The sequence below is a fragment of the Qipengyuania pacifica genome (assembly GCF_019857205.1).
GTDB classification, from domain to species: domain Bacteria; phylum Pseudomonadota; class Alphaproteobacteria; order Sphingomonadales; family Sphingomonadaceae; genus Qipengyuania; species Qipengyuania pacifica.
In genome coordinates, this window is sequence record NZ_JAHWXO010000003.1 from 164351 (window position 1) to 220662 (window position 56312).

Annotated in this window: 57 protein-coding genes and 1 tRNA gene (1 of these 58 cut by a window edge); 36 read left to right on the forward strand and 22 right to left on the reverse strand. The window is 62.0% G+C overall.

Annotated elements, in window-relative coordinates; genetic code table 11:
• The 8 genes from KYK83_RS06095 to KYK83_RS06130 form a co-directional block, all read right to left on the reverse strand.
• Positions 1–482, reverse strand: partial view of a fasciclin domain-containing protein gene (locus tag KYK83_RS06095; protein WP_222827575.1) — the 5' portion only. Its footprint begins 121 nt before the window's first position; the window shows 482 of its 603 coding nt (coding positions 1–482); the start codon lies at positions 480–482; the stop codon falls past the left edge of the window.
• 11 nt (positions 483–493) lie between these two features.
• A complete protein-coding gene (locus KYK83_RS06100) occupies positions 494–1594 on the reverse strand; it encodes a hypothetical protein (RefSeq protein ID WP_222827576.1) in 1101 nt (366 codons plus the stop codon).
• An 86-nt stretch (positions 1595–1680) separates the two neighbouring features.
• Positions 1681–2259: a lysozyme gene (locus tag KYK83_RS06105; protein WP_222827577.1), complete on the reverse strand. Its 579-nt coding sequence runs from the start codon at positions 2257–2259 to the stop codon at positions 1681–1683.
• A gap of 134 nt (positions 2260–2393) precedes the next feature.
• Positions 2394–3803, reverse strand: a complete 1410-nt coding sequence (glnA, locus tag KYK83_RS06110; RefSeq protein ID WP_103022569.1) for a type I glutamate--ammonia ligase — start codon at positions 3801–3803, stop codon at positions 2394–2396.
• A gap of 52 nt (positions 3804–3855) precedes the next feature.
• Entirely contained in the window at positions 3856–4194 is a 339-nt protein-coding gene (locus KYK83_RS06115) for a P-II family nitrogen regulator (protein ID WP_103022570.1), read from the reverse strand.
• 210 nt (positions 4195–4404) lie between these two features.
• Complete coding sequence (gene argC / locus KYK83_RS06120; RefSeq protein WP_222827578.1) at positions 4405–5343, reverse strand: N-acetyl-gamma-glutamyl-phosphate reductase; 939 nt, start codon at positions 5341–5343, stop codon at positions 4405–4407.
• Entirely contained in the window at positions 5340–5687 is a 348-nt protein-coding gene (locus KYK83_RS06125; protein ID WP_103022572.1) for an SH3 domain-containing protein, read from the reverse strand. Before KYK83_RS06125 ends, argC begins: the two co-directional genes overlap by 4 nt.
• Positions 5688–5761: 74 nt before the next feature.
• The gene (locus tag KYK83_RS06130; protein ID WP_222827579.1) at positions 5762–7150 is read right to left on the reverse strand and encodes a leucyl aminopeptidase family protein; all 1389 of its coding nucleotides are present in this window, start codon (positions 7148–7150) and stop codon (positions 5762–5764) included.
• Positions 7151–7195: 45 nt separating this feature from the next.
• Here KYK83_RS06130 and KYK83_RS06135 point away from each other — a divergent pair, with 45 nt between their 5' ends.
• Complete coding sequence (locus tag KYK83_RS06135; protein WP_222827580.1) at positions 7196–8023, forward strand: DUF3298 and DUF4163 domain-containing protein; 828 nt, start codon at positions 7196–7198, stop codon at positions 8021–8023.
• 40 nt (positions 8024–8063) lie between these two features.
• Positions 8064–8891: a type I methionyl aminopeptidase gene (gene map / locus KYK83_RS06140; RefSeq protein ID WP_222827727.1), complete on the forward strand. Its 828-nt coding sequence runs from the start codon at positions 8064–8066 to the stop codon at positions 8889–8891.
• Here the strand turns inward: map and KYK83_RS06145 are convergent.
• A complete protein-coding gene (locus KYK83_RS06145; protein WP_222827581.1) occupies positions 8888–9541 on the reverse strand; it encodes a heme exporter protein CcmB in 654 nt (217 codons plus the stop codon). The genes map and KYK83_RS06145 overlap by 4 nt on opposite strands.
• Complete coding sequence (gene ccmA / locus KYK83_RS06150; protein WP_222827582.1) at positions 9538–10119, reverse strand: heme ABC exporter ATP-binding protein CcmA; 582 nt, start codon at positions 10117–10119, stop codon at positions 9538–9540. The genes KYK83_RS06145 and ccmA overlap by 4 nt, the downstream gene beginning before the upstream one ends.
• Positions 10120–10177: 58 nt before the next feature.
• On the opposite strand from ccmA, the gene KYK83_RS06155 reads away from it, so the two are divergent.
• On the forward strand, positions 10178–10471 hold the full coding sequence (locus tag KYK83_RS06155) for a 4a-hydroxytetrahydrobiopterin dehydratase (protein ID WP_103022578.1): 294 nt from the start codon (positions 10178–10180) through the stop codon (positions 10469–10471).
• Between the two features lie 6 nt (positions 10472–10477).
• On the opposite strand, the gene KYK83_RS06160 is transcribed toward KYK83_RS06155, so the two are convergent.
• Together KYK83_RS06160 and KYK83_RS06165 are read right to left on the reverse strand one after the other, a co-directional pair.
• A complete protein-coding gene (locus KYK83_RS06160; RefSeq protein WP_222827583.1) occupies positions 10478–11284 on the reverse strand; it encodes an SDR family oxidoreductase in 807 nt (268 codons plus the stop codon).
• 22 nt (positions 11285–11306) lie between these two features.
• Positions 11307–11924, reverse strand: coding sequence for a DNA-3-methyladenine glycosylase family protein (locus KYK83_RS06165; RefSeq protein WP_222827584.1), 618 nt, complete (start codon positions 11922–11924; stop codon positions 11307–11309).
• A 92-nt stretch (positions 11925–12016) separates the two neighbouring features.
• On the opposite strand from KYK83_RS06165, the gene KYK83_RS06170 reads away from it, so the two are divergent.
• From KYK83_RS06170 to KYK83_RS06290, 25 genes are all read left to right on the forward strand, one after another.
• Positions 12017–12334 carry a 2Fe-2S iron-sulfur cluster-binding protein gene (locus KYK83_RS06170; protein ID WP_222827585.1) on the forward strand — a complete coding sequence of 106 codons (318 nt, stop codon included), beginning with the start codon at positions 12017–12019 and terminating at the stop codon, positions 12332–12334.
• A gap of 18 nt (positions 12335–12352) precedes the next feature.
• Positions 12353–13393, forward strand: coding sequence for a cysteine synthase A (locus tag KYK83_RS06175; protein ID WP_430299056.1), 1041 nt, complete (start codon positions 12353–12355; stop codon positions 13391–13393).
• Positions 13394–13424: 31 nt separating this feature from the next.
• Positions 13425–13790, forward strand: a complete 366-nt coding sequence (locus KYK83_RS06180) for a hypothetical protein (protein ID WP_196846689.1) — start codon at positions 13425–13427, stop codon at positions 13788–13790.
• Positions 13768–14502 carry a DUF4350 domain-containing protein gene (locus tag KYK83_RS06185; RefSeq protein ID WP_222827586.1) on the forward strand — a complete coding sequence of 245 codons (735 nt, stop codon included), beginning with the start codon at positions 13768–13770 and terminating at the stop codon, positions 14500–14502. Before KYK83_RS06180 ends, KYK83_RS06185 begins: the two co-directional genes overlap by 23 nt.
• Positions 14503–14973: 471 nt before the next feature.
• Positions 14974–15354, forward strand: coding sequence for a division/cell wall cluster transcriptional repressor MraZ (locus KYK83_RS06190; protein WP_346729423.1), 381 nt, complete (start codon positions 14974–14976; stop codon positions 15352–15354).
• On the forward strand, positions 15351–16289 hold the full coding sequence (gene rsmH / locus KYK83_RS06195) for a 16S rRNA (cytosine(1402)-N(4))-methyltransferase RsmH (protein ID WP_222827588.1): 939 nt from the start codon (positions 15351–15353) through the stop codon (positions 16287–16289). Before KYK83_RS06190 ends, rsmH begins: the two co-directional genes overlap by 4 nt.
• Positions 16289–16798: a hypothetical protein gene (locus KYK83_RS06200; protein WP_103022587.1), complete on the forward strand. Its 510-nt coding sequence runs from the start codon at positions 16289–16291 to the stop codon at positions 16796–16798. Before rsmH ends, KYK83_RS06200 begins: the two co-directional genes overlap by 1 nt.
• Positions 16799–16860: 62 nt before the next feature.
• Positions 16861–18564 (forward strand): peptidoglycan D,D-transpeptidase FtsI family protein, encoded by a 1704-nt coding sequence (locus KYK83_RS06205; protein WP_103022588.1) that lies wholly within the window; start codon positions 16861–16863, stop codon positions 18562–18564.
• Positions 18561–20033: a UDP-N-acetylmuramoyl-L-alanyl-D-glutamate--2,6-diaminopimelate ligase gene (locus KYK83_RS06210; RefSeq protein ID WP_222827589.1), complete on the forward strand. Its 1473-nt coding sequence runs from the start codon at positions 18561–18563 to the stop codon at positions 20031–20033. The genes KYK83_RS06205 and KYK83_RS06210 overlap by 4 nt, the downstream gene beginning before the upstream one ends.
• Positions 20030–21496, forward strand: coding sequence for a UDP-N-acetylmuramoyl-tripeptide--D-alanyl-D-alanine ligase (locus KYK83_RS06215; protein WP_222827590.1), 1467 nt, complete (start codon positions 20030–20032; stop codon positions 21494–21496). Before KYK83_RS06210 ends, KYK83_RS06215 begins: the two co-directional genes overlap by 4 nt.
• A gap of 18 nt (positions 21497–21514) precedes the next feature.
• A complete protein-coding gene (gene mraY, locus KYK83_RS06220; RefSeq protein ID WP_222827591.1) occupies positions 21515–22585 on the forward strand; it encodes a phospho-N-acetylmuramoyl-pentapeptide-transferase in 1071 nt (356 codons plus the stop codon).
• Complete coding sequence (gene murD, locus KYK83_RS06225) at positions 22582–23874, forward strand: UDP-N-acetylmuramoyl-L-alanine--D-glutamate ligase (RefSeq protein WP_222827592.1); 1293 nt, start codon at positions 22582–22584, stop codon at positions 23872–23874. The genes mraY and murD overlap by 4 nt, the downstream gene beginning before the upstream one ends.
• Before the next feature lie 5 nt (positions 23875–23879).
• Positions 23880–25157 carry an FtsW/RodA/SpoVE family cell cycle protein gene (locus tag KYK83_RS06230; protein ID WP_248284311.1) on the forward strand — a complete coding sequence of 426 codons (1278 nt, stop codon included), beginning with the start codon at positions 23880–23882 and terminating at the stop codon, positions 25155–25157.
• Complete coding sequence (gene murG / locus KYK83_RS06235; protein ID WP_221597822.1) at positions 25154–26374, forward strand: undecaprenyldiphospho-muramoylpentapeptide beta-N-acetylglucosaminyltransferase; 1221 nt, start codon at positions 25154–25156, stop codon at positions 26372–26374. Before KYK83_RS06230 ends, murG begins: the two co-directional genes overlap by 4 nt.
• Complete coding sequence (gene murC, locus KYK83_RS06240) at positions 26371–27795, forward strand: UDP-N-acetylmuramate--L-alanine ligase (protein WP_222827594.1); 1425 nt, start codon at positions 26371–26373, stop codon at positions 27793–27795. Before murG ends, murC begins: the two co-directional genes overlap by 4 nt.
• 44 nt (positions 27796–27839) lie before the next feature.
• On the forward strand, positions 27840–28766 hold the full coding sequence (murB, locus tag KYK83_RS06245; protein WP_248284312.1) for a UDP-N-acetylmuramate dehydrogenase: 927 nt from the start codon (positions 27840–27842) through the stop codon (positions 28764–28766).
• A gap of 9 nt (positions 28767–28775) precedes the next feature.
• The gene (locus KYK83_RS06250; RefSeq protein ID WP_222827595.1) at positions 28776–29750 is read left to right on the forward strand and encodes a D-alanine--D-alanine ligase; all 975 of its coding nucleotides are present in this window, start codon (positions 28776–28778) and stop codon (positions 29748–29750) included.
• Positions 29743–30651 (forward strand): cell division protein FtsQ/DivIB, encoded by a 909-nt coding sequence (locus tag KYK83_RS06255; RefSeq protein ID WP_196846679.1) that lies wholly within the window; start codon positions 29743–29745, stop codon positions 30649–30651. Before KYK83_RS06250 ends, KYK83_RS06255 begins: the two co-directional genes overlap by 8 nt.
• Positions 30651–31937 (forward strand): cell division protein FtsA, encoded by a 1287-nt coding sequence (gene ftsA, locus KYK83_RS06260; RefSeq protein WP_103022598.1) that lies wholly within the window; start codon positions 30651–30653, stop codon positions 31935–31937. Before KYK83_RS06255 ends, ftsA begins: the two co-directional genes overlap by 1 nt.
• 134 nt (positions 31938–32071) lie before the next feature.
• Positions 32072–33775, forward strand: a complete 1704-nt coding sequence (gene ftsZ / locus KYK83_RS06265; protein WP_222827596.1) for a cell division protein FtsZ — start codon at positions 32072–32074, stop codon at positions 33773–33775.
• A 49-nt stretch (positions 33776–33824) separates the two neighbouring features.
• On the forward strand, positions 33825–35420 hold the full coding sequence (locus KYK83_RS06270) for a tetratricopeptide repeat protein (protein WP_222827597.1): 1596 nt from the start codon (positions 33825–33827) through the stop codon (positions 35418–35420).
• 147 nt (positions 35421–35567) lie between these two features.
• A complete protein-coding gene (locus KYK83_RS06275) occupies positions 35568–36071 on the forward strand; it encodes a type III secretion system chaperone family protein (protein ID WP_103022601.1) in 504 nt (167 codons plus the stop codon).
• 134 nt (positions 36072–36205) lie between these two features.
• Entirely contained in the window at positions 36206–36946 is a 741-nt protein-coding gene (locus KYK83_RS06280; RefSeq protein WP_103022602.1) for a Bax inhibitor-1/YccA family protein, read from the forward strand.
• A gap of 172 nt (positions 36947–37118) precedes the next feature.
• Positions 37119–38018 (forward strand): hypothetical protein, encoded by a 900-nt coding sequence (locus tag KYK83_RS06285; protein WP_234003045.1) that lies wholly within the window; start codon positions 37119–37121, stop codon positions 38016–38018.
• A gap of 86 nt (positions 38019–38104) precedes the next feature.
• A tRNA-Ala gene (locus KYK83_RS06290) sits at positions 38105–38180 on the forward strand.
• 17 nt (positions 38181–38197) lie between these two features.
• Here the strand turns inward: KYK83_RS06290 and KYK83_RS06295 are convergent.
• Together KYK83_RS06295 and KYK83_RS06300 are read right to left on the reverse strand one after the other, a co-directional pair.
• Complete coding sequence (locus KYK83_RS06295) at positions 38198–39076, reverse strand: hypothetical protein (RefSeq protein WP_222827598.1); 879 nt, start codon at positions 39074–39076, stop codon at positions 38198–38200.
• Positions 39063–40385, reverse strand: a complete 1323-nt coding sequence (locus KYK83_RS06300; protein WP_222827599.1) for a replication-associated recombination protein A — start codon at positions 40383–40385, stop codon at positions 39063–39065. The genes KYK83_RS06295 and KYK83_RS06300 overlap by 14 nt, the downstream gene beginning before the upstream one ends.
• A 97-nt stretch (positions 40386–40482) precedes the next feature.
• Between KYK83_RS06300 and KYK83_RS06305 the strand changes: the two genes are divergently transcribed.
• Both KYK83_RS06305 and KYK83_RS06310 read left to right on the forward strand, forming a co-directional pair.
• Positions 40483–41241, forward strand: coding sequence for a PadR family transcriptional regulator (locus tag KYK83_RS06305; RefSeq protein WP_222827600.1), 759 nt, complete (start codon positions 40483–40485; stop codon positions 41239–41241).
• A 73-nt stretch (positions 41242–41314) separates the two neighbouring features.
• Positions 41315–41737 (forward strand): hypothetical protein, encoded by a 423-nt coding sequence (locus KYK83_RS06310; protein WP_222827601.1) that lies wholly within the window; start codon positions 41315–41317, stop codon positions 41735–41737.
• 1 nt (position 41738) lies between these two features.
• Here the strand turns inward: KYK83_RS06310 and KYK83_RS06315 are convergent, their stop codons facing one another.
• Positions 41739–42905 carry a glycosyltransferase family 4 protein gene (locus tag KYK83_RS06315; RefSeq protein WP_222827602.1) on the reverse strand — a complete coding sequence of 389 codons (1167 nt, stop codon included), beginning with the start codon at positions 42903–42905 and terminating at the stop codon, positions 41739–41741.
• A gap of 174 nt (positions 42906–43079) precedes the next feature.
• Between KYK83_RS06315 and KYK83_RS06320 the strand changes: the two genes are divergently transcribed.
• From KYK83_RS06320 to KYK83_RS06330, 3 genes are all read left to right on the forward strand, one after another.
• On the forward strand, positions 43080–44237 hold the full coding sequence (locus KYK83_RS06320; protein ID WP_222827603.1) for a phosphoserine transaminase: 1158 nt from the start codon (positions 43080–43082) through the stop codon (positions 44235–44237).
• Positions 44238–44331: 94 nt separating this feature from the next.
• Positions 44332–45915 (forward strand): phosphoglycerate dehydrogenase, encoded by a 1584-nt coding sequence (gene serA / locus KYK83_RS06325; RefSeq protein ID WP_222827604.1) that lies wholly within the window; start codon positions 44332–44334, stop codon positions 45913–45915.
• 28 nt (positions 45916–45943) lie between these two features.
• Positions 45944–47056, forward strand: coding sequence for an ATP phosphoribosyltransferase regulatory subunit (locus KYK83_RS06330; RefSeq protein WP_222827605.1), 1113 nt, complete (start codon positions 45944–45946; stop codon positions 47054–47056).
• Here the strand turns inward: KYK83_RS06330 and KYK83_RS06335 are convergent.
• Genes KYK83_RS06335 through KYK83_RS06345 form a run of 3 tightly spaced genes read right to left on the reverse strand, consistent with a single transcriptional unit; the run spans position 47053 to position 49489 of the window.
• A complete protein-coding gene (locus KYK83_RS06335; protein ID WP_222827606.1) occupies positions 47053–47661 on the reverse strand; it encodes a glutathione S-transferase in 609 nt (202 codons plus the stop codon). The two genes, KYK83_RS06330 and KYK83_RS06335, sit on opposite strands and share 4 nt — an antisense overlap.
• Positions 47654–48616 carry an oxygen-dependent tRNA uridine(34) hydroxylase TrhO gene (trhO, locus tag KYK83_RS06340; protein ID WP_346729424.1) on the reverse strand — a complete coding sequence of 321 codons (963 nt, stop codon included), beginning with the start codon at positions 48614–48616 and terminating at the stop codon, positions 47654–47656. Before trhO ends, KYK83_RS06335 begins: the two co-directional genes overlap by 8 nt.
• Positions 48617–48670: 54 nt before the next feature.
• Positions 48671–49489 (reverse strand): aldo/keto reductase, encoded by an 819-nt coding sequence (locus tag KYK83_RS06345; protein WP_222827608.1) that lies wholly within the window; start codon positions 49487–49489, stop codon positions 48671–48673.
• 182 nt (positions 49490–49671) lie between these two features.
• Between KYK83_RS06345 and KYK83_RS06350 the strand changes: the two genes are divergently transcribed.
• The 3 genes from KYK83_RS06350 (at position 49672) to KYK83_RS06360 (ending at position 52605) form a co-directional block, all read left to right on the forward strand.
• Positions 49672–50961, forward strand: a complete 1290-nt coding sequence (locus tag KYK83_RS06350) for an adenylosuccinate synthase (protein ID WP_103022615.1) — start codon at positions 49672–49674, stop codon at positions 50959–50961.
• Positions 50962–50969: 8 nt separating this feature from the next.
• On the forward strand, positions 50970–51503 hold the full coding sequence (locus tag KYK83_RS06355) for a L,D-transpeptidase family protein (RefSeq protein WP_248284293.1): 534 nt from the start codon (positions 50970–50972) through the stop codon (positions 51501–51503).
• 130 nt (positions 51504–51633) lie between these two features.
• Positions 51634–52605: a helix-turn-helix domain-containing protein gene (locus tag KYK83_RS06360; RefSeq protein WP_103022739.1), complete on the forward strand. Its 972-nt coding sequence runs from the start codon at positions 51634–51636 to the stop codon at positions 52603–52605.
• Here KYK83_RS06360 and KYK83_RS06365 read toward each other — a convergent pair.
• From KYK83_RS06365 to argH, 4 genes are all read right to left on the reverse strand, one after another.
• On the reverse strand, positions 52602–53306 hold the full coding sequence (locus tag KYK83_RS06365) for a precorrin-2 dehydrogenase/sirohydrochlorin ferrochelatase family protein (RefSeq protein WP_248284294.1): 705 nt from the start codon (positions 53304–53306) through the stop codon (positions 52602–52604). The genes KYK83_RS06360 and KYK83_RS06365 overlap by 4 nt on opposite strands.
• A 65-nt stretch (positions 53307–53371) precedes the next feature.
• Entirely contained in the window at positions 53372–54634 is a 1263-nt protein-coding gene (gene lysA / locus KYK83_RS06370) for a diaminopimelate decarboxylase (protein WP_222827610.1), read from the reverse strand.
• A gap of 62 nt (positions 54635–54696) precedes the next feature.
• Positions 54697–54933, reverse strand: a complete 237-nt coding sequence (gene lptM / locus KYK83_RS06375) for an LPS translocon maturation chaperone LptM (protein WP_222827611.1) — start codon at positions 54931–54933, stop codon at positions 54697–54699.
• Positions 54933–56309: an argininosuccinate lyase gene (gene argH / locus KYK83_RS06380; RefSeq protein ID WP_222827731.1), complete on the reverse strand. Its 1377-nt coding sequence runs from the start codon at positions 56307–56309 to the stop codon at positions 54933–54935. Before argH ends, lptM begins: the two co-directional genes overlap by 1 nt.
• Between the last annotated feature and the right edge of the window lie 3 nt (positions 56310–56312).

The window sequence follows — 56312 nt, forward strand, 5'->3', positions numbered from 1 at the left end:
CCTTCCCGGGAGAAGATGACAGCCGTCTCGCCGAGCGTGGCCATCGTTACCGGGCCGCCCTTGCGGTCGATGGCTTCCCCAATCGATTCCGGCGTCAGATGGCCGGGCAACAGATGGTCGCGCAATAGCGCCACCAGAACCGGGCGTTGCTCGTCTTCGAGCAGCGCCACCAGAACCGGGCGTTGCTCGTCTTCGAGCAGCGTTTCACCTTCCTTGCCCAGGGCTTCGAATGCCGCGTCGTCGGGCGCCAGAATTGTGTAGCTGGCCGGGCCGTCGAGAACGCCGGACAGTTCGGATTCTTCCATCGCCTCGCGCACGATATCGAGATCCTTCTCGGCCCCCAGGGCGGCTGCCAGCGTAAGGGTTCCATCGTCCCGCGTGGCGCCTTGTGCAGTATGTTCTTCCGTATCGCTGCATGCTGCAACCAGGGGAAGGGTAACGAGAGCGATTGCGGCAAGGCCGTTTTTCCATGCGTCGGTCATGTTCTGTCCCTTCAGACCAGCAGGTCGATGGCGGCGGAAATCAACTGGGTCTGGGGGTCGATCTGATAGACATAACCATCCGAATATCGATACCACGCGTCGTCACTGTCGTTGTACCGGTCCCGATACGGGTAGGGCACGTTATAGACGTCATAGCCTGACGGCATCGGCTCACCGATGGTGAAATCGTCACCGGTCAGCAGGGCAACCACCGACTGGATCGCTGAATCGCTCGGGTTCACCCGGTAAATGACGTTGTCGGCATAGCGGTAGGAATCTCTCGGTCCCAGATCGTAATAATCGACGTAATAGTCGGGCACCGAATGGCTCGAATAGCTCGACGGCCACTGATTGCCGATCGCCAGCGCTCCTCCCAGCAGGGGGATATATCCCGCTATTCCGCCATCGCTCGCCGGGCGCAGAAGATAGCCGTCGTCGTAATAATACCGGCCCGAACTGTAATTCTTCAGGCCGAACAGGCGGGGCCGATAATCGTACCCGTTCCAGGTGCGGTAATTATCGTACCGCTTCTTGGCCTGTCCCGGCGGCATGCAGCCATTGTACTTCTTCGCCAGACCCGGCGGACAGCCGGCGATCGCTCGCCGGTCCCTGTCGCGCACGAGGAAGGTCCGGTCCTGGTCGTACCGAACGCGATCGACATAATTGATAAGGTTGCGATCGCCCCGCCGCACATCGCGGCGTCCGTCCCTTCGGTCCACGCGTCGCTCGACTGATCGCTCGATGCGACGCTCGGCCCGCTGCGACAGATCCCTGCGGTCATCGCGCCGGTCCACCCGCCGTTCGACAGCGCGCTCTTGAGGTCGCTGACTGACCCGGCGTTCGATTTCACGGGGGACATTCTGGCGGGCATCTCGTCTGTCGGGCTGCTGGGCCACGCGTTTGTCCGGCCTGGCATCCCTGTTGCTGTTGTTGCCGTTGTTGCGTGGACGCTGTGGGCCGCGATCCGGCGGACCACGCTCGACCTTGGCGGCATTATTGTGCTTGCCATTACCCGGGCCGTTGCCGTTGTCTCCGTTCTTGCCCGGTTGGGCATAGGCGCCACTTGCTGCCAAGGCGATCGCGGCTGCTCCTGCTAGCAGGATACGCATCATTAGAACTCCTTTGCCGGGCTAACGGGGGATGGAGGCTTCCGGTTCCGGTTAACCTACGCGCAAGAATTGGCAGAACTCTGCGGTTTTCAAGCTGCCCCATAAAGCGCAGCCTCGGCGCGCCGACGGCGGATCAGGCCTTTCAGCACCTGTCCTGCCGCGTAAACCCAACGGTGGAATTCTTTGGCCGCGCCTGCATGATCGCCCGCCAGGTGCCGTGTGAGCAGTGTCGAACGGGCAATCGCGCCGGTGTTGTAATGGAAGCTCACCAGCGCATCGAATTGCGCCTGGCTGGTCGGCGCATCGCCGATGGCCTGCACCACATCGCGGGCATGGCGCTCGATATCGGCAGCAAGGCGCCGGTCGCATTCCTCCCGGGTCCACACCGTGCCGGGTCCGATACCGGGTCCCGTTGCGCCCCATCCGATCGTCCACGGATCGCCCCCGCTGCCGGGATCGGGATAGGCCTCGACCATGCCGTCTCCCCGCACGCGCGCACAGCCTTCGAACTCCTGAATCAGGCGTACGCCTGCCGGGCTGACCTCACGCGATGCCCCGGCCACGCCGGTCATCGTGTCGATCGCCTTGTCCAGCGTGTCGACCTCCGATTGGCGCAGGCCTCGGCCAAGCAGGTTTCTCACGATGTCGAACAGGGGTTTGCGGTTCATCAGGGCCTCCATGAAAACGAGGCAACCTGATTAGGCATCGAATGGGCGTGTAGGAAAATGGTTTTTCACCGGGCGCGCGAAAAAGGCCGCCCGGTCGCCCGGACGGCCTTTCCTCGGTGAAATAACAGGACCGATCAGGCGCTGTAATACATGTCGAATTCGGCGGGGCAGGGCGTCGTGTCGACGCGCAGGACTTCTTCCCACTTCAGTTCGGTATAGGCCTCGATCTGGTCCTTGGTGAAGACGTCGCCCTTCAGCAGGAACTCGTGATCGGCCTCCAGTGCTTCCAGTGCTTCGCGCAGCGATCCGCAAACCGTCGGGACCTCGGCCAGCTCTGCCGGCGGCAGGTCGTACAGGTTCTTGTCCATGGCTTCGCCCGGGTGGATCTTGTTCTGGATCCCGTCGAGACCGGCCATCAGCAAGGCGGCATAGGCAAGGTAGGGGTTGGCCATGGCGTCGGGGAAACGGAATTCCACGCGCTTCGCCTTGTCGCCCGCACCGTAGGGGATGCGGCACGAAGCGGAACGGTTGCGCGCCGAATAGGCCAGCAGAACCGGTGCTTCGAAGCCGGGGACCAGCCGCTTGTAGCTGTTGGTCGTCGGGTTGGTGAAGGCGTTCAGGGCCTTGGCATGCTTGATGACGCCGCCGATGTAATAGAGGCAGTTCTCGCTCAGGCCGCCGTACTGGTTGCCGGCGAAGGTCGGCTTGCCGTCGTCCCAGATCGACATATGCGTGTGCATGCCGCTGCCGTTATCCGCCTTGATCGGCTTGGGCATGAAGGTCGCGGTCTTGCCGTAGATGTGGGCCACCTGATGCACGACATACTTGTAGATCTGCATGTTGTCGGCGGTTTCGACCAGCGTGCCGAAGGTCAGGCCCAGTTCGTGCTGCGCCGCGGCCACTTCGTGGTGGTGCTTGTCGCAGTTCAATCCCATTTCGATCATGGTCGAAACCATTTCGCCGCGGATGTCGACGGCGCTGTCGACCGGGGCAACAGGGAAATATCCGCCCTTGGCGCGGGGGCGGTGGGCCATGTTGCCGCTTTCGTATTCCTTGCCGCTGTTGGTCGGCAGTTCGATGTCGTCGATCGCGTATCCCGAACCGGCATAACCGTCTTCGAAACGCACGTCGTCGAACATGAAGAATTCGGCTTCGGGACCGACATAGATCGTGTCGCCGATGCCCGTCGACTTCAGGAAGGCTTCGGCGCGCTTGGCGGTCGTGCGCGGGTCGCGCGCATACCATTCGCCCGTCGAAGGTTCGACGATGTCGCAGAACAGGATCATCATCGGCTCGGCGCTGAACGGATCGATATAGACCCGTTCCAGGTCGGGCTTCAGGATCATGTCGCTTTCGTTGATGACCTTCCAGCCGGCGATCGACGAACCGTCGAACATCAGGCCGTCATCGAGTTCGTCTTCGGTCAGGATCCCGGCCACCATGGTCAGGTGCTGCCACTTGCCCTTGGGATCGGTGAAGCGCAGATCGACCCACTCGATGCTTTCGTCCTTGATCTGTTTCAGGACGTCGCTTGCACTTGCCATTGGTATTGCCTCCGTTTGAACTGAAAATTCCTGCGGGTTTTCCCGCGCTAACTCAGATTGCGTCGTCGTCGCGCTCGCCTGTGCGGATGCGCAGGGCGCCTTCGATCGACGAAATGAAAATCTTGCCGTCGCCGATGCGGCCCGTCTGGGCGGCGGCGGCGATGGCTTCCACCGTGCGGTCCGCGATGCCATCTGCCACCACGACCTCCAGCTTCACCTTGGGAAGGAAATCGACGACGTATTCGGCGCCGCGATACAGCTCGGTATGGCCTTTCTGCCGCCCGAAGCCTTTCGCCTCGGTCACGGTGATTCCCGACACGCCGATTTCGTGCAGGGCTTCCTTCACCTCGTCGAGCTTGAATGGCTTGATGATCGCTTCGATCTTTTTCACGTCGTCTCCGAACCCCTGAGGAATGGTGTCGCTCCACCCTTCGCGCGTTTCTTTCCAAGAATCGTGCCAAGGCCTTGGCGGAGGGGCCTAACCGAAGAATCGATGCGCGCCAAACTGAGTTGGCGCAATTTTTGCGATGATTGGTGCGCAATCGGCGCAACTGCCTCGATGCGAGCGCAAAAGGCTGCTTACGCGGCAGTCACGGCTTGCCTAATTTTTGGGCAGAATGAGGCCGGCGGTCTCGGGCAGGCCGCACATCAGATTGAGGTTCTGCACGGCTGCACCGCTCGCGCCTTTGCCCAGATTGTCGAGCCGGGCGATCAGTCGCGCATTCCATCCGCCTTCGTTTCCGAACACAAACAGTTCCAGCCCGTCGGACGGTGCGGCATCGGTGTCGAGCAGGAGCTCGCTCACCGGGGTGGCATCATGAACCGTGACGACGTCCGATCCCGCGTAGAATTCGGCCAGGGCCGTTCGCAGGTCGTCCGCATGACGCTCGCCGTCCATGGCACCGAGGTGCAGCGGCACCTCGACGATCATGCCGCGATAGGCCGGGACGACCGACGGTGCGAACAGCACGGGGTGTTCCAGTTCGGCATGCGCCTGCATTTCCGGCAGGTGTTTGTGCGCCAGATCGAGCGCATATGTCCGAAACGCTATGTTCGGCTCCTCGATCATACGTTTGATTAGCATGCTTCCGCCGCCGGAATATCCGCTCACAGCGTTGACCGTGTACGGCCAGTCGGCCGGCAACCGCCCCGCACGCACCAGCGGCGCGACCAGCGCGAGGAAGCCTGTGGGGTAGCATCCGGGGTTGCTCACCCGCCGCGCATCGGCCACCCGCTCGCTGCCGATCAGCTCGGGAAAACCATAGCACCAGCCCTCGCTCGTGCGGTGCGCGCTGGATGCATCGATCACTCTCGTGCCGCCGGAAGTGTCAATCATTTCAACCGCTTCGCGCGCCGCATCGTCGGGCAGGCACAGGATGGCGATATCCGCCTCGTTCAGCGCTTCGCGCCGCGCGGCAGGGTCCTTGCGCTTCGCATCGTCCAGCCTCAGCAGCTCGAACTCGCTGCGCTCGGCCAGCCGGTCGGCAATCTCCAGGCCAGTCGTGCCTGCAGCCCCGTCGATGAAGATTTTATGCGTCACTCGCTGGCAGCCAGCATGCCCAGCCGGATATATCCACTCGGCCCTTCCGGCCCGCACGCCACCCACGCCCAGTCGCCCGCGCAGTCCAGGACCTCGACTTCCTGTCCGGCATCCAGCGTAGCGCCGACCTCGGCATCGTCGCGCATGGCGAGCATCAGCGGTGCAGGCGCATCTCCGATATTGCGGAGCTGGGGAATGACATAATGGGCGGCCAGATAATGTTTCGCCAAGGCAATATGCGCGAGATCGCCGCGCAACGGCAGAGTGCCGGGCGCGGGCTTTTCCACCGGACCGGTAAGTCCGACGATACCTTCGGGAAGAGAGTAGCTGGCTTGAGCAGTCACGCTGAGGGCAGAATCCGGAAATGAACGTTGCGCGCGCTTAACGCCGCGGCTCACTTCAGGCAAGGCGGCGAGCCTCAGCCTCCACCGAAACGCGCCCGCAACATGTGCCATGCGGCTCTCAACCCATAGGCATCGCCGCCCTTGGGACGTCCCGGTTTTGCCTGCGGGCGCCAGGCAAAGGTATCGAAATGCGCCCAGTCGATGCCTTCGCCGACGAACTTGTCGAGGAACAGGCCCGCGACGCTCGCCCCCGCAAAGGCATTGCCGTGGGCATTGTTGGTGTCGGCAATTTCCGAGACCAGCCATTCACGATAGGCATCGGGAAGGGGCAGGCGCCAGGGTTCGTCGTCATGAGCCTTGCCTGCAGCGATCAGCGCCTCCGCGGTTGCATCCCTGCGCGTCATAAGCGCTGGATATTCAGGCCCGAGCGCCACCCGCGCAGCGCCGGTGAGCGTAGCGAAATCGATAATAAGGTCGGGCTTCTCTTCGCTTGCCCGCTGCAACGCGTCGCCTAGGATGAGCCGGCCTTCGGCGTCTGTATTGCCGATTTCGACAGTCAGTCCCTTGCGGCTCTTGAGGACATCGCCGGGGCGAAAGCTGTTGGAACTGATGGCATTTTCAACTGCCGGAACAAGCAGGTGCAAGCGGACAGGAAGACCTGCATTCATAACAAGGCCTGCCAGCGCGATGGCGTGCGCGGCGCCGCCCATATCCTTTTTCATGAGCAGCATGCCGGTGGAGCTTTTTACATCCAGGCCGCCGCTGTCGAAACACACGCCCTTACCGACGATGGCCAGGACCGGATCGCCCTCCTTGCCCCATGTAAGATGCATGATACGCGGTGCATGATGGCGCGCGGCGGCGCGTCCCACGGCATGAACCATGGGATACTCCTGTTCGAGTGCATCGCCCTTTGTGACGCTCAATTTGGCGGAATGCTGCTTCGCCAGCTTTTCGCATTGCTCTTCAAGCGCTGCCGGCCCCATGTCTTCTGCCGGTGTATTAACCAGATCGCGCACCAGGCACACGGCCTGCGCTTCTGCGACGGCGCTATCGATCGCTTTCACATCCTTGGTCAGGATCACCCGGGGGCCCGTCGGCCGTTCGGGTTTCTTGTAACGATCGAATATATGCTGCGCTGTCTGCCATCCATGCAGGGCGGGGCCCGGTTCGCCCTCAGCCCTGCGATACGTACCTTCGGGAAGGTTTTCCGCGAGCTTGGCCATGCACCAGCTGGAAAGTTCCTTCGGGTCAGCGACCCCGCCGACGGCGAACCAACCGTCACCATCCGGTACGATGCCGACCTGATAGCCGCTCCCGTCGAATTTCTGGCCTTCCAGAGCCGCGCGTTGGCTGGTCGAAAGTTTTTTGCGCCAGTCCGAGTACCCGTCGCGGTTGACGAGATGAATGGAAATCGCTTCCTGTCCCTGGTCGGGCTGGATAAGCGTTTGCTTGTCGGCCATATTCAAGACGTACCCCTGACTGTCGTTGTCGCAAAGGAAACCGTGATGCGCGCGCCCCTGTTCCTGATTTCGCTCGCCCTGTCGAGTGCAGCCTGCTCGGACGGAGCCGAGTACGCCGACAAGACGGGGACGTCCAATCCGTCCGCGCAGGCGAGTGCTTCGGCCAGTTCAAGCACCAAGGCGGAAGCGGTCAACATCGCGAAAACCGCCGAGAAAGATGGCGGAACCTGGGAGTTTTCCTACAAATGGCCCGCTGCAGTAAGCGCCATTCCGGAGCTCGCAAAGCAGTTGGGGACAGAGCGTGATCAGCGCGAGAAGGAAGACCGCGCCGAATGGGATGCAACGCTGACCGAACTCGCCGGTGACGGCGATTGCGGTGGTTGCCGTAGCCGCAGCTTCGCCAAGGAATGGAAGGTCGTCGCCAGCCTGCCCGATTTCCTCAGTCTGTCGGCCGACTATTCCGATTATACCGGCGGCGCGCACGGTATGTATGGCAAGCAGTCGCTGGTATGGGACAAGCAGGCCAAGGCGTCTCTTGCCGGGGTCGAAATGTTCAATTCGCCGGTTGCCCTGGAGCAGGGGCTTGGCGCGCGGCTTTGCGATGCGCTCAACAAGGAGCGGGAAAAGCGGCGAGGCACGGCGGTCCAACCCGATAGCGACAGCATGTTCGATAATTGCCCCGGGCTCGACGAAGCCACGGTGCTGGTCGGATCGTCAAATGGCAACACCTTCGATCGGATCGGGATTTATTTCGGCCCGTATGTTGCCGGACCCTATGCAGAAGGCGCCTATGAGCTGGATTTCGATGTGACAGCCAGCGTGATCGATGCGGTGAAGCCTGCATATGCGGGTGCGTTCAGCGTTCGCCGATAGGCATCTCGCAATTGCGGCCTAAAGTCACTATATGCACGGCATGACGGAATATCAGGTAATCGAGGCGGACGAGACCGTCTATCGCGATGGGACAATCAAGCTGCATGGCCCGGACGGGTACGAAGGCATGCGCAAGGCAGGGCGTCTTGCGGCGGAAATCCTCGACGAGCTGACCACATTCGTCCAGCCAGGTGTGACGACCGGCGAGATAGACGACAAGGCGCGCACCATGATGCTGGATGCAGGTGCTGTGCCTGCAACCATGGGGTATCGCGGTTATGCGCATAGCTGCTGCACGTCGATCAATCATGTGATCTGTCATGGCATACCGTCCGACAAGGCTCTCAAGGACAGCGACATCGTCAATATCGACGTCACGCCGCTGCTGGATGGCTGGCATGGCGATACAAGCCGAATGTATTTTGCCGGCGAACCTTCGCTCAAGGCGCGCAAGCTGGTCGATGTGACCTATGAATGCCTGATGTTGGGGATCGATGCTGCGTCGAAACCGGGCGCACGCCTTGGCGATATCGGGGCGGCGATCGAGGAACATGCGCGCCAGTTCCGTTATGGCGTCGTGCAGGAGTTCTGCGGTCACGGCCTTGGCCGGTTGTTCCATGATGCGCCGGAAGTGATCCATGCGGCGCGCGCCGGAACGGGGCCGGAACTGAAACCCGGCATGTTCTTCACCATCGAACCGATGATCAATGCGGGCCGACCACACGCCAAGATCCTGCGCGACGGCTGGACTGCAGTGACGCGCGACAAGTCGCTATCGGCGCAGTTCGAACATTCCATCGCAGTCACCGACGATGGTGTGGAAATCTTTACCGAAAGCCCCAAGGGGCTGCACAAGCCGCCATATTAGGTTTCGCGGGCTGCCTTCAGCGCAGCCCCGGCGCCGAAGGGTGCGACAGCGCACAACCCCAGACTGATCGCTCCGGTAAGCAATAGCCCACCGGGATCGGGGCGCCCGAGAGCACCAGCTCCGAAAATGAGGATCGGCACCGCCAGGGGGATGACCATCAATCCTGCCAGCGCCGCGCCGCCGCGCATGCTTGCGGTAAGCGCTGCGACGATAAGGCCAACCGCAGCCAGTCCGGGCGTGCCTGCCACCAGTCCGAGGAGCACGGTCTGTGTGGTCTTGCCATCAAGGCCAAGCAAAGCGGCTGCCGGTAAGGTTGAGAGCAGAAGGAACGGCGCAAAGGCCAGCCAATGTGCGAGCAATCTGACGGCCATCGCCGTTTCTTCGCTGATGCCGCGCAGACGCAGCTGATCGAAGATCCCGGCGTCGAGATCGCCCGACACCAGCTTTTCCAGCGGCAGGATCGCGGCGAGGAGCGCTGCGATCCAGATCACACCTCCGCCGGTCCTTGCGAGCAATTGCGCGTCGGGGCCGACGGCAAAGGGATATAGCATGGCGACGGCAAGAAAGAACAGCAGCGGCAGCAGCCCGCTGCCGCCGCGTCCGCCCGGCAGCAAGGTGGCCAGATCCCGTCTGAGCAGCGCAGCGATCATGCGGCAAAGTCCGCCAGAGCGATGGCTTGCGGCGCGGGTAGCGCGATTGGCTGGTGCGATGCGGCAATAGCGATCCCACCGGCACGGCAATGCTGATCTATCAGCGCTTCGAAAACCGTTTGCGCATGATGGTCCAACCCGTTCAGCGGTTCGTCCAGCAGCCAGATCGGGCAATTGGAGTTGATCAGGCGGGCAAGGGCAGCGCGCTTTTTCTGCCCGGTCGAGAGATATCGAACCGGAATGTCCAGTAACGGCGCGAGCTGGAGCAGGTCGCCCGCGCGTCCCATATCGGCATTGCCATCCAGTCGTTCCCAAAAGGCCAGGGCCTTGCTCAGCGGCAGATTGGCGTCGAGTGCCAACCGTTCATCGACCAGGCCCCTTCCGCCGTAATGCTGCACATCCCCTGCATAGGGACGGAGCAAGCCGGCAAGAATACGGATCAAGCTGGATTTGCCGACGCCGTTGGGCCCCGTAACGTGCACGGCATCGCCGGCGACGCAGTCTATCGACAGCTTGCGGAAAAGCAGTCTTTCGCCCCGACGGCAGGCAATGTCCTTTGCGGCGAGGCGAGCTTGCATGGGCGGGAGCGATAGGCAAAAGGCGCCCACGCGACAAGCGAGAGGAGATTCGTGCGTTATGGCAGTAGAACAGTTGAGCGAGGAAGAACGCGATAGCTGGCTGAGGGCGCTGCCGAAGTGGTCGTCGTGCCGCGATGGCGCTGCGATCGAGCGAAAATTCGAATTCTCCGATTTCTCCGAAGCGTTTTCGTTCATGACGCGGGTGGCCATGATTGCCGAAACGCGCGATCACCACCCCGAATGGTTCAATGTCTATAATCGGGTCGAAATCACACTGACGACGCATGATGCAGGCGGGTTGAGCCTGCGCGATGTGAAAATGGCGCGCAAGATCGACGCGCTGCTGGCCTGACCTTCGTTATTCGCCCATCGGCCTGGTCAGCGCGCGCGTCTGCTTGCGAACCCGGCCAGGCAGCCAGCGTGCGCCGAACGCCAGCGTTTTAGCGGTCTTGCCGACGACGGTATGCAACTTTTCGCCGTGGATGGCGGCCCATGCCGCAGCAGCGACATCCGCGACCGGCGTGATTTCGAGCCCCGCACCTGTCACCCGCTGGCGAATATCCTCGTTCGATCGCGCATTGGGGTTGTGATCGAGCAGGGGGGTGTCGATGAAACTGGGCATGAGGGAGCGGACATTGATCCTATCGACAGCCCATTCCCCATCCAAGCTTTCCGTCACGGCACGAACCCCGAACTTGGTCGCCGAATAGACGCTTGCCCCGGGTGTCCCGTACAAGCCCGCTGCACTCGCGGTATTAAGCAGGCACGAGCCGGGGGCCGTTTGCTTGAGGTAGGGGTGCGCCGCCTGTGCACCGAACAGAACGCCCTTTAGATTGATGTCGAGCGTGCGTTCGATTTCCTCGGCGCTGTTTTCGGTCAGCGATCCGCCCAGCGGTACGCCTGCGTTGTTGAACAGCACATCGATGCGCCCGCCGGCAGCCACGCAAAACGCATCGAGCGCTTCGTCCCAAGCGGAGCGGTCACGCACATCGAGGGGGTGCGAATAGACGAAGCCGTTTGCGATCATTTCTTCGGTTTCGCGCATGCCCGCCTTGTCGATGTCGCCAAGGCCGACAAACCAGCCGCGCTGGCCGAAATAAACGGCAACTGCGCGTCCGATTCCGGATCCACCGCCTGTGATGAAAATGGCCCTGCGATCACCCATGCTGTCTCTCCCTCACGCGCGTCTAAAGCGCGGCGTTATTATATGTGTGCCAGGTGAAGATGGCCATTGCGCCGCGATGGGGCCGCCATCTTTCTCCCAACTCACGCGTTTCCTTCTCGCCCGGTCTTGCCGGCAATTCGAGCATGCGTCCGACGGCCTCCTGCACCGCCAGGTCGCCTGCAGGCCAGATGTCCTGACGCCCTTCTGCAAACAGCAAATATATCTCCGCCGACCAGCGGCCAATACCCTTGATCCTGGTGAGTTCGGCAATGGCCGCTTCATCGTCTTCGGGCAGGTTGTCGAAGGCCAGTTCTCCACTCGCCACCAATTCGCACAGGCTGCGGGCGTATCCCTGTTTCTGGCGGGACAGTCCGCAGGCGCGCAATGTATCGAAGTCGCGGGCCAGCAGATCCTGTGGAAGCATGTCCTCGCCAAGTTCCGCCTCCAGCTTGTTCCAGACTGCTGCAGCGGACGCGACGCTCACCTGCTGACCTACGATCGTGCGCAGGAGCGTGCGGTAACCCGTGGAGCGAATGCGCTCCTCGGGATAGCCGCACCGCTCGATTGCGGCGGCGACGATGGCGTCATCTGCGGCTACAGCGTCGAGATGTTCGCGCAATTGTGCGTTGGTCAGGCCCATGGCGAGTGTGCTTGCCTTCCCTTTCGCGATTGAATAGCAGCGCGACGCATAGGTTGGGCCAGTGGCCCTTTGCAACCGAGGAAAGACGTAAAATGCCGAAACTGATCGTCACCACGCGTGAAGGCGAGACCAGCGAAATCGACGTATCCGACGGCCTGACCGTTATGGAAGCGATCCGCGATAACGGTTTCGACGAACTCCTGGCCTTGTGTGGTGGCTGTTGTTCCTGCGCAACCTGCCATGTTCACGTCGACGAATCCTTCGCCGGCGAATTACCGGAAATGAGCGAGGACGAAGACGATCTGCTCGAATCAACCGATCACCGCAGCCCGACATCGCGCCTTTCCTGCCAGATACCCTTCACGCCGGAACTCGACGGATTGAAGGTTACTATCGCGCCTGAAGATTGATGTTGTTTGCGGGTTAAGATGGCTGGGCCTACCTCGCCAGACATGACTTCAATTCCAGTACGCGAGCACACGCTCGATCTCATCGGCAACACGCCGCTCGTCCGCCTCGAAGGGCCGAGCGCGGAAGCCGGCTGCGACATCTTCGGGAAATGCGAATTCGCCAATCCAGGCGCAAGCGTTAAGGACCGGGCCGCCCTGTATATCATTCGCGATGCGGAAGCGCGCGGAGACCTGAAGCCTGGCGGCACTGTGGTCGAAGGAACCGCGGGCAATACCGGCATCGGTATCGCGCTGGTGGCCAATGCGCTGGGCTATCGGACCATCATCGTGATGCCCGACAACCAGAGCCACGAGAAGATGGACACGATCCGCGCGCTCGGGGCGGAACTGGTCACCGTGCCGCCGACCAAATATGCCGACTGCAACCATTTCCAGCACGTGTCGCGCCGGATGGCGGAGGAAATCGACGGTGCGATCTGGGCAGGCCAGTTCGACAACACCGCCAATCGCAAGGCGCACATCGAAACAACGGCCAAGGAACTGTGGGAGCAGCTCGAAGGCCGGATCGACGGCTTTACCTGTGCCGCAGGAACCGGCGGGACCATCGCCGGTGTCGGTATGGGCCTGAAAGAGTTCGACGAAAACATCGTCATTGCGCTGACCGACCCGCACGGCGCAGCTCTGTACAACTATTTCGCCAATGGCGAGCTTAAGGCTGAAGGGTCCTCTGTCGCCGAAGGGATCGGGCAGGGGCGTATAACCGGAAATCTGGAAGGCGCGCCGATCGATACGCAGTTCCGCGTTTCGGATGAAGAAGGTCTAGAATGGGTGGCCCGCCTGCTGCGCGAAGAAGGGCTGTGCCTCGGTCTGTCGAGCGGCATCAACGTTGCCGGTGCCATCGCCCTGGGCAAGCAACTGGTCGCAGAGGGGCGCGAAAATCCGCGGGTGGCCACGATATTGTGCGATACCGGCTTCCGCTACCTCTCCACGCTCTACAATGCCGAATGGCTGGCGTCCAAAAAGTTGCCGGTTTTCGATTGGTTGCAATCCGGCGATTGACTGGCAGGCAGGGGTGCCTAGGCTAATGCGCGTGCCGCAATTTTTCGACATGAGCCGCAAGCCATCGGTGCGCGAGCTGCCCGACGTCAACGGTGGCGTAGACGCGCGCCGCGAGCGGACGGTACAACGTCTGCAGATCGGCGCGACCGGGATCGTAATGATGATCCTGCTCGTCGGTCTGGCTAGCATCATCCAAGACCGTGCTGCCGAAACAGATGCGACGACGGTGCCCGAGGCTGCCCCTACTACCGAGCCGACGCAGACAGCTCCGCGGAACGATCCGTTGGTAGAGGCCGGTGTGGTTCCCGATCTCGCAGTCGAGCCGACGGCCGTTCCAGATACCGTATTGACGCCGCCGCCACGGGTTGAGAGCAATGCTTCGCCTGCCGAGAACTAAAGGTGTTCTTACATTGCTGGCGGTGCTGCTTGCAGCCTGTTCCACAGGCAAGGTCAGCGAAGAGGCTGCTCCCAAACACCCTGTCGGTCTGTTCTCGACCCTGCCGATCTATTGGGGCGAGGGCGACATGGCAGCAATACTCGATGGCTCAAACCACAGCGACTGGGTCCGCGACCTTATCGAACAGCGATTTGACATCGAGCCGCTCGACACTGTGGAGCCCGATGCGATCGACGGGCTCGATCGCATAATTATGGCGCAACCGCGACCGCTTGCTCCGTCCGAAAATGTGGCACTGGACAATTGGGTGCGCGCGGGAGGTCGGTTGCTGATTTTCGCCGATCCACTTCTGACACGTCACAGCGATTTTGCGCTCGGCGATCGTCGCCGACCGCAAGATGTGGTGCTTCTTTCTCCCATCCTCACCCGCTGGGGACTCGAGCTGCGCTTCGACGATGCCCAGCCAAGCGAGGAGCGCCTGATATCTGCTTCCGGCAATCAGTATCCCGTCAATCTTGCGGGCCAGTTCGTCGCGACGGGAGATGGCAAATGCACAATTTCGGAAGCGGGGCTTTTCGCTTGGTGCAGTGTCGGGAACGGGCGGGTCACATTGATGGCGGATGCAGCGATATTGGATAGTGAAGAGACGGCGGCGACCTCAGCGCAAAGGCAAGTCTTGCTGGCGACCCTGATCGGCGATGCACTGAACTGATCCCACGGGATTTTACGGGAAAGATTCGGGATCATGACGCGAGTCCATCGATGGACTCGCGCAAATCCGTGTTTTTGCTGATATCCAATGGGACGCTCGGTAATGAGATCAATTCTGCCCGAACGAATTATATATAAGTAATTCAATGCCTTATGAGCTTATCCCGTAAAATCCCGCAATTTTCCCTTCCATCCCGGCTCTGCCCGCGATAAACCAAACACACATCGGACAAGCACTGTCTATTCGCGCTCGGTCAACGGGGCGGGCGCCTCGCCCACCTGTGTGGGTGAACGGGGAAGTGTTGCCTGATGGGGAGGTAATCGAAACCGTATTTGGGGTTTGGGGACAGTGTCTTTCGGAGGGTATAGCGGACAGGCCTATTCGCCCGCGGGCGACAAGGGCCGCTTCGTGCTTCCCCCCCTTTTCCGTAAGGCTGTTAAGGAATCGAGCGACGGGCGCGTCTTGTGCCTGATGAAGCATCCGTCATGGAACTGCCTCGTCGGCTTCGGCCTGTCGCGCAAGCCCGAGCTCGAGGCCCAGCTCGATCGCGAAGAAGAACTTGCGGTTCGGCTTGGCAAGGAATTCGATCGCGATACCCGGTCCAGCCAGCTCTTCGGCTTCATCGAAATGCCGTTCGATGACAGCGGTCGCTTCGTCATGCCCGATCACCTGCGCACGCTCGGCAACATCGACGATGGCCTCTATTTCCAGGGTGGCGGGCGCTTCTTCACATTGTGGAATCCGGAAGAGCTTGCCCAGATGGGCGACGACTGGGCCGGCGCCAAGGCGGCATGCGAAAGCTTTCTGTCCGATGCGAAGGATAAGGGCGCTGCCAAAGGTGCCAGCAAGTGACCGGGGCGCCGCACATCCCCGTCCTTCTCGACGAAGTAATCGAAGCGCTTGACCCGCAGCCGGGCGACGTCGTGATCGACGCGACCTTCGGGGCGGGCGGTTATACGCGCGCGCTGCTGGAACGCGGTGCCATCGTCCATGCATTCGACCGGGATCCCGACGCAATCGCCGCAGGCCGCAGCTGGAGCGAAGCGGAAGAAAATCCACCACGTCTGGTTCTGCACCCCCATCGCTTTTCCGAAATGGTCGACGTCATGGCGGCGGCGGGTATCGCGCACGTCGACGGCGTGGTGATGGATATCGGCGTATCATCGATGCAGCTCGATCAGGCGCATCGCGGATTTGCCTTCTCGTCGGATGGTCCGCTGGACATGCGCATGAGCCAGGAAGGGGCGAGCGCGGCGGATTTTCTCAACGGTGCCGACGAGAAGGCGATCGCCGATGTGCTCTATACATATGGAGAAGAACGCCAGTCCCGCCGGGTTGCCCGCGCCATCGTCGCCGCACGTCCGCTCGAAACGACCGGCGAACTGGCGCGTGTCGTACGCAAGGCGCTGGGCCACAAGCCGCACGATAAGAAAGACCCGGCCACCCGCACTTTTCAAGCCATCAGAATTCACGTGAACGGCGAGCTGGACGAACTGTCCCAAGCACTGTCCGCCGCCGAGCACGTGCTGCGTGAAGGGGGCCGCCTCGTGGTTGTCAGCTTCCACAGCCTCGAAGACCGGATCGTCAAGCGCTTCCTGCGCGAGGCGTCCTCAACCCCGAGCGCCTCGCGTCATGTCCCTTTGGCAGCGCAGGACGATCCGGTTTTTTCGAAAGTCAGCAAAGCCATCAAGCCGGGTGAGGCCGAGATCGAACGCAATCCGCGCGCCCGTTCCTCCGTCCTGCGCGCTGCGACGCGGACCGCGACTCCCGCACGGGAGGCCGCGTGATGGTCGGTGGATCGCGTATTCGTCAGATCGGCTGGGCGCTTGTTCTTGCCGTTTGTTTCGCCCTGCTACTGGCGTTGACGTTCAAGGTGAACGCCGTGAAGAGCGACGTGCGCCTCGCCGAACGCCAGATCATCGCCGCACAGCAGGCCAAGCTCATGCTCGAAACCGAATTCGAAACCCGCGCCAGCCAGCAGCAGTTGTCGGATTGGAACGCGGTCGAGTTCGGTTATTCCGCTCCACGTGCCGACCAATATCTCGAGAGTGAACGCCAGCTTGCGGCTCTCGGCACTCCGCGCGGTATCAACGCGCCTTCTCCGGTGCGCGTGGCCTTGAACCGACCCGAACCTGAATCGGAAAGCCTCTTCGCCGACTGGATCGACGATGACGAGGAAAGCGCCGCCCATCGTCCGGACCGGCGCGAACTGGCAGCCGTAACAGCCGGGGGGCTCGCCGAGCGCCTGTCCAGCCCGGCGGTCGGGATCGCCGCCGTGGCGGAGGTCAGCCAGTGAACGCCTTTTCCGGCTTTGGCCCCGCCATTGCCGCGGGAAAAAGCGGGCATGGTGCGGTCAGCATGGCAGTGGCCTCCGGCCGGGTCCAGCTTGTCACCATTCGCCAGCAATCGCTCACACTCGCGCGTTGGCGGGTGTTGTGGGTGGTTCTGGGGTTTGCCTTCATCGCGATGCTTGCGCTGGTCCGTATTGCTTATCTCGGCATGTCGGATGAAGGCCTCAGAGGGACATCGCTCGAAGAAGCGCTCCTTCCGCCTCGGGGCGAGATTACGGATCGCAACGGTATTCCGCTGGCGCGTGCATTTCCGGCTTACGCTTTGTGGTTCAATCCCGAAGCGCTTGGCGAGGGCGGTACGCCGCTGGTGCGCGAGCCGGCGGTCGTTGCTGCGAAACTCAAGGCGATTTTCCCGGATCTGAACGAAAAGGCCGTCGCCGCGCAATTTGCAGCCGGCAAGCAGGGCTACATTCGCCGTCGCGTGCTGCCCGAAGAGGCGAACCGGGTTCAGGAAATCGGCGAGCTGGCGCTCGAAATGCCGACGGAAACCGATCGCCATTACCCGCAAGGATCGATGGCGGCTCACGTCCTCGGCTATGTTGCCGCCGACGGGGACGGGCGCGTGGGGATGGAACAGGTCTTCAACAAACATCTGTCCGATCCGGCTACGCGCGGCACGCCCATCGCCCTGTCGATCGATTCCCGTGTTCAGGGCGCACTCGAAGATGAACTGCGCCGCGGAATGAAGCTCGTACAGGCGCAAGGCGGGGCCGGCATCGTTCTGGATGTGAATACCGGCGAGGTGCTGGCACTCGCATCGCTGCCCGAATTCGATCCCAACAAGATCGACGCGCGGGGCGAAAAGCTGATGTTCAACCGCGTCACCAACCAGGTCTACGAACTCGGATCGACATTCAAGCCGTTGTCGGTCGCCGCGGCGATCGACGCTGGCGTGGTCCGAGACCTTGGCCGACGGTGGGATGCAACCCCGGTCAAAGCGGGACGATTCCGCATCAAGGACAGCCACGACATGGGCGCGACCCTGAATGTCGTGGAAACACTGATCCATTCGTCCAACACCGTAACGGCCCGCGTCGTCGACGAGCTCGGACCTGAGCGGATGCGTCGTTACATGATGGATCTGGGCATGAACGAACGGCCCTATATCGAACTGCCGGCAAAGGGCTTTCCGATCTGGCCCGGCGAGAAATGGCCACGTCTGCGGTCGATGACCGTGGGATATGGGCATGGCATCGCTGTGACCCCCCTTCATCTGGCCAGTGCCTATGCGGCAATGGTCAACGGCGGCATCTGGCGCCCGGCCACACTAAAGAAACTGGGTCCGGGTGAGGCGCCGAAGGGCCGCCGCGTGTTCAAGGCATCCACGTCCAGCCGCATGCGCCAGTTGCTGCGCGCGATCTCGATCTACGGCACGGGACGCAATGCGGACGCCCCCGGCTACCGAGTCGGCGGCAAAACGGGTTCGGCCGAAAAGCCGGGCGGTTCGGCTGGCTATCGTCGCACTGCACTGGTTTCGACCTTTGCGGCCGCGTTCCCGATGGATCGTCCGCGCTACGTGGTCATCGCCATGCTCGACGAACCGCGTGGGACGGTCGCTAGCTCCTATCAGCGCACCGCCGCATGGAACGCCGCGCCGATCGTGGGCCGTCTGGTGCCGCGCATCGGACCTCTCATCGGCGTGCGCCCCGACGATACGCGCGATGTCGACATCTCCGACATCAAGCCGCTTATCCCGGAGGCCAACCGGTGAAGCTGTCCAAGCTCTGTGCTGCTGCGGGGATCGCGTGCGATGCCGACGTCAATGTGACGGGTTTCGCGATCGACAATCGCAAGGTTGCCCCGGGAACGGTTTTCGGTGCGTTTCAAGGCGCGCAGGTCAATGGCGAGGATTTCATTCCCGCAGCGATAGAAAGCGGCGCGGTCGCCATTGTGGCCCGGCCCGAAGCTGTCGTGAATGGTGCCATCCACATCGCCGACGACACACCGCGCCGTGCGTTTGCAGCGCTGGCGGCCCGGTACTTCACGCCGGTACCGCAGCATATTGTTGCGGTGACAGGTACGAACGGCAAAACCTCGACGGTCGAAATGACTCGCCAGATCTGGCGTATGGCAGGTGAACGGGCCGCGAGCATTGGCACGTTGGGCGTCACCACCCCCGATGGTAGTGTATCCACCGGTCTGACCACCCCGGATATTGTCACCTTCCTGTCGAACTTGAGCGGCCTGGCGCGTGAAGGTGTGACACACGTGGCTTTTGAAGCGTCGAGCCATGGTCTCTCGCAATTCCGCAACGAGGGCGTGTCCGTCGAAGCAGCGGGCTTCACCAACTTCAGCCGCGATCATCTCGATTACCATGCGGATATGGAAGACTATTTCGCCGCCAAGATGCGGCTCTTCGACGAGGTTGTGGCGGACGATGCGACCGCAGTCGTGTGGATGGGATCTGGCGATAGCGGCTGGAATGCCCGCGTAGTCCAGCATGCCAAGGCGCGCGACTTGAAGATCATGACTGTCGGCGAGCAGGGCGAAAACATCCGCCTAACGAAAAGAGAGCCCACCCAGCTTGGGCAGTCGCTGAGCGTTGAGCATGAGGGCAAGAGCCGGACGATCAATCTGCCGCTGATCGGCGCCTATCAGGTTTCCAACGCGCTCACCGCAGCAGGACTTGCACTCGCGTCCGGTCTCGATGCGGGGTTGGTTTGGGATGCCGTTGCCCGTCTGCAGCCCGTGCGCGGCAGGCTCGAACGCGCGGTCATCGCGCCTTCGGGCGCGCCGGTATATGTCGATTACGCTCATACCGCCGATGCGCTCGAAGCGGCGATCCAGGCGCTCGAGCCGCATGTTTCGGGCCGCCTCATCACTGTGTTCGGCGCCGGCGGGGATCGGGATCACGGAAAGCGGGCACCCATGGGTGAAGCGGCGGCCAAGGCAAGCCACGTCGTAATCGTGACCGACGACAACCCCCGCGGTGAGGATCCTGCGGATATCCGCCGCCAGGTGCTTGAGGGAGCGCCGCAGGCACGCGAAATAGGCGACCGTCGCGAAGCCATCCTTGCAGCCATCGCCGAAGCAGGTGCGGACGATATCGTCCTCATCGCTGGCAAGGGACATGAAACGGGTCAGATCATCGGATCGGGAGAAAATATGCGGGTCCTGCCTTTCGACGATGTCGAGGTTGCGCGCGAGTGCGCTGCGCAGATCGCTAGAGGTGATGCATGAGCGCGGCAATCCTGCGACATCCGGCCTATATTGAGTGGCCTGCCGATCCGCGCGACCGCCTTCCGCTGACGCTGTGGACGGCAAAGGATATTGCCGACGCGGTGGGCGGTACGGCCAGCCATGACTTTCAGGTTGCCGGGGTCGAAATGGACAGCCGGGACGTGGTCAATGGCGATCTGTTCGTCGCGCTCAAGGGCGAAGCGATGGATGGCCATCGCTTCCTCGAAAAAGCCTTCGCCAACGGCGCTGCGGGCGCAATCGTCGATCGCCCGATCGACTGGCCCCACATCCTTGTCGAGGACACGACTGAAGCGCTGAAGGCGCTGGCCCGTGCAGCGCGCAGCCGTGTGGAAGCGAAGATTATCGGCGTGACCGGATCGGTCGGCAAGACCGGCGTAAAGGAGGCCATCTTCGCCAGCCTCGAACGCGCGAGCCGCGGTGCGGCCCATCGTTCTACACGTAGCTACAACAACCACGTCGGTGTGCCGCTGAGCCTGACGCGTATGCCTGCGCGCAGCCGCTTCGGCATTTTCGAGATGGGCATGAACCATGCTGGCGAGATCGAAGGGCTGACTACCCAAGTTCGCCCGCATGTAGCGGTTATCACCACGATAGCCCCGGCACATATCGAAAATCTCGGCAGCATGAAGGCGATCGCTGCAGCCAAAGCCGAGATCTTCGCAGGTCTAGAGCCAGGTGGCACGGCCGTCATCCCGGCGGACACCGAGCATTACGAACAACTCAAGCTGGCCGCCCTGCGCGCGGGGGCAAAGGTCGTCAGCTTCGGAAGGGCGCGTTTTGCCGACGTTCGCTTGCTGGATGCCATTCCCAGCGCCAACGGCGGCAGCCTCGTGACGTGCGAATTCCCCGAAGGACGGCTGTGTTACACCGTTGCCGAACCCGGCGATCACTGGGTCGTGAACTCGCTGGCCGTGATGGCTGCTGTACGCGCTGCGGGCAGCGATATGGCGGCCGCCGGGCTGGCGCTTGCCGAGATGGGTGGACTCAAGGGGCGGGGTGCGCGTCACGGCATCGATGTGCCTGGCGGCAAAGCGCTGCTGATTGACGAAAGTTACAACGCCAACCCGGCCAGTATGCGCGCCACTTTGGCACAACTTGGCCAGACGCCGTCGGGGCGCCGCATTGCCGTGCTTGGCGCGATGAAGGAACTAGGCGATTTCGGTCCCCAGTTTCACGCCGCTCTATCCGAGCCGGTGCTGGCTGCCGATGTCGATTATGCCATTCTGGTTGGCGAAGAGATGTCCGCCCTCGCACGCGAACTGGGGAAACCGGAGAGTTCCGTCCTTGGCAAGCCCATTGCGTGGGCGCATTGCCGAACTGCCGACGAGGCGATCGAGCTGCTCGAAGACTTCGGTGTCGTCGCAGGCGATGCCGTGCTGGTCAAGGGCTCCAACTCGGTCGGTCTTGGCCGGCTCGTGGATCATTTCATCCGCGCCCGCTAGGCGCGACGAGAGGCCGATTTGCTATACCTCCTCGCCGAATGGTTGAATTTCGAAGGCATCTTCAACCTCGTGCGTTATCAGACGTTCCGCGCCGGGGCGACGCTGATGACCGCGCTCGTCATCGGGCTCGTCATCGGCCCGCGCTTCATCGACATGCTTCGGGTGCGGCAGGGCAAAGGGCAGCCGATCCGCGAAGATGGCCCGCAAAGCCATCTGGCCAAGCGCGGTACGCCGACAATGGGCGGCTTGATGATCCTGATCAGCCTGTCGCTGGCCGTTCTGATATGGATGGATCTGCGCAATCCGTTCATCTGGGCCGTGCTCGCGGTGACGCTCGGCTTCGGCCTGATCGGATTCCTGGACGATTACGACAAGGTGACGAAGTCGAGCCACAAGGGGGTTTCGGCCCGGGTCCGGCTATTGATGGAATTCGCGGTTGCGGGCGTGGCGAGCTATCTCGCCGTCAGCCAGATCAACACGTTTCTGTACGTCCCGTTCTTCAATAATCTCGGCCTGGAAATGGGCCCGTTCTACTATATCTTCGCGGCCATCGTGATCGTAGGGGCGGGCAATGCGGTCAATCTGACTGACGGGCTGGACGGGTTGGCGACGATGCCGGTCATTATCGCGGCTGGGACATTCGCCCTTATCTCCTATCTCGTAGGCCGCGTGGATTTTTCTAGCTATCTCGGCATCCCGCATGTTCCCGGTGCGGGCGAACTGGCGATCTTCTGTGCCGCCATCATGGGCGCCGGCCTCGCTTTTCTCTGGTTCAATGCGCCTCCGGCTGCCGTATTCATGGGCGATACGGGGTCGCTGGCGCTCGGCGGCGCACTCGGCGCAGTAGCGGTCTCCACACACCACGAAATCGTTCTCGCGGTGGTCGGCGGGCTGTTCGTGTTCGAGGCGCTGAGCGTCATCATCCAGGTCTTCTGGTTCAAGCGGACCGGCAAGCGGGTCTTCCGCATGGCGCCGATCCACCACCATTTCGAACAGCTCGGCTGGTCGGAGAGCAAGGTCGTGATCCGGTTCTGGATCGTGGCGATCGTGCTTGCACTCATGGGGCTGGCGACGCTCAAGCTGCGATGATCACTTCATCCGCCTGGAAGGACAAGAAGTACGCCGTTCTCGGACTGGCGCGTTCCGGCCGGGCCACGGTCGAGGCGCTGCTGGCTGCCGGAGCCGACGTGCTGGTATGGGACGACCGCGTAGAGGCGCGCGAGCCTTTTGCCGGGCGCTGCGCCATCGGCGATCCGCTGGAGGCGGACCTAACCGACTTTGCGGGCGTCGTCGTCAGTCCCGGCGTTCCGCTCAACACGCACCCGATCAAGCCGCATGCGGACGGTTATGGCGTGCCGGTCATCGGCGACATCGAATTATTCGCGCAGGCGCGGCCGGAATTGCCGCCGCACAAGGTTGTCGGCATAACCGGTACCAACGGAAAATCGACTACCACCGCGCTGGTTCATCACATCCTGAAAGCGGTGGGCGTGCCTACGACGATGGGTGGGAATATCGGTCTGCCGATCCTCGAGCAGGAGCCGTTGCCGGAAGGTGGGGTCTATGTGCTGGAACTGTCGAGCTATCAGATCGACCTGACCTTTTCGCTCGCTTGCGATGTGGCGATCCTGCTGAATATCACGCCGGACCATCTGGACCGGTATGACGGTTTCGACGCCTATGCGGCGAGCAAGTCACGGCTGTTTGCGATGCAGGGGCGGGGCCAGCATTCCATCGCGCGCTTTACCGATGCGCGCTCGCTCGGCCAGTTCGCGGAAGGGTCGATCGCCAGCATTCTGGAGGACGTCTTCCAGCATAGAGGGATCGCGCCGGACGAGCAGAATGGTTGGAAATCCCTGGCAGGATCCCACAACCGCGAAAATGCAGCGGCTGCGATCGAGGCGTGCGACATCCTTGGCATTCCGATCGATCAGATCCGCGAAGGCCTGCGCACCTACCCGGGCCTTCCGCACCGTATGGAGCGGGTCGCGGAGATCGGCGGGGTGGCGTATGTCAACGACAGCAAGGGCACGAATACAGCCGCTTCGGCCCCGGCGCTGGCGGCTTTCGAGAACATTCACTGGATTGTTGGCGGGCTGGCGAAAGAGCCGGGCCTGGGCGAGTGCGAGGCTGAACTGGGCCATGTGAAGGCCGCCTATACCATCGGCAGATCGGGCGACGAGTTCGCCCGACTGTTGAAAAAAAGGGTGTCGATCAAACGTTCAGTTACGCTCGAACAAGCGTTGTTCGACGCGTCGAACGCAGCCGTGTCGGGTGACACCGTCCTGCTGTCGCCCGCCTGCGCCAGTTTCGACCAGTATCGCGACTTCGAAGCGCGCGGCGACCATTTCCGCGAACTGGTGGAGGCGCTCAGATGAGCACCATGCAGCCCTATGTTCCCGGCAAGCGTCAGCCGGCGCATATGCGGAAAGGCAAGTTGTCGCGCTGGTCCGAACTAAAGATCTGGTGGCGCGAGATCGATCGCGTGCTGCTGCTGCTGGTGCTGCTGCTGATGGGGCTGGGCACCGTGGCCGTTGCCGCGGCGAGCCCGGCGAGCGCCAACCGGCTGTCGACCAGCAGCGAGACGCTGAACCCGCTGTATTTCTTCTATCGCCATCTGGCCTGGCAGGTGCTGGCCATCGGAACCATGCTCGGCATATCGATGCTCACGCGGGAGAATGCGCGGCGCTTCGGCCTGCTGCTGGCCGCGGGGATGACAGCGCTCCTGTTCATCGTCCCCTTCGTCGGGGTCGAGATAAATGGCGCGCGGCGCTGGATAAGCCTGGGCATGCAGTTCCAGCCGTCCGAGTTCCTCAAGCCCGGCTTCGCCATTGCGACCGCATGGATCCTGTCATGGCGGATGCGCGATCCGAACATGCCGGTGGCAGGCATCGCGACGGGATATGTGGCGCTGATCGCGGCGCTGATGATGATGCAACCCGATTTCGGCGGCACGATCCTGTTCGGCGGCGTCTGGTTCGTCGCCATGATCCTGGCCGGGATCGACGTGAAGCGGCTGGGCGCGGTCATCGGCGGCGTGCTGGCCGTGCTGACGGCGACCTATTTCCTCTATGACAATGCGCGCCACCGTATCGACAGCTTCATCGGCGGCGGGACTGCATACGATCAGGTGGATCTGGGTGCGCGCACGATCGTGGCGGGCGGCTGGCTGGGCGCGGGTTATGGGCTGGGCATCCGCAAGATGAGCCTGCCCGAGGCGCATACCGACTATATCTTCAGCGTCATCGGCGAGGAATTCGGCCTGATCGCCTGCGGACTGATCGTCCTGCTGTATCTGGCAATCGTGGCGCGGGTGCTGCTGCGCCTTATCGACGAGGAAGACCTGTTCGCGCTTCTGGCCGGAGCGGGCCTGACGGCCCTGCTGGGTGGGCAGGCGTTCATCAACATACTGGTCAACCTGCAGCTGTTCCCGTCGAAGGGGATGACGCTGCCGCTGGTGAGCTATGGCGGGTCTTCCACGATCGCCATCTGCCTCAACATCGGATTGCTTCTGGCAATCACGCGGCGAAATCCGTTCCTGAAAAGCCGGACCAAGGGGCTTGGCGATTTGTTCGGCATGGGGCAGACGGCCCCGATGAAAGACCAGACGAACCCGATCAGAAGCCAGACGGGCAGTGTTCGCCGGGAGATCCACCCATGACCGGCGCCAATCGCCATTACGTCCTTGCCGCGGGCGGGACCGGCGGGCATCTGCTGCCCGCCTTCGCACTTGCCACCGAACTGGAACGGCGCGGCCACCACGTCGCGCTGATCACCGATACGCGCGGGGCGGAGATTCCCGGCAAGCCCGATTTCCTGCCCGCCCATGTCATCCCGGCCGGCCGGTTCGGCAAGAACCCGCTGACCTGGATCAAAGGGATCAAGGCGGTACTGGAAGGGCGGCGCATGGCGCTGCGCCTGTTCGAAAGCTTCGCGCCGAGCGCCGTCGTGGGCTTCGGCGGTTATCCTTCGCTGCCGACCATCCTTGCCGCGAGCAGTGCGGACGTGCCTATCGTGGTGCATGAACAGAATGCCGTTCTGGGCAGGGTGAACCGTCTGTTTGCCCGGCGGGTCAATGCGATCGCCACGGCCTATCCCGAAGTGCAGCGGCTGGACGCCAAGCACGCCGAGAAAGTGCATCTGGTGGGCAATCCGGTGCGCGCTGGCGTACTGTCGCTGCGCGAAGAACCCTTTCCGGCATTCGGTGAAGACGGCCTGCTGCGCGTACTGGTGACCGGGGGAAGCCAGGGGGCGCGCGTGCTGTCCGAAGTGGTGCCCGATGGGCTGTCCATGCTTCCGCCCGCGCTGCGCCAGCGGTTGCAGGTGACGCAGCAGTGCCGCCCGGAAGATCTCGATGCCGTACGCGAACGCTATCGCAATCATGGCATACCGGCCGAACTGGCGACATATTTCGAGGACATGGCCGCGCGGCTTGCCGATACGCATCTGTTTATCGGCCGGGCCGGGGCATCGACCATCGCGGAACTGACCGCTGTGGGACGGCCCGCCATACTGGTGCCGCTGCCGATTGCGACCGACGATCATCAGGCGGCCAATGCGCGCGAACTGTCCAAATCGGGCGGGGCACGGATGATCCGCCAGGAGCGCTTTACGGGCAAGGAACTGGCCAAGCAGATCAAGGCGCTGGCCGAAAATCCGCAAGGGCTGGCCAATGCCGCACATGCGGCCTGGAATTGCGGGCGGCCCAAGGCCGTCGAAGACCTGGCCGATCTGGTCGAAAGCTTCGGCGGGGCAGAGATGATGGATGTCATCCGCGTGGGCGGAAACAATGCGCGCGGCGCATCGCAAGGCATCGCTGCCGGTCAGGCGATGAGGCAGGCCCATGGCAAGCGCGCGGCACGGGAGATGTCGGAATGAGAGGCGTCCCGACAGATATCGGCACGATCCACTTCGTCGGCATCGGCGGCATCGGCATGTCCGGCATCGCCGAGGTGATGGCGAACCTGGGCTATACGGTGCAGGGTTCCGACATGAAGGAGAGCGCGACCGTCGAACGGCTGCGCCAGCGCGGCGTAAAGATCGCCATCGGCCATGCCCCCGAAAACGTCGAAGGCGCTGCGGTCGTCGTAACATCTACCGCGGTGAAGCGTACCAACCCCGAAGTCGCCTTTGCGCTGGAAAACCGTATTCCCGTGGTGCGCCGTGCGGAAATGCTGGCCGAACTGATGCGGCTGAAATCGACCGTCGCCGTGGCCGGTACGCATGGCAAGACAACCACGACCAGCATGATCGCGGCCCTGCTGGATGCGGGCAATATCGATCCGACCGTCATCAATGGCGGGATCATCGAACAATATGGTTCGAATGCACGGCTGGGCGACAGCGAATGGATGGTGGTCGAGGCCGACGAGAGCGACGGCAGCTTCCTGCGGCTGGACGGCACCATCGCGGTAGTCACCAATATCGACCCCGAGCATCTGGACCATTACGGCGATTTCGACGGGGTAAAGGACGCGTTCGTGGAGTTCATCCACAATGTCCCCTTCTATGGCGCGGCAATCCTGTGCATCGATCACGAGGAAGTGCAGGCCGTGATCGCCAAGGTCCGCGACCGTAACGTCGTGACCTATGGCTTCAATCTTCAGGCCGATATCTGCGGCGTGAACGTGCGCCCGGATGCCGGGGGCAATGTGTTCGACGTCATCGTGCGCCGGCGCGGCAAGGAAGACCGCCGGATCGAAGGCGTGCGACTGCCGATGCCCGGGCGCCACAATGTCCAGAATGCACTGGCCGCGATTGCCGTGTCGATCGAAATGGGCTGCCCCGACGAGATAATCTGCAATGGCTTTTCCGCATTCGGCGGTGTCCGGCGGCGGTTCACCAAGGTGGGCGAAGTTCCCAGCGGCGGCGGCGTTGCGACGATCATCGACGATTACGGCCACCACCCGGTGGAGATCAAGGCCGTGCTGGCCGCCGCACGCGAGAGCGCAGGCGAAGGCCGCGTCATCGCGGTGGTCCAGCCGCACCGTTACACCCGCCTGCGCGATCTGATGGATGACTTCCAGAGCTGCTTCAATGCGGCCGACGAAGTCTATGTCACCCCGGTCTATGCCGCGGGCGAGGACCCGATCGACGGCGTCGATGCCGACGCACTTGTCGCAGGGTTGAAGGCACGCGGCCACCGGGCGGCCCGCACGGTGACGGACGAGACCGATCTGGCGGAAAAGCTGGTCGAGGATCTGCGTGCCGGCGATTTCGTGGTCTGCCTTGGTGCAGGCGATATCACCCAGTGGGCGGCCGGACTTGCCAATGGCATCGCGAAGGTGACGACATCGTGAGCGAGATGGAGCAGCCCGACGATGTGTGGAACTGGGATAGCGGCATGGCGCCCGACTGCGAAGTCGAAGGCAGCGTCATCGCGCCCATCGACACCTACGGTCTGCGCGGCAAGCTGACGCCGGATGCGCCGCTGGCCAAGCTGGTCTGGTTCAAGGCGGGTGGCCACGCCGACTGGCTGTTCGAGCCGGCCGATACGGACGATCTGAAGCTATTCCTGGAACGGCTGGACGGCGATCTTCCGGTGATGGCGCTGGGGCTGGGGTCAAACCTGATCGTGCGCGACGGCGGCGTGCCGGGCGTGGTGGTAAAGCTGGGCAAGCCCTTTGCCAGTATCGAAGTGGGCGACGACCATACGTTGACCTGCGGGGCTGGCGCGCACGGCATACTCGTCGCTTCCACCGCGCGCGATGCAGGGATTGCAGGCGTCGAGTTCATGCGCGGTATTCCCGGTACCGTCGGCGGCTTCGTGCGCATGAACGGCGGCGCCTATGGCCGCGAAGTCAGCGACGTGCTGATCGATTGCGACGTGATCCTGCCGGGCGGCCGGCTGGTGACGCTTCCCGCAGCCGATCTGCGCTATACCTATCGTCATTCCGCCTTGCCCGACGCGGCTGTGGTCGTCCGCGCGCGGTTCCAGGGCGAGCCGGGCGATCCTGCGACAATCGGCGCGAAGATGGACGAGATCGGCGAAGCGCGCGAAAATTCACAGCCGCTGCGCACCAAGACCGGCGGATCCACTTTCAAGAACCCGCCGGGAAAGAAGGCGTGGGAGCTGGTCGATGCAGCAGGGTGCCGCGGGCTGAGGCTGGGCGGCGCACAGGTGAGCGAGAAGCACACCAACTTCCTGCTCAATATCGACAATGCCACCAGCGCCGACATCGAAGGGCTGGGCGAACTGGTGAAGCGCCGCGTCTACGAACATTCGGGCGTGCTGCTGGAATGGGAAATTCAACGAGTGGGGCGACCGTAAGGAATAGACATGAGCGATCTCCCCAAACTTCACATTGCGGTTCTGATGGGTGGCTGGGCCAATGAACGGCCGGTCAGCCTGATGTCGGGCGAAGGCGTGGCCAAGGCACTGGAAGAGCGCGGCCACACGGTCACGCGCATCGATATGGATCGCAAGGTTGCCGCGCGCATCGCCGAGGTGGCGCCGGACGTCGTCTTCAACGCGCTGCACGGCGTGCCGGGCGAAGACGGGACGGTGCAGGGCATGCTCGACCTGATGGGCGTGCCCTATACGCATTCGGGCCTGGCGACATCGGTCATCGCGATCGACAAGCAGCTGACCAAGCAGGCGCTGGTGCCGCATGGCATCCCCATGCCCGGCGGGCGGATCGTGAAAAGTGCGGAACTGCACGAGCGCGACCCCATGCCACGCCCCTATGTACTGAAACCCGTCAACGAAGGCAGTTCGGTGGGTGTCGCCATCGTCACCGATGAAGGCAATTACGGCAATCCGATCATGCCCGATGCCAAGGGCCCGTGGCAGGAATTCGCCGAACTGCTGGCCGAACCCTATATCAAGGGGCGCGAGCTGACGTCGGCCGTGGTCGATTTCGAGGGCGGGCCGCGCGCGCTGGGCGTGACCGAGTTGAGGCCCAAGAGCGGGTTCTACGATTTCGAAGCCAAATATACCGATGGGATGACCGATCACATCTGCCCGGCGGAAATCCCCCAGCACATTACCGATCTGTGCCTCGAATATGCGCTGAAGGCGCACAAGGCACTGGGGTGCCGGGGGACCAGCCGGACTGATTTCCGCTGGGACGAGGAGCAGGGCGAAGAGGGCCTGTTCGTCCTGGAAACCAATACCCAGCCCGGCATGACGCCGCTGAGCCTGGTGCCCGAGCAGGCGCGCTTTGCCGGCATCGAATATGGCGAATTGTGCGAACTGGTGGTTGCCGCTGCATTGCGCGATCACGCGGTGAAGCCCGGGGGCGGCGATGGCTAAGGTCACGCGCAAACCCACCGGGGTGCGCCGTTCCGCAGCGGCGCGCAACCGCAGCCAGAAAGCCCGCGCGGCGCGCAGCCACACCAGCGGGCTGTTCGATCGCGCCATGGCCGCGCTGCCCTTTACCGAAGAGCAGTGGCACAGGTTCTTTCTGGGCGCGATCATCGCCGCCGGGCTGGCGATCGCCTGGACCATCGCGAGTTATGCCGGCGTGCCGGAACTGGCCAAGGCGGAACTGTCCAAATCGGCCGCGCGATCCGGTTTCGAGGTCAGCCGCGTGCGGGTTTCGGGCGTGGAGCGCATGAACGAGCAGCTGGTCTACGAGCGGGTATTGGCGGAACAGGACCGCCCGATGCCGCTGGTCGATCTGGAAGATGTGCGCGCGCGCCTGCTGGAGCTTCCCTGGGTCGAGGACGCGCGCGTTTCGCGCCAGCTGCCCGATACGCTGAAGGTGGATATCGTCGAGCGGGTGCCGCATGCGGTGCTGCGCAAGCCCGACCGGCTGGTGCTGATCGATGCCGAGGGCCACGAGCTCGAGCCGATCAGCGCGAAGGCAGCCGAAGGCAAGCTGCTGATCGAAGGGCCGGGCGCGGCACGCCAGGTGCAGGAACTGGGCCGGCTGATAGATGCAGCGCCCGCGCTGAAGCCGCAGATCGCGTCTGCCCAATGGGTCGGCAACCGGCGCTGGAACCTGACGTTCAAGACCGGGCAGCTGCTCGCGCTTCCCGAAGGCGATCTCGGCGCACCGGCGCTGGTGAAATTCGCCCAGCTCGACGGGATGCACCGCCTGATCGGGGGCAAGCCGATCGCGATCGACATGCGCGTTCCCGACCGGGCCTATCTGCGCTGCGCGGACGGGCCGTGCCCGAAGCAGATGGCGTTGAACGGAAGGGCTCAATAGTGGCAACCCAGCAGCCGCGCATTACCCGGGTCTTCGGGGCGGTGAATATCGGTTCGTTCAGGGTTTCGGCCATGATCATGGGGCAGGCAGAGGGCGGCGAGATGGTCGTGCTCGGCTCCAGCCACCGGGCCAGCGAAGGCATCAAGCGCGGCTATGTCGCCGACATGCGCGCGGCAAGCCATGCGATCCGCACCGCGGTCGAGAAGGCGGAAGCCAATGCCAACACATCGGTCCAGAGCGTGTGGATCGGTTGTGCGGGCGCGGGCCTGTCGAGCAAGATATCGAGCGTCGAGATCGCCATCGGCGGGCGGCGCATCGAAGAGGACGATATCGAGCACCTGCTGTACGCCGCGCGAGACCATCTGCATCCCGACGGGCGCATGGTGCTGCACGCGCAGCCGGCGCATTACACGCTGGATGGGGCGCATGGCGTGGCAAACCCCAAGGGCCTGCACGCCGAAGCGCTGGGCGTCGATGTCCATGTGACGCTGGCCGAAGGCGCGCCGGTGCGCAATCTGATCGAGGCGGTGCAGACCGCGCATCTCGATGTCGAGGGCGTGGTGGCGAGCCCGCTTGCCGCGGCCTATGCCTGCCTCACCCGCGAAGAGCGCGACCTGGGTGTGGCGCTGGTCGAGATCGGGGCGCAGGTCACCAATGTCTCGGTCCATGCGGCAGGCATGCTGCTGGGGCTGAAATCCATTCCGATCGGTTCGAACGACATCACCGATGCGATCGCATCGTCGCTGGGCATCCGGCGCAGCCAGGCGGAACGGCTGAAATGCGTATCGGGTTCGGCCATCGCTACCCCGACCGATCACCGCGAGATGATCCCTGTGAACGGCCCCGGCGAGGACCCCGGCGGGCGGCTGGCGCGCGGCGCGGACGAACACAACCGGATCGCCAGGGCGGAACTGGTGTCGATCGTCACCGACAGGCTGGGCATCATCACGACGGAAATTGGCAAGGCGCTCAAGTCGATGGGCTTTACCGGCGCGCAAGGCGGACAGGTGGTGCTGACCGGCGGGGGCGCGGAATTGCACGGCGTCGCCGAATTCATGCAGGGCGCGCTGGGGCGCCCGGTCCGGATCGGCAAGCCGCCGGCATTGCAGGGCCTGCCCGAAGCGCATGCAACGCCCGGATTCGCGACGCTGGCGGGCCTGTGCCTTTATGCCGCGGACGACCCGGTCGACATCCGATCGGTCGGCCCGCGCTATCAGCCGACCAACCGCTATCGCGGCATCGGTCTGGTCAACCGTGTGTTTCAAGCGGTGCGTGAGTATTTTTAAGGTTGTATCACAGCGTTACTGCGCCATTAGCCCTTGTGGATAAGGCAAGTATCGCTTCGACCTGCGATTAGCTTTATGCCAGAGTTGTGACATAACGCCCACGGGCGACTTTTGAATTCTACGGGGACTCTTGAATGAGCATCAATATCGGACCGGCATCGGACGACGACCTTCGTCCCAAGATCATGGTCGTGGGCGTCGGTGGTGCCGGCGGCAACGCGATCGCCAACATGATGCAGGCACAGATCGAAGGCGTCGAGTTCATCGTCGCCAATACCGACGCGCAGGCTCTGAGTACCTCGCCTTCCGACAAAAGGATCCAGCTCGGCCCCGACATCACGGGCGGCCTTGGTGCGGGCGCGCGCCCCGAAGTGGGCAAGGCCGCGGCTGAAGAAACGGTCGAAGAGATCGAAGACGCGATGGACGGCGTCAACATGGTCTTCATCGCAGCCGGCATGGGCGGCGGCACCGGGACCGGTGCCGCACCCGTCATCGCAGAGGCGGCGCGCAAGAAGGGCGTGCTGACCGTCGGCGTCGTGACCAAGCCGTTCCTGTTCGAAGGCACGCGCCGCATGCGCGCGGCCGAAGCGGGCATCGACGAACTGCAGAAGCACGTAGATACGCTGATCGTCATCCCCAACCAGAACCTGTTCCTGGTGGCCAAGGCCGAAACGACCTTCAAGGAAGCATTCATGCTTGCCGACGAGGTGCTGCAGCAGGGCGTGCGGTCGATTACCGACCTCATGGTCATGCCGGGCCTCATCAATCTCGACTTCGCCGACGTGCGTTCGGTGATGAGCGAAATGGGCAAGGCGATGATGGGCACCGGCGAAGGCGAAGGCGACAACCGCGCTCTCGAAGCTGCCGAGCGCGCCATCGCCAATCCGCTGCTCGACGGCGTATCGATGACCGGCGCCAAGGGCGTCATCATCTCGATCATCGGCGGCGAGGACATGAAGCTGCTCGAAGTCGACGAGGCGGCCAATCACATCCGCGAACTGGTCGACGAAGATGCGAACATCATCTGGGGCTCGGCGTTCAATCCCGATCTCGATGGCAAGATCCGCGTATCGGTCGTTGCGACAGGTATCGAACATGACGGTTCGATCGCGGCAGCCCCGTCGCGTTCGTTCTCGATGCGCGAAAGCAGTGCGCCGAAGCGCCCCGTGCTCGACCTGCCGAACCGCAGCGAACCGGAAGACGAACCGTTCGAACTGAACGAAGGCCTGTCCGCCGATCCGGAGCCGGCCGAAGCCGATGCTTTCGACCTTACGGACGAGGCCGATGACGATAGTGCACAGCCATTCGGCCTGTCGCCCGCCACGTCGCGCTCGCTGAACGACGACGCCGAAGACGAATATGACGATGTCGACGATATCGTCGATCCTCTCGCCGGGCTGCGTAACGAACGGACCGAGCGTTTCGACGACGAAGATTCCGTCCCTGCACCGGCTGACGACAGTGGCTTCGGCGGTGCGCCGACCGATGATGGCTGGGGCGACGAGCGCGAACCGCTCAACCTTTCCGACCCGGCGGGCAATTCGCAGGACGAATTCGAACTCGGTGACGAACATGTCGCAGGCGAAAGCCCATTGGCAACCAAGCCGGGACGCCGGCGTCCGCTGGTGCCCGGCGAATCCGGCGGGAGTGAAGAAAGCGGTTCGGGCTCCAGCGAACGTGGCGGCGGCTCGCTGCCGGGCAATACGCTGTTCGAACGCATGGCCAATCTGTCGCGCGGAGCAACGCGTCCGGAAGACGATAGCGACGACGATGACGACGATGGCAATGGTTCGGGCCTCAACATCCCGCGTTTTCTCGGTCGCCAGAACAATCAGTAATTGCGACCGCGTCAGCGCTGGTTAACGCCCGGGCTGCCAAGGACAGGACATGATTTCGAAAGGGCAATTCGGTGCTGCTGTGGCGCTGCTGGCATTGGCAGCGCAGTCAGAGCGCGTGTCCGCTCAGCGCGAGATCGTCCAGCCGCTTCCGGCGCCTGCCGAAGGTCGGCTGGGTGATGCGCTGTCCCGCCTGGCGCAGGACGCCACGGACGTGTCCGCCCTGCTCGATGCGGGCGAGGCGTCGCTGGAGTTGGGTGACATAGAAGCTGCAATCGGCTTCTTCGGCCGTGCCAACGATCTGTCGCCCAACAATGCGCGAATGAAGCTGGGACTGGCGAAAGCCTATACTCGCTCGCGCAGACCGGTCGAAGCCTTGCGGCTCTTCGCAGAAGCCGAACAAGCGGGCGTGACGACGGCGCAGATGGCCGAAGACCGTGGACTCGCTTTCGATCTTGTGGGCGACGCAGCCAGTGCGCAGCAGCTTTATCGCGTCGCGCTGGCCAATGGTTCAGGCGACGAGATCACTCGGCGCCTTGCCTTGAGCCAGGCAATTTCCGGCGATCGCGAGGGATTCGAGGCGACCTTGCTGCCGCTGCTCCAAAAACGCGACGTATCCGCATATCGCACACGTGCTTTCGGCCTGGCGATCATGGGCAAGGCGCGCGAAGCGAAGGAAATCGCGAACACCATGCTGTCATCCGGCATGGGGGCGCGAATGGCGGCCTATTTCGAGTATATGCCGCGCCTTACCAAAGCCCAGCAGGCTGCGGCGGGCAATCTCGGCATATTCCCGCGCGCTGCTGCCATCGGCACGGACGACAGGCGTATCGCGAACTATTCCGGTACATCGGCACAAACGGCGCAGCCTGCGCCGCAACCGGCCAGAGTGGCGCAGGCCGATATGCGTCCGGCGACGGCATCACTTACGGCGCCTGCGCCCACGCCCACGCCCACGCCGACACCGACGCCAAGGTTCGTGCCTTCACCGGCACCCACACCTACGCCAGGTCCTGCGCCCACCTCAACGCCGTCGGGCGAATTGCCTCCTGCACTTTCGCCGCAATCGGCGACAGCAACCCTGAGCGGACAGCGACCTTCGCAGGCGACGACGGTAACCGAACGTGAACTGCCGCGCGCGACGGGAGAGGCAGCTGGTTTGGCGCGTGCAGGCGAGGCCGGGGCGTTCCCCAATTCGCAATCCGCTTCGCCCTTGCCATCCGCGCAGGAGGAGCCCGATCTCGCTTCGGTCGAGGAGGCTTTCAGCAGCTTTTCGCTGGCGCCCGAAAGCAGGGTGCCTGCTGCAAACGGTGCGGTCGACATCACCAAGATCAAGATCCCGCGTGAGCGGGACGAACCCAAGCCACCACCGCCGCCCGCGCATCCTTCGCGACATTGGGTTCAGGTTGCCACTGGCAAGGATACCGATGCCCTGGGGTTCGACTGGCGGCGCATTTCACGCAAGGCGGAAGGCAAGCTCGAGGGCAAAGGGCCGTTCGTGACCCCGTGGGGCGAAGCGAACCGCCTCTTATCCGGTCCCTATGACAGTGCTGCCAAGGCCCGTGAAATGGTGAAGGAACTCAAGGAGTTGGGGGTCGATTCCTTTACGTTTACCAGCGCGGCCGGCGAAGCGATCGAAAAGCTGTGACACGGGCGCGGCAGAGGCCGCGCGAAGATTTGTTCACAGGCTTTGCACAGGCCTTAACGGTTCTCCCCAGCGTCGACGCCCGGTTCCATTGCCAAGGTGCCCATCGCTTCTGCATCCAGCCGTCATGACTTGGATGGAACAGTTTCGATGAGACCGTCGGAAGAACGCTACGAGGTAGACCAGGGCGCGGCACCTCTCGAAATGCTCATCGCCTTGTTCGAGGCCCGGGGCTGGCCCTGCGAATCGACGCAAACCGAAATGAGCGGCGAAATCCAGGGAAGTTGGACCAAATATCAGCTGCGCGGAATCTGGCGACCGGACGACATGGTCCTGCAGATCCTGTGCCTGCCGGACATTCGCATTTCCAAGGACAAGATGGCGTCGGCGCATGAACTGGTGTCGCTGGTCAACGAACAGATGTGGCTGGGACATTTCGACATCTGGTCCAACGGCGGGGTGCTGCTGTATCGGAACGGCACCATGCTGGGAGATGACGGACTGTTGAGCCTGGGCCAGGCGCAGGCGCTGGTGGAAATTGCGGTCGACGAATGTGACCGGTTCTACCCCGCGTTTCAGTTCATTCTATGGGGCGGGCGGACGCCGGAAGAGGCGCTGGAAGATGCCATGGTGGATGCGGCAGGCGAAGCCTGAGAATATTCCTCGTGACCGTTAACCGGTATTAAGACTGGAATGTCCGGTTTCGCTTGAAATCGGGGAGCTAAATGTCGATATTCCCGTTGAGGAGTAGGGCGTATTTCCGCTCTGCCAGAAGGAGTTTTAAACAGATGGCCAATTGGAACGACACCGACCAGAGGCAGGGCTTCGGCTCGGTGCCGCGCGCTGGCGACGCCGTTGCCAGGCAGGAGACCTTCGACGCTGGGCTGCGCAAGCACATGCTGTCGATCTACAACTACATGACTTCGGGCGTTTTGCTGACCGGCGTCGTGGCCTTGCTGGCCGCGCAAAGCGGGCTGGCAGTGTCCTTCGCCAGCGGGCCGCTGATGTGGATCGTCGCACTCGCACCGCTCGGCTTCGTTCTGGCCATGAGCTTCGGCCTGAACAAGATGAGCAAGGGAACGCTGCAGATTCTGTTCTGGTCGTTTGCGATCGTCATGGGTCTGTCCATGTCCACGATTTTCCTGCGCTTTACGGGTGAATCGATCGCCGCCACCTTCTTTGCGACCGCGGGTGCCTTCGCCGGTCTCAGCCTGTACGGCTATACCACGAAGAAGAACCTTCAGGGCTTTGGCACCTTCCTCGTGATGGGTGTGATCGGCCTGCTGATTGCGATGGTGATTAATATCTTCCTGCAGTCGAACACGATGGCGATGGCAATCAGCTTCATCGGCGTGCTGATCTTCGCGGGTCTTACGGCTTACGATACGCAGCGCCTGAAGATGGAATATCAGTATCTGCGCGGTACCGAATTCGCCGGTAAGGCGATCATCATGGGCGCGCTGAGCCTGTACCTCGATTTCATCAACATGTTCATGTTCCTGCTGCAGTTCATGGGCAATCGCGAATAGAGTTAACCTACTCGTCGCACACAGGAATCGCTTGAACGTGCCCGGGGTGTAATCGACACTCCGGGCATTTTCTTTGTCCGAACAACCGTCTACGGAAAGAACCGCTTCATCCCCCGTCAAGGCGTGACGGCGCAGGGTGAAGGTCAGCTTTATCGAGGAGGGTCAGCGCGCCATGAGCCGCGGTTCAAATATCACCATTCGTATGGCAGCCGTGGCTGTCGGAATATCCGCTCTGGCTGCCTGCGCCACGCCTCCTCCTCCACCGCCCCCACCGCCGCCTCCGCCGCCGGTCGAAGCAGTGCCCATCAGGCCGCTGCCGCCCAGCCAGGCATCCTATGTCATGGATATTCCGCAGGTGAACGCGCTGGGCATGCGCGAGACGGTCAATCTCGGCATTTCGGACGACGAGAAGGTCTGGCATTTCCGATCGGCATGGAACGTTGCGGCGCTGAACTGCCTCGATCCGCAGTATCAAACCGTGCTCGATAGCTACAGCAGCTATATAAAGGATCACGCGCGGACGCTGAAGCAGGTCAACGACCGCATCGATGCCCAGTACCGCAAGGAATATGGCAAGGGCCGTCCCGCCATCCAGGCTCGCGAAGGCCAGATGACGATGGTCTATAACTATTTCGCCCTGCCGCCGGCACGCGCGGATCTCTGTCGCACGGCTCTGGGTATCTCCCAGCAATATGCGGCAGCCGAAGATCTGGATGCGCAGGCCTTTGCCTTGGCGAATTTCGCAGCGCTCGAAGGGCCGTTCGAACGTTTCTTCGTGGCGTACGAGCAGTATGAGAAAGACGCCGCTGCCTGGGATGCGAAATATGGCGAGCGTTACGGTGCCTCGCAGCCCGGTTATGTTGCCGTCAAGAACGCACGGGCGTTCGACCGGCCGCAGCCAGGGGCCGATCCCTCTACGCTAAGCGCGGCCCCTGTGGCCGAAACCAAGGTCATCGATCCGGATACCGGAGCGCAGATACCGGTGGCACCAGTTGACGAAACGCGGTCTTCCGTGCCGATCGTGCAGCCCATTCCCAATGATGCGGGCGACGACGACACGCCGCAGAACTGATCTCAACGATGCTTTTCAGGCGCGCCGTCATCCGCTAGACGGCGCGTCTAGCATCGCTTTATGTCGCGGTGCCGCAAACCTGGAACGGGGCCGTAGCTCAGTTGGGAGAGCGCGTCGTTCGCAATGACGAGGTCAGCGGTTCGATCCCGCTCGGCTCCACCAGGAAATCCGCCAGAGTGTCATATCGCGCCGAAGGTCCAGCCTTCGGTTCGGGCAAGGTCCAGGGTAAGGCTGGCGGGCTTCCATCGCGCGCTGTCGTTGCCTGCCGTGCGCAGCCATGCGGCCGTCAACAGAGCGTCTGACGAGTGATCGTCGATCGGGCCGGTGCCCGCGACCTGTGCGCTGCCCAGCGATGCCAATGCTTCATTCAGAGCCTCGAAACTGCGCATCTTGGCCTTTGACGCGCTGCGCCCGGCCTCCAGCGCGGCAAGGCTGGTGTAGATTTCCGCAACAACCGAACCGTTCGAAGGCAGACTATCTATCGGCCACACCGGAAGATGGCCGCGAAGCCTGTGCAGCATGCGCATACCGGTGAGGCTCGACTTGCCGACCTGTGCGGCGCCGACGAGGTTGAAGTTTGAATAGGGTTTGCATCCCATAGCCGCCTGCGCATGTTCGGTGACGCGGAAGCGCCCGCGGCCATGCGCGGCCCCATCGCACCCGAAATGCATTCCGGTATGAACGCCGTCGCGAAAGTACGGTTTGAATTCGGGATGGTCGACGAAGGTCTGGGCTCCGAGATTGGGATCGCCTGCACAGATGTCGTCGATCAGCGCCCACAGCGACGGCGCATCGGGCAGGGCCGAATCGCTGCCGGGAAAATAAGCGCCGCAATCGGCGAAAGGCAGCGCAATGCCTAGGTCCAGGCCGACCAGCGTATCGTCCGGCAAATCGTTGCGAAGAAGGGCGAGGACGTCTTCGCGCGACCACCCGCGGCCGGGTTCAACCAGAACCGGCGGCCCGCCATCTGTGAGCGAGAGCGCGAGCGCTATGCCTTTCTGAACAGGCCCCTTGGCACCGGACCAGTCGATGGCGAGAAAATGATTAAACCTCCCCACGATCGCGCCGTAGCTTCTCCCAATAGTCGAGCCGCTTCTTTACCTCGCGCTCGAACCCGCGTTCGACGGGTTGATAATAGTGCTGGGGTTCCATTTCATCGGGCCAGTAATTGTCGCCCGAGAAGCCTTCCTGCGCGTCGTGATCGTAGGTGTAGCCTGAACCATAGCCGATGTCCTTCATCAGCTTGGTAGGGGCATTGAGGATGTTCTGCGGCGGCATCAGGCTGCCCGTCTCTCGCGCGGATTTGAAGGAGGCCTTCTGAGCCTTGTAGACCGCGTTCGATTTTGGCGCAGTGGCAAGATAGGTGCAGGCCTGAACCAGTGCGAGCTCGCCTTCCGGACTGCCGAGAAATTCAAACGCGTCTTTGGCTGCCATGCACTGGACCAGCGCCTGCGGATCGGCCATGCCGATATCCTCGACCGCCATCCGGATGAGACGGCGCGCGAGAAAGCGCGGTTCTTCTCCGGCGGTCAGCATCCGGGCGAGGTAGTAGAGGCTTGCCTGGACGTCGCTGCCGCGCACCGCCTTGTGAAGCGCGGAAATGAGGTTGTAGTGACCTTCGCGATCCTTGTCGTAAACCGCAACGCGCCGCTGCAGAAACTGGCCGAGCGCCGCGGGGTCTAGCGGCTCTTCGATCTTCGCGTTGTATAGCGTTTCCGCTTGGTTGAGCAGAAAGCGGCCGTCACCGTCGGCGCTGGCGACAAGGGCGTTACGCGCCTCGGCGGTGAGGGGAAGGGGGCCTTCGAGCTCTTCAGCCTTGTCGAGCAGCGTGCCGAGCGCCTCGTGGTCGAGCCGTTGCAGTATCAGTACCTGCGCGCGGCTGAGCAATGCGGCGTTGAGTGCGAAGCTGGGATTTTCGGTGGTCGCGCCGACCAGTGTAACGGTGCCGCGTTCGACGAATGGCAGGAAGCCGTCCTGCTGCGCGCGGTTGAAACGGTGGATCTCGTCAACAAACAGCAGCGTGCGTTGGCCCGCCTCGGCGGCCTTGTCTGCGGCGGCGAAAGCCTTCTTCAGATCGGCGACACCGCTAAAGACCGCACTGACGCTTTCGAAGCGCATACCGACGCTGTCCGCGAGTAGCCGGGCAATAGTCGTCTTGCCCGTCCCGGGCGGGCCCCACAGGATCATACTGGAAAGGCGCCCTGCCGCGACCATCCGCCCGATCGCGCCTTCGGGACCAGTCAGATGGTGTTGACCGACTACCTCGTCGAGCGAGCGCGGGCGCAGGCGATCGGCCAGCGGCGCATCTTCGCGCGGCGCATCGTCCGGTGTGGGGGCAGGAAGGCTATCGGGAAACAGGTCGGCCATTGGTCGACTGACATAGTGTTTTCATCCGGGTTTTGCATGACTCTCTTGCGGGAGGTTAATAAGATATATCGTAGGCATATCTTACAGGAGACTCGATATGACTAATGACAGGCGCGGAGATGAACCCGACGAAGGACATATTCCCGATTATCCCGAGGGCCGTGACTTCGATGTGGATGTCGAAATAGACATCGATGCCGACGATGATCGGGATGGGAGGTTCAGGAAGTCGTTCAGTACGAACAGCTTTTTCGGGCCCGATGGCATCTTTGGTCCGAAAGGTCCCTTCGGGCCCGACGGACCGTTCGGACCCAGTGGGCCGTTCGGCGCGGGTGGCCCATTCTCAACCGGCCACCGCCGGGACAAGAAGCAGCGTACACGCGGGCGGCGCATGTTTGCTCCCGGAGAGTTGCGGTTGCTGCTTCTACACCTGATCGCACATGAGCCGCGTCATGGTTACGAGCTGATCAAGGCGGTCGAAGATATGACAGGCGGCAGCTATTCGCCGAGCCCCGGCACGGTCTATCCCACCCTGTCGCTGCTCGAAGACGAGGGACTTATCCGCGAGGTCGAAGGCGACGAACCGCGCAAGGCCTACCGCGCCACCGAAAAGGGACGTGGCGAGTTGACCGACAGGAAGGACGAAACCGACGGACTGATCGAGCGGATCGAAGGGCAGCGGGAGCGGCGCGCCAAATCGGGGAAGGCCTTCGCGACGCCGGAAATGTTCCGCGCGATCGGGAATCTGGCGACCGTGCTGAAAAATCGTGCACGGTCGGGCAAACTAGAAGAAGAGACGATGCGCGAAATCGTCGATCTGGTCGACGACCTCGCCAAGAAGATCGAACGCCTCTGACCGGCGTCTCTCTTTGCTCCCGGTGCCGCACGTGATATTCTGCTGCACCGGGTCGCGAGGGGAGGGTTCAGTCATGAATACATCCATCACGACGCCGTGGCACTTGTGGGCAGTCGGCATAGTCACGCTACTTTGGAACGGGCTTGGGATCACAAGTTACCTGATGACCGAACTGGGGCAGCTTGACGCCTTGGGAATGTCGTCCAGCCAGATCGCCTATTTCGATACTTTTCCGGCTTGGGCGACCGGCTTCTGGGCATTAGGCGTCTGGGGGGCGTTTCTAGGTTCGATCCTGCTTCTGGCCCGGTCGAGATTTGCGATCCATTCGCTGGCAATTTCGATTGTCGGCCTAGTTGGGACGACGTATTTTCAGCGCGTCGCAATCGATCTGCCGGAAGACATGAACAATCCGGCGCTCGACGCGGCAATCTGGATCATCACGTTTTTCACCTTGTGGTACGCGATCAGGATGCGCGCGCAGGGCGTCCTCACCTAGATCAGCGTCCGCGCTGCTTTTGCAAGCGAAGGTATGTGTCGACGACAGATTGATTGATGGCGTCCCAGGAATAGGCGCGAGAGGCTTTTTCGCCATTCGCGCCATGTTCGAGGCGCAAGGCGTCATCCATGCAGTAGGGGGCAAGTGCTTCCGCACAGGCTTGCGCGAAGGCATCGGGCTTGTCGGGCTCAACGAGTCGTCCGGTCTCGCCATCGTTCACGAGACTGGCCGCGCCTGTCGCCCCAGCCGCAACGACCGGCAGACCGCTGGCCATGGCTTCCAGAGTGACATTGCCGAAGGTCTCGGTAATTGAGGGATTGAAGAAAATGTCTCCGCTGGCGAGCGCCCGGCTGAGATCGGCCCCGGTTCTGAAACCGACGAAGGTTCCCCCGGGCAAAGCCTTTTCGAACCAGCTGCGAGCGGGACCATCGCCAATGACCAATACCTTGTGAGGTGTCTGGCGCCTGCGTAACTGGACAATGGTCTCGGCGAAAACGTCGAGACCTTTTTCCATCACAAGTCGGCCAAGGAACACGATGGCCACATCATCGTCGGCGAGGCCATTTGCTCTTCTCCATTCCAGATCGCGCTTCGACGGATCGAATACGGTCCGATCCACGCCGCGCGACCAAAGGGAAATGTCGTCGTGCATGTCCTGCGCCTTGAGCTCTTCGATCTGGCTCTGCGAAGGCGCAACCAGAGCATCGCAACGGTGGTAGAAGCGACGGAGGAAGGATTCGACCACTGGCTCCAGGAACCCGACGTTGTAATAACGCGGATAGGTTTCGAACCGGGTATGCACCGATGCGAGAACGGGAATGTCCCGCTTGCGCGCCCACTTCAAGGCCGAATGGCCGGTAAAATCGGGAGCGGAAAGATGCACCATATTGGGAGCGAAGGCCGCCAAGTCCGCTCGCGCTTTTGAATCGAGAGGCAGGCCGAGGCGGTATTCCCCCCGACGGGGCACCGGCATCCGCATATTCGGCACGTCCACCAGATCGCCCGTCGGAGGGAAATCCGGCTTTTCCACTACCGGCGAATACACTCGCAAGGCCGCTCCCTGCCGCAGCAGGTAGTCGGCGAGGCGATTGAGCGCCTGATTGCAGCCGTCGCGGGTATAATTGTAGTTTCCGCTAAACAGCGCGATGCGAAGATCGGTCACGTCCATTGCGGGCGGCCATAGTCCGGCACGAGGGTTTTGGCGAGTGGTCGCTTGTCGATACACAGACCCGGTTTGCCGCTTGTCCAGCATTTCGCATTGACTTGCTCACGCGCAACTATATTGCCGCCGACGGGCCACGCGGTCCCAACGCCGCGCGAGCTCTCTGCAAGGAGAGAATACATGACTGCCGAACCGACGCTCAAACCCGAGCGCCCTTTCTTTTCGTCCGGACCGACCGCCAAGCACAAGGGCTGGTCTGCCGCCAATCTCAAAACCGAATCGCTCGGCCGCTCGCATCGCAGCGCGCTTGGCAAGTCACGGCTGAAACATGCCATCGACCTGTCCAAGGAAATGCTGGGCGTTCCCGAAGACTATCTGGTCGGCATCATGCCTGCCTCGGACACCGGGGCGCTGGAATGCGCAATGTGGACGATGCTGAAGCCCGATCGCCCGGCGACTGTCGCGGCATGGGAAAGCTTCGGCAACGTCTGGATCCAAGACGCGGTCAAGCAGCTCAAGCTGCCCAAGCTGACCACGCTGGATGCCGATTACGGCGAGATCCCGGACCTGGCATTCATCCCGCAGGATAACGACGTCGTCTTTACCTGGAACGGGACCACTTCGGGTGCGAAGATACCGGACACGGACTGGCTCGCGAAGGATCGCGAAGGCGTGACGATCAACGATGCCACCAGTGCCATCTTCGCCATGGAGATGGACTGGGCGAAGCTCGATGCCACCACGTACAGTTGGCAGAAGGTGATGGGCTCGGAAGCCCAGCACGGCATGCTGATCCTCAGCCCCAAGGCCGTGGCCCGGATCGAGGAATACGATCCCGAATGGCCGCTCCCCAAGCTCTTCCGTCTCAAGAAGGGCGGAAAGATCAACACCGGCATCTTCGAAGGCGCGACGATCAATACGCCATCGATGCTCGCGACCGAGGATTACATCGACGCACTCGAATGGGCGCAGTCGATCGGCGGCCGCAAGGCAATGTTCGAGCGGGCCGATGCCAATGCGAAGCTGGTCAAGGACTGGATCGAGGCGACGCCGTGGCTGCGCAATATGGTCGCCGATCCGGCCAAGCAGACCAATACCGGCGTTTGCTTCGTCTTCCAGGGCGACTGGTACGACAGTCTCTCCGAAGAGGATAAGGCTGGCGTTCCGAAAAAGATCGTCAAACTGCTGGAAGACCGCGACGTCGGGTACGACTTCAACGGCTATCGCGATGCCCCGCCGTCCTTGCGCATCTGGTGCGGCGGCACGGTCGAGCAGGAAGACCTCAAGCGCCTGCTGCCGTGGATCGAGTGGGCCTACGAGCAGGTCAAGAACGGTTGATCCGGTTGGTGGCAGGGACCCCCTGCCGCCACCAGCCCTATTTCCAATTCATGACCCGGCCTCATGGCCGGGGGCAACGACAGGAGTATCTGTCATGAGCAAGCCCAAAGTCCTCATTTCGGACAAGATGGACCCGAACGCCGCCCGCATTTTCGAAGAACGTGGCTGCGACGTCGATGTGAAGCCGGGCATGACGCCCGATGAACTGAAGGCGGTCATCGGCCAGTATGATGGCCTCGCCATCCGTTCGGCCACCAAGGTTACCAAGGATATCATCGATGCCGCGGACAATCTGAAGGTTGTCGGGCGTGCAGGCATCGGGGTCGACAATGTCGATATTCCCGCCGCCAGCGCCAAGGGCGTGGTGGTGATGAACACGCCTTTCGGCAATTCGATCACCACGGCCGAGCATGCCATCGCCATGATGTTCGCACTTGCGCGCCAGATCCCGGCCGCAAACGCGCGGACGCAGGCCGGCGAATGGCCCAAGAACGACTTCATGGGCGTCGAGGTTACTGGCAAGACGCTGGGCCTTATCGGTGCGGGCAATATCGGATCGATCGTCGCTGCGCGCGCTTTGGGACTGCGGATGAAGGTCGTAGCTTATGATCCCTTCCTCACCGAAGAGCGCGCAGTAGAAATCGGTGTGGAGAAAGCAGACCTCGCCACGCTGCTTGGCAAGGCGGATTTCATTACGCTCCACACGCCGCTGACCGACGAAACGCGCAATATCCTGTCGAAGGAGAATCTTGCGAAAACGAAGCCCGGTGTCCGGATCGTCAATTGCGCACGAGGTGGGTTGATCGACGAAGCAGCGCTGGCAGAAGCCCTCGACAGTGGGCAGGTCGCCGGGGCGGCCCTAGACGTGTTCCAGACGGAGCCGGCCAAGGATAGCCCACTGTTCGGCAAATCCAATTTCATCTGCACCCCGCATCTTGGTGCGAGCACGACCGAAGCGCAGGTCAACGTCGCGCTGCAGGTGGCGGAACAGATGGCTGATTATCTGGTCAGCGGCGGCGTTACCAATGCCCTCAACATGCCATCGCTGAGCGCCGAAGAAGCGCCCAAGCTAAAACCCTATATGAAGCTGGCGGAAAACCTCGGCAGTCTCGTGGGTCAGCTTGCACATGGAAATCTGACCAAGATCAGCATCGAGCGCGAGGGTGCCGCTGCAGAGCTTTCCGGCAAGCCGATCGAGGGTGCGGTTCTGGCCGGCCTGATGCGGCAGTATTCGGACACGGTAAACATGGTCAATGCGCCTTTTTTGGCCAAGGAACGCGGCCTCGACATCCGGTCCATTCGCCACGAGAAGGAAGGCGCCTATAACACCCTGCTGCGTGTCACGGTGGGCACCGAGGCTGGCGACCGTTCGGTCGCCGGTACGCTGTTCGGTGCCGATGCGCCGCGTCTGACGGAAATCTTCGGCGTCCGGATCGAAGCCGAACTCGATGGCCATATGCTCTATATCGTGAATGAGGACGCGCCCGGTTTCATCGGTCGGATCGGTTCTCTTCTGGGCGAGAACGGCATCAACATCGGCACGTTCAACCTTGGCCGCCGCGCGGCAGGAGGGGAAGCGGTGCTCCTGCTGAGTGTCGACCAGCCGATCCCGGACGACGTCGTAAAGGCGGCCTGCGCGCTGGAAGGCGTGAAGACCGTGATGCCGCTGGCGTTCTGACAAACGATAGGGCAGGGGGCGCGTCATTATGACAACAGCTGACGACCTCCTGCCTGTCGGTCTCGAAGACGCTCTGCCGGATCGCGCCCGCAAGATTACTTCTGCGATGCGCGCAGTGCTCGATGCGATGGATGGCCACGGCTATGATCGTGTCCGCCCTCCACTGGTAGAGTTCGAACAGTCGCTGGCCGGCCGCATGGACGGCGTGGCGACGCGCCGGATGGTGCGTTTTACCGATCCCGACAGTTTGCGAACACTCGCGCTTCGCAGCGACATCACGGTGCAGATCGGGCGTATCGCGGCGACGGGTATGGCACATGCGCCGCGCCCCTTGCGCCTTTGTTATGCAGGTGACGTCGCCTTCCTCAGCGCGAGCCAGCTGGATCCGGCACGCCAGCGGTTGCAAATGGGCGCGGAGTTGATCGGAACGGACAGCGTGGCAGCGGCCAGCGAAATCGTCTCGGTCGCGATCGACGCGCTCACGGCTGCAGGCGTTACCAATATCTCGGTCGATTTTACCTTGCCAGATCTGGTCGACGCTCTGGCGCAGGATGCCATGCCCCTGGCACCGGACCAGCGCGAAGCGGTGCGGCGCGAACTCGACACGAAGGATGCAGGCGGTCTGCGCGAAGCGGGCGGCGATGCCTACCTTCCGCTACTCTATGCCACTGGTGACTTTGCGATGGCCATCGACAAGCTCGCCGCGCTTGATGCGGGCGGCGCGCTGGCCAGCAGGATCGAGGGTTTGAGGACGATTGCGGCGACGATCGGTGAGCGAGCACGGGTAACGCTCGATCCCACGGAACGGCATGGTTTCGAATACCAGAGCTGGTTCGGCTTCACGCTTTATGGCGACGGAGCGCGCGGCGCGCTTGGGCGAGGTGGGACTTATACTATTCGCGGGAGCGAAGAAGCTGCGACAGGTTTTTCGCTCTACATGGACCCGTTGCTCGATGCGCTAGGTGCCACGAATGGCGATGACGGGAAGAAGCTTTTTCTCCCGCTCGGCCATGATCGTGGGACGGCAGCCCGGCTGCGAGCGATTGGCTGGCGTACGGTGGCGGCGGTTGAACCGACCGACGACCCGCAGCAGCTGGGATGTTCGCATGTTCTGGATGGGGACGCCCCCCGGACGCTCTAATCCGCTGACTTCCATTGCGGATGTTTCCGCATCACCCCGGCGAAAAGGTCCGAGACGAGGAGTCCTTCCAGCCACTTTTGGAGAGCGGGCAGGTCCAACGCGTCGAACCAAGCACGGTCGGCATTGGCAAACTGACGGATGAAGGGAAAGATTGCGATGTCTGCCAAGCCGCGCCGAGCTCCGCATAGATAGGCGGTACCGGCCAGCCGCTCGTCGAGTTGCTTGAGGATATCGAACGCTGCCGCCCGGTGCTCTTCTGGGTCCACGTCATCATAGCGGGTCGCGTATTTGTAGCGATCCAGATGGTGCTTGAAGGGGCCATCATTGGTCTCGATCAAGAGCTGATCGTTTCGATCGAGCCAGCCTTCCGGATCGTTTTGTCCCAATGCCCAGTGCATGATGTCCAGGCTTTCTTCCAAGGGCGGGGCACCCGGCACGACTAGAACAGGGACCGTTCCCTTGGGTGACACCTCCAGCATCTCGGGCGGCTTGTCGCGCAACACCACTTCGCGGTGTTCGTAACTGGCACCGCTCACGCTCAACGCCATGCGTGCGCGCATCGCATAGGGACAACGACGGAAACTGTAGAGGATCACCTCAGTCATCCGTTTCGATATCATCCTTGCGACCGATATGATCCTGTCCGCGCGCGTCGGCCAACGCCGCCTGCCGGTGCCGCTCGCTGTAACGAGCTCGCTGTTCTTCGCTGCGTTCGTCATGGCAGCGGTGGCACGATACGCCTTCCACGAAATGCTCGTGCGCCATATCTTCCCCGCTCAAGGGCCGCCTGCACGCACGACATAGTGAATGATCGCCAAGCTTGAGACCATGGCCCACGCTGACCCGTTCATCGAAGACGAAGCATTCACCGCGCCACAGGCTTTCCTGTTCCGGAACATGTTCGAGGTAGTTCAGAATGCCGCCTTTGAGGTGGTAGACTTCCTCCACCCCTTCGGAACGAGCGAAGGCGGTCGACTTTTCGCAGCGGATGCCGCCTGTGCAGAACATGGCGATCTTTGGTGAGCGACCCGTGTCTTCGATCTCTGCCCGCTTGGCGCGGAACCAATCGGGGAACTCTCCGAAGCTTTTCGTTTCAGGGTCGATCGCCCCTTCGAAGGTGCCAATCTGCACTTCGTAATCGTTGCGAGTATCGATCACAATCACGTCGGGATCGGCGATCAGCGCGTTCCAGTCTTGGGGATCGACATAGGTACCCACTCCGGACAACGGATCGAGATCGGGCTGGCCCATTGTCACGATCTCCTTCTTCAGCCGCACTTTGGTGCGACGGAAGGGCATCGTGTCGGAACGCGATTCCTTGACCTCGATGTAGGAGCAGCCGGGCAAGGTACGGACATGAGCGAGAACGGCGTCGATACTATCGTCCGACCCCGCGATGGTGCCATTGATCCCTTCGCGGGCCAGAAGCAGCGTGCCGCGCACGCCAGCCTTTTCCATACACGCCGACAAATCGGGCTTGATGGACGCGGGATCGTCAAATCTCGCGAACTGGTAGAGGGCGGCAATGCGGATCGGTAGAGGGGCGGGTTCGGTTTTCACGGCGCCGCCTTTAGCAGTCTCTTTAGCAGGCTGCATCCCCGGCTTTTTCCAATCTCACTCGTTCAGTTTGCTCGGCTCTGGACCTATCCGGCCATCAGCATCGTCCAATGCGTCGATCCGTGCCATCTGTTCATCCGACAGGGTGAAAGAGATCGCCGAGAAGTTTGCTTCGATATGGTCACGGCTGGAAGCCTTGGGAATTGGGCAAAGCCCGTGCTGCAGATGCCACCGCAAGATCACGGCACTGGCTGAATGACCAGTCTCTTCGGCAATGCTCGCAATCGTTGAATTTTCCATTCCCGCGCCTTGTCCAAGCGGGGACCAGCTTTGCGTGACGATACCCATATCGCTATGCTGCTTGCGTAGTTCGCGTTGCTGAAAGGACGGATGCAGTTCAATTTGATTGAGAGCGGGCGTTACTCCAGTGTCGTCCGCGATCCGCTTCAGATCTTCCGTTCTGAAGTTCGACACGCCGATGGATTTGGCTTTTCCCTGATCGCGAAGCTCGATCAATGCTTTCCACGTTTCGACGAACAACCCTTTCTCCGGACAGGGCCAGTGAATGAGCAGCATGTCGACGTTATCACGTCCTAGGCGATCAAGGCACTTATCTGCCGCTTTCAGAGTCCTGTCGTACCCTTGACTCGCGTTCCAGATTTTCGTCTGCAGGAAGATGTCCGGAGTTTCGGTCAGGCCGTCACCGACGCCGTCTTCATTCTGATAAACGGCTGCCGTATCGACCATTTTATAGCCAACATCGACGGCCGTCCGCACAGCTTCTGCAGCTTTGTCATTATCGATCTGATACGTGCCGAAGCCAATCTGCGGAAGCTGGCGGCCATCGTTCAGGGTGAGCATTGGATAGTCTGTCATGAAATCTCCTTGTGTTCAGTCAATGGTAGAGCGCAGCAAAGTTTCCGCGGCTTGACGGGAAACCCATGGCCCCCTAGGTCGCGCACCGCATTTGAAGCGGGTTTCCGCTTCTCCATTCCATCCCTTGGTCGAGTCCTGTCGAAGGACCTCGTGGATCCCCTGGCAGGGGAAAAGGCGTAATCATGGCAAATGTGACCGTAATCGGTGCCCAGTGGGGCGATGAGGGCAAAGGCAAAATCGTCGATTGGCTTGCCAGTCGCGCCGATGCCGTCGTGCGTTTTCAGGGTGGCCACAACGCGGGCCACACGCTCGTGGTTGGCGATACGACGTACAAGCTCTCGTTATTGCCGAGCGGTATCGTTACCGGCACGTTGAGCATTGTCGGCAATGGCGTGGTGCTGGATCCCTGGCATCTCAAGGCCGAGGTTGAAAAGCTCGAGGGGCAGGGCGTCGAGATCAATCCCGACAACTTCGCTGTCGCAGACAACTGCCCGCTGATCCTGCCGTTTCACCGCGACCTCGACGGATTGCGGGAGACGGCTGCCGGATCGGGCAAAATCGGGACAACCGGTCGCGGGATCGGGCCGGCTTACGAGGACAAGGTTGGCCGCCGAGCCATTCGGGTATGCGACCTTGCGCATCTCGACGATCTCGACCCTCAACTGGACCGTCTCTGCGCCCATCACGATGCGCTTCGTGCGGGTTTCGACCAACCACCCATCGATCGGGAGGAACTGCTTTCGCAATTGCGCGAAATCGCTCCGTTTGTGCTCCAGTTCGCACAACCGGTGTGGAAGCGGCTCAAGAAGGTTCGCAAGGCAGGAGCCAAGATTCTGTTCGAAGGTGCGCAGGGCGTACTGCTCGATATCGATCACGGAACCTATCCGTTCGTTACCAGCTCAAATACTGTCAGCGGCACTGCGGCAGCGGGTAGCGGCCTCGGGCCCAATGCGACCGGTTATGTGCTCGGTATCGTCAAGGCTTATACCACTCGCGTGGGTAGCGGGCCGTTTCCAACCGAGCTAGAAGACGAAATTGGCCAGGGTATCGGGGAGCGTGGTCATGAGTTCGGCACCGTTACCGGGCGCCAGCGCCGTGTGGGTTGGTTCGATGCGGTGCTTGTGCGTCAGAGCTGCGCGATCAGCGGTGTCACTGGCATAGCCTTGACTAAAATCGATGTGTTGGATGGGCTGGACGAGGTGAAAATCTGTACGGGCTATCGCCTCCGCGGCCAGGTATACGATTACTTCCCAAGCCATTCGGCCGACCAGGCGGCACTCGAGCCGATCTATGAAACCATGGATGGCTGGACAGAGTCCACTGCCGGCGCGCGTAGCTTTGCCGATCTCCCGGCCAATGCCGTGAAGTATATCCAACGCATACAGGAATTGATCGAAACCCCCGTCTCGCTGGTGTCGACCAGTCCGGAGCGCGACGATACCATACTCATGCGCGATCCATTCATGGATTGATGCAGCAAATGCGTTATGGTGGCGAAGCCATGCGCTTCGCCGCCATCTCGTTTTGCCTGCTAGCCGCGGCCCTGCTGCTTTCCGCACCGCCTGCTCAAGCCCAAGAGGCTCGAGCGGGGGAGCGAGCCGATTTCGTTTTGATCGACAAGTCCGACCGCAAGTTATGGCTCTATCAGGACGGCAAGGTCATTCGCGCTTATTCAGGTCTGCAATATGGCGATGCGCCAGTGGGTCACAAACAGTTCGAAGGTGACGAGCGAACGCCGGAAGGGCGTTATACGATCAGCTACGGTAACGAACAGTCGAGCTATTATCTCAGCCTGTATATCGATTATCCCAATGCGCAGGACAGGGCCTTCGCAAATGCCCGCGGGCGGTCTCCGGGCGGGCTGATCTTTATTCACGGACAACCCAACGGCCTGCCGTTCGATGCGCGCGTGCCAGGTGACTGGACCGATGGTTGCATCGCAATGTCCAACGCGGAAATAGCGGAGGTGTGGAGCCTCGTGCCTGATGGCACACCGATCGAAATCCGGCCGTAGTTCGACAAAGCAATCCGGCCACTCCTCCGCCCCATATCGCTGCTGGATTGCAAATAGCATCTACCACATTCTTGACTCAACCTCGCTTTGTTCTCATTCTGTTCGCGTCAAGGAAATGGAGCGCGATTCGATGCAGCAGGATTTTCTGTACGAGCCGATATGCAATGCTGCTGGATGCCAGCTGACCGTAACGGTGCTGGCTGATCGCGATTATCTGCGGGAAGAGATGTGTGCGGATGCATCTTCTGCCGGTTTCCGCGTGCTCGATAGCTGCAGTCTGGAAGAATATGCACAAGGGCCCCTGACGGCGCTGGGGGATCTGGTGCTCGTCGATTGTTCTGAAGCCACTGCGGATGCGATGGCGCTCTTATCCCGGCTGGATATGCGCGGCGGCAAGGCCGGTGCCCATTTGGTCATTTCCACAACGATGGGTGCGCTCGACAGCGTCTTTGGATGTCTTTCGATGTCCGCAGTACAGATTCTCGTTGATCCGGCCCGTGCAGAACGCGTGATTGCAATTGGCCGCGTGCTTGCGCTTCTTCCAAATCTGCGTTTGCGGGAAATGGGGGAAGACGACCGCTTGATGCTGCTCCGTCTCACTGAACAGGTGGGCCGTATTGCCGAAAGGCTGGAATTAATGTCGCCGGGACAGCGAGCCGGGGGCGGCGCGTTTCGATTTGAATCTCCGTCTCCCGGATGGCGAGGTGAGGAAGACGATCACTCGGGCTCTCGAAAACGGACCGAGCGGGTCCAGTTGCCTGACTCTTCCATTATCCGCAGGCTGATCAAGGCCCGGCAATTGCGCGCGCAGTATTTCGATGCCGGTTTGTTTGCCGACCCGGCCTGGGATATTCTGCTCGACCTGGCGGCTGCCCGATCAGAGCGGCGACGGGTTAGCGTCACTTCGCTTTGTATCGCAGCGGGCGTGCCAGCGACCACGGCCCTGCGCTGGATTGGCCAGATGGTCGATGCCGATCTACTGATGCGTGTTTCCGATCCCCACGATCGCCGCCGCGCTTATATCGCTCTTGCAGATACAACGGCCGACGCGATGGCCAGCTATCTTGCGGAAGTAGGCGCTGCGGAACTGGCGAGCGTCTAGCCCTTACGGCGTAGAATTACAGTCAATCCCTCGGCCGGCGGGTCGGCGGGCAGTGCTTTCCTAACAGCGTCGGCGCGAGCGCGCGCCAGAATGGTATCCGGAATGTGTGCATCATGCAGAATGATGTCGGCCTTTCCCAGAGCGCGTGCCTGACGCAGCGTCAAATCTTCGGGGTCGTCGCTCGCAATAGTAAATTCAACGATCTGAGAACTCGCGTTTTCTTGTGCGCCATCCAGCCAGTTTTCAACTGATGCGGCGCTCGCTTCTTCGAACGGATCCAGCACGCCATGTTCCTGGAGTGCTGCATCGATCGCTCGCCTGCGCGCATTGCTTTCGGGAAAGCGGGTGCGGATCCTGTCACGGGCAGTGAACAAAACCGTAGCCAGTGTACCGAGGGTCTGGGGCAGTATGGCTTCGAGACGGAGGCGAAGGTGCTTTGCCAAGCCAGCCGACGCCCCGCCCGTACTTACTGCCACCAGTACCGGATCGCGGTCGAGCACGCTGGGCAAGGTGAAATCGCAAAGGTCGGGACGGTCGGCGACATTCACCAGCAAACCGGCCTGCTTAAGCCGGCGGGCCGCGCTCTCGGAAGCGCGCTCGTCCTCCAGCGCAACGAAGGCAAGCTGCGCATGATGCGCTTCGGTTTCAGCGCATGGAATGCCGCCCGCCCGTTCGACAAGCCGGGCTTTGGCGTCGGCCATATCACCAACGCCTACCACGACGACGCGCTTCCCCGAAATGCGATGGAAAAGCGGGAGCGAATGCATCAGCCGAGCCAGTCCGGTACGCGTTCGGCATCCATTATGGCCGCCGCCGCAATGCGGTCCGCCACCACGGCAAAGCAATCGCCGTCTACCAGCACTTCGGCCACGAAACCGCGGGAATTATACGAAGACGCCATGGTCGCGCCGTATGCGCCCGCCGTGCGGAAGACGGCGAGGTCGCCCGCCACCAGCGCGTCGCATTCGCGGTCCATCGCGAAGGTGTCGCCGGTCTCGCAGATCGGACCCACGATATGTGCGGTCATGCGATCACCGGTCGGCGCGACTGCATCGAAATCATGCCAGGCACCATACATGGCCGGTCGCGCAAGATCGTTCATTGCAGCATCGACCACCACGAAAGGCGGCCCGTTCCCGCTGCGCTTGGACCGGATGACCCGCGTTAGCAGGACGCCGGCATTGCCCGCGATGACGCGGCCCGGTTCGAACATCAGGCGGACATCCCATTTCGCAGTGACCCGGGCGACCATCGAGCCGTATTCTTCGGGCGAGGGCATTTTTTCACCCGCCTTGTAAGGAACACCCAGACCACCACCGAGGTCGGCATGCGTCACGGCGCAGCCCTTATCCCGCAGTTCCGCAATGAGCGCGCCGACTTTCTCGAAGGCGGTTTCCAAGGGTTCGAGAGTTGAAAGCTGGCTGCCGATATGGACGGCCACGCCGCGCATATCGAGGCCGTCTTCCTGCGCAAGCCGGGTATAGATTTCGGCAGCCCGATCGAGCGGGACACCGAACTTGTTTTCCCGCTTGCCGGTCGAGATTTTTTCATGGGTGCGGGCATCCACATCAGGATTGACGCGAAGGGCGCAGGCTGCGCGGCTGCCATGCCGTTCAGCGATTGCAGCCAGTTCGTATCCCTCTTCCTCGCTCTCGATATTGAACTGGCCGATGCCTGCTTCCAGTCCATGCAGGAGTTCCGAATGGGTTTTGCCGACACCCGAAAAAACGATGTCCGCAGGTTTCATGCCGGCTGCCAAAGCGCGCGCCAGTTCGCCGCTGGAAACTACGTCCGCGCCATAGCCTTCGTTGGCCAAGACCTTGAGAACTGCAAGGTTCGGGTTCGCCTTGACCGCGAAGGCGATATGCGGATCATGAAGGCCGGAAAGCGCATCCCGGAAGACCCGAGCATGGCGTTCGAGAGTGGCGCGCGAATAAACGTAAACCGGTGTGCCCACCTCTTCCGCGATACGGGACAGGGCAACGTCTTCGGCGTGGAGGACGCCGTCTTTAAGCTGGAAATAGTCCATGGCTGACGCCTGTGCCGAATGCGCGCGTCACTGTCGAGCAAGCCTTGCTTCGGGCGCTGAAATTACTGGGGAGGGAGGTCGAACGGATCGTCCTCACGTTCCTCCGAGCGAGTGCGCAGTTCCACGTTGCGATCGGGCGCCGATTCCGGATCCAGTTCAAGGAGTTCGTCCGCAGTCGGCTGAACCTGCGCGCCATAGGGTGCGGGCGGAAGCGACGATCCTTCAACCGGTTCCAGTGCGGATTTCTGCCCGCAAGCACCGAGCATGAGCAAAGCGGCAAGTACAATCCAGTTACGCATCAATCCTCCAGCCCGAGGCGCTTTTTCGCCGCGGCTACCTGTTCCCTTACGCGAACCGGGGCGGTGCCGCCATAGGACGCGCGTGCCGCGACAGAAGCATCGACCGACAGCGCGTCGAACACGCGCTCGTCGATCCGGGAATCGATCGCCCTAAGATCGCCGATGGACAAACCGTCCAGCGCCACACCATTTTCGTCGGCCAGCTTTACCGCCGCGCCCGTGATATGATGGGCCTCGCGAAACGGAATGTCGGCCTGCCGGACCAGCCAGTCGGCAAGATCGGTGGCGGTCGCATGTCCCGCTTCGGCCGCCTGGCGCATGCGAGCCGTTTCAAAGCGGCTGTCCGCCACCATCCCCGCCATTGCCGCCAGGCTGAGATCGAGCAGACCGGCAGCTTCGAATACCGGCGGCTTGTCGTCCTGCATATCTTTCGAATAGGCGAGGGGGAGACCCTTCATGGTGATCATCAGACTGGTCGCGCAGCCGATGACCCGGCCCGCGTGCCCGCGCACCAGTTCGGCCGCATCGGGATTGCGCTTCTGCGGCATGATCGAACTGCCGGTCGACAGCGTATCCGGCAGCTTGACGAAACCGAAGGGCTGGCTGGCCCAGATGATGAATTCTTCCGCAAGGCGGCTGAGGTGAAGCGAGCACTGGCTCGCAGCCATCAGGTAATCGAGCGCGAAATCGCGGTCGGACACGGCATCGAGACTATTGCGGGTCGGTTGCGCGAAGCCGAGCGCGTTTGCCGTCATGTCGCGATCGATATCGAACCCCGTTCCGGCAAGTGCTGCCGATCCGAGTGGACATTCATCCATCCGTACGAGGGCATCGGCAAAGCGCGAGCGATCACGGATCAGCATTTCGAAATAGGCGAGCAGATGATGTCCCAGGGTCACCGGCTGCGCCGTCTGCAAATGCGTGAATCCGGGCATGATGCTATCGGCATGCTCTTCGGCTCTGCCGACCAGCGCCGAAAGCAGGGCATCGATACCCGCAATGGAGCGCTGCATGGCGCTGCGCACCCACATGCGGAAATCGGTCGCCACCTGATCGTTGCGGCTGCGGGCCGTGTGCAAGCGCCCGGCAGCAGGGCCGACGATCTCGGTCAGGCGGGCTTCGGCGGTCATGTGGATGTCCTCGAGGTCCCAATCCTCGGGTACGCCGTCACGTTCATATTCGGCCGCGACTTGCTGCAAGCCTTCATCGATCGCCTTCGCGTCAGCCTCGCTCACAATGCCTTGCTGGGCCAGCATGGCCACATGCGCCCGGCTTCCTGCGATATCCTCGCGCCAGAGCGCCTTGTCGAAAGGGATTGAGGCATTGATTTCGCGCATGATCGCGCTAGGCCCTTCGGCGAACCTGCCTCCCCACATGCT

Coding starts and splice junctions, on each gene's coding strand:
- KYK83_RS06100 (WP_222827576.1), bottom strand. CDS start 1,594: ATGATGCGTATCCTGCTAGCAGGAGCAGCCGCGATCGCCTTGGCAGCA.
- KYK83_RS06105 (WP_222827577.1), bottom strand. CDS start 2,259: ATGAACCGCAAACCCCTGTTCGACATCGTGAGAAACCTGCTTGGCCGA.
- glnA (WP_103022569.1), bottom strand. CDS start 3,803: ATGGCAAGTGCAAGCGACGTCCTGAAACAGATCAAGGACGAAAGCATC.
- KYK83_RS06130 (WP_222827579.1), bottom strand. CDS start 7,150: ATGGCCGACAAGCAAACGCTTATCCAGCCCGACCAGGGACAGGAAGCG.
- KYK83_RS06135 (WP_222827580.1), top strand. CDS start 7,196: ATGCGCGCGCCCCTGTTCCTGATTTCGCTCGCCCTGTCGAGTGCAGCC.
- map (WP_222827727.1), top strand. CDS start 8,064: ATGACGGAATATCAGGTAATCGAGGCGGACGAGACCGTCTATCGCGAT.
- KYK83_RS06145 (WP_222827581.1), bottom strand. CDS start 9,541: ATGATCGCTGCGCTGCTCAGACGGGATCTGGCCACCTTGCTGCCGGGC.
- ccmA (WP_222827582.1), bottom strand. CDS start 10,119: ATGCAAGCTCGCCTCGCCGCAAAGGACATTGCCTGCCGTCGGGGCGAA.
- KYK83_RS06155 (WP_103022578.1), top strand. CDS start 10,178: ATGGCAGTAGAACAGTTGAGCGAGGAAGAACGCGATAGCTGGCTGAGG.
- KYK83_RS06160 (WP_222827583.1), bottom strand. CDS start 11,284: ATGGGTGATCGCAGGGCCATTTTCATCACAGGCGGTGGATCCGGAATC.
- KYK83_RS06165 (WP_222827584.1), bottom strand. CDS start 11,924: ATGGGCCTGACCAACGCACAATTGCGCGAACATCTCGACGCTGTAGCC.
- KYK83_RS06170 (WP_222827585.1), top strand. CDS start 12,017: ATGCCGAAACTGATCGTCACCACGCGTGAAGGCGAGACCAGCGAAATC.
- KYK83_RS06175 (WP_430299056.1), top strand. CDS start 12,353: ATGGCTGGGCCTACCTCGCCAGACATGACTTCAATTCCAGTACGCGAG.
- KYK83_RS06185 (WP_222827586.1), top strand. CDS start 13,768: ATGCTTCGCCTGCCGAGAACTAAAGGTGTTCTTACATTGCTGGCGGTG.
- KYK83_RS06190 (WP_346729423.1), top strand. CDS start 14,974: ATGAAGCATCCGTCATGGAACTGCCTCGTCGGCTTCGGCCTGTCGCGC.
- KYK83_RS06200 (WP_103022587.1), top strand. CDS start 16,289: ATGGTCGGTGGATCGCGTATTCGTCAGATCGGCTGGGCGCTTGTTCTT.
- KYK83_RS06205 (WP_103022588.1), top strand. CDS start 16,861: ATGGCAGTGGCCTCCGGCCGGGTCCAGCTTGTCACCATTCGCCAGCAA.
- KYK83_RS06215 (WP_222827590.1), top strand. CDS start 20,030: ATGAGCGCGGCAATCCTGCGACATCCGGCCTATATTGAGTGGCCTGCC.
- murD (WP_222827592.1), top strand. CDS start 22,582: ATGATCACTTCATCCGCCTGGAAGGACAAGAAGTACGCCGTTCTCGGA.
- KYK83_RS06230 (WP_248284311.1), top strand. CDS start 23,880: ATGCAGCCCTATGTTCCCGGCAAGCGTCAGCCGGCGCATATGCGGAAA.
- murG (WP_221597822.1), top strand. CDS start 25,154: ATGACCGGCGCCAATCGCCATTACGTCCTTGCCGCGGGCGGGACCGGC.
- murC (WP_222827594.1), top strand. CDS start 26,371: ATGAGAGGCGTCCCGACAGATATCGGCACGATCCACTTCGTCGGCATC.
- murB (WP_248284312.1), top strand. CDS start 27,840: ATGGCGCCCGACTGCGAAGTCGAAGGCAGCGTCATCGCGCCCATCGAC.
- KYK83_RS06250 (WP_222827595.1), top strand. CDS start 28,776: ATGAGCGATCTCCCCAAACTTCACATTGCGGTTCTGATGGGTGGCTGG.
- KYK83_RS06255 (WP_196846679.1), top strand. CDS start 29,743: ATGGCTAAGGTCACGCGCAAACCCACCGGGGTGCGCCGTTCCGCAGCG.
- ftsZ (WP_222827596.1), top strand. CDS start 32,072: ATGAGCATCAATATCGGACCGGCATCGGACGACGACCTTCGTCCCAAG.
- KYK83_RS06270 (WP_222827597.1), top strand. CDS start 33,825: ATGATTTCGAAAGGGCAATTCGGTGCTGCTGTGGCGCTGCTGGCATTG.
- KYK83_RS06275 (WP_103022601.1), top strand. CDS start 35,568: ATGAGACCGTCGGAAGAACGCTACGAGGTAGACCAGGGCGCGGCACCT.
- KYK83_RS06280 (WP_103022602.1), top strand. CDS start 36,206: ATGGCCAATTGGAACGACACCGACCAGAGGCAGGGCTTCGGCTCGGTG.
- KYK83_RS06285 (WP_234003045.1), top strand. CDS start 37,119: ATGAGCCGCGGTTCAAATATCACCATTCGTATGGCAGCCGTGGCTGTC.
- KYK83_RS06300 (WP_222827599.1), bottom strand. CDS start 40,385: ATGGCCGACCTGTTTCCCGATAGCCTTCCTGCCCCCACACCGGACGAT.
- KYK83_RS06305 (WP_222827600.1), top strand. CDS start 40,483: ATGACTAATGACAGGCGCGGAGATGAACCCGACGAAGGACATATTCCC.
- KYK83_RS06310 (WP_222827601.1), top strand. CDS start 41,315: ATGAATACATCCATCACGACGCCGTGGCACTTGTGGGCAGTCGGCATA.
- KYK83_RS06315 (WP_222827602.1), bottom strand. CDS start 42,905: ATGGACGTGACCGATCTTCGCATCGCGCTGTTTAGCGGAAACTACAAT.
- KYK83_RS06320 (WP_222827603.1), top strand. CDS start 43,080: ATGACTGCCGAACCGACGCTCAAACCCGAGCGCCCTTTCTTTTCGTCC.
- serA (WP_222827604.1), top strand. CDS start 44,332: ATGAGCAAGCCCAAAGTCCTCATTTCGGACAAGATGGACCCGAACGCC.
- KYK83_RS06330 (WP_222827605.1), top strand. CDS start 45,944: ATGACAACAGCTGACGACCTCCTGCCTGTCGGTCTCGAAGACGCTCTG.
- KYK83_RS06335 (WP_222827606.1), bottom strand. CDS start 47,661: ATGACTGAGGTGATCCTCTACAGTTTCCGTCGTTGTCCCTATGCGATG.
- KYK83_RS06345 (WP_222827608.1), bottom strand. CDS start 49,489: ATGACAGACTATCCAATGCTCACCCTGAACGATGGCCGCCAGCTTCCG.
- KYK83_RS06350 (WP_103022615.1), top strand. CDS start 49,672: ATGGCAAATGTGACCGTAATCGGTGCCCAGTGGGGCGATGAGGGCAAA.
- KYK83_RS06355 (WP_248284293.1), top strand. CDS start 50,970: ATGCGTTATGGTGGCGAAGCCATGCGCTTCGCCGCCATCTCGTTTTGC.
- KYK83_RS06360 (WP_103022739.1), top strand. CDS start 51,634: ATGCAGCAGGATTTTCTGTACGAGCCGATATGCAATGCTGCTGGATGC.
- KYK83_RS06365 (WP_248284294.1), bottom strand. CDS start 53,306: ATGGCCGACGCCAAAGCCCGGCTTGTCGAACGGGCGGGCGGCATTCCA.
- lysA (WP_222827610.1), bottom strand. CDS start 54,634: ATGGACTATTTCCAGCTTAAAGACGGCGTCCTCCACGCCGAAGACGTT.
- lptM (WP_222827611.1), bottom strand. CDS start 54,933: ATGCGTAACTGGATTGTACTTGCCGCTTTGCTCATGCTCGGTGCTTGC.
- argH (WP_222827731.1), bottom strand. CDS start 56,309: ATGTGGGGAGGCAGGTTCGCCGAAGGGCCTAGCGCGATCATGCGCGAA.